Source organism: Pseudoxanthomonas daejeonensis, assembly GCF_010093205.1.
Taxonomy (GTDB): Bacteria; Pseudomonadota; Gammaproteobacteria; order Xanthomonadales; family Xanthomonadaceae; genus Pseudoxanthomonas; species Pseudoxanthomonas daejeonensis.
In genome coordinates, this window is the sequence record NZ_PDWN01000004.1 from 56892 (window position 1) to 111380 (window position 54489).

Annotated in this window: 56 protein-coding genes (2 of these 56 running past the window's edge); 32 read left to right on the top strand and 24 right to left on the bottom strand. The window is 69.6% G+C overall.

From position 1 onward, the window contains the following. A protein-coding gene (locus CSC65_RS05080; RefSeq protein ID WP_162409090.1) for a TonB-dependent receptor domain-containing protein crosses the window boundary here: on the bottom strand, positions 1 to 121 show its 5' end (the start). Its footprint begins 2834 nt before the window's first position; only the first 121 of its 2955 coding nucleotides appear in the window; its start codon is at positions 119 to 121; its stop codon lies off the left edge, out of view. A 370-nt stretch (positions 122 to 491) separates the two neighbouring features. On the opposite strand from CSC65_RS05080, the gene apbC reads away from it, so the two are divergent. Further along, positions 492 to 1355 (top strand): iron-sulfur cluster carrier protein ApbC, encoded by an 864-nt coding sequence (gene apbC / locus CSC65_RS05085; RefSeq protein ID WP_162409496.1) that lies wholly within the window; start codon positions 492 to 494, stop codon positions 1353 to 1355. 150 nt (positions 1356 to 1505) lie between these two features. Next, positions 1506 to 2078, top strand: coding sequence for a dCTP deaminase (gene dcd, locus CSC65_RS05090; protein WP_162409092.1), 573 nt, complete (start codon positions 1506 to 1508; stop codon positions 2076 to 2078). A gap of 68 nt (positions 2079 to 2146) precedes the next feature. Here the strand turns inward: dcd and CSC65_RS16125 are convergent, their stop codons facing one another. From CSC65_RS16125 to CSC65_RS05100, 3 genes are read right to left on the bottom strand one after another with little or no spacing between them, the layout of a single operon-like run. Next, on the bottom strand, positions 2147 to 2311 hold the full coding sequence (locus CSC65_RS16125) for a LiaI-LiaF-like domain-containing protein (protein WP_202922832.1): 165 nt from the start codon (positions 2309 to 2311) through the stop codon (positions 2147 to 2149). A 30-nt stretch (positions 2312 to 2341) separates the two neighbouring features. Then, the gene (locus CSC65_RS05095) at positions 2342 to 2752 is read right to left on the bottom strand and encodes an HIT family protein (RefSeq protein ID WP_162409094.1); all 411 of its coding nucleotides are present in this window, start codon (positions 2750 to 2752) and stop codon (positions 2342 to 2344) included. After that, a complete protein-coding gene (locus tag CSC65_RS05100) occupies positions 2749 to 3447 on the bottom strand; it encodes a dienelactone hydrolase family protein (RefSeq protein WP_162409095.1) in 699 nt (232 codons plus the stop codon). The genes CSC65_RS05095 and CSC65_RS05100 overlap by 4 nt, the downstream gene beginning before the upstream one ends. 234 nt (positions 3448 to 3681) lie before the next feature. Here CSC65_RS05100 and rimO point away from each other — a divergent pair, with 234 nt between their 5' ends. Further along, positions 3682 to 5049, top strand: coding sequence for a 30S ribosomal protein S12 methylthiotransferase RimO (gene rimO, locus CSC65_RS05105; protein ID WP_162409096.1), 1368 nt, complete (start codon positions 3682 to 3684; stop codon positions 5047 to 5049). 125 nt (positions 5050 to 5174) lie between these two features. Here the strand turns inward: rimO and greB are convergent, their stop codons facing one another. The 3 genes from greB to CSC65_RS05120 are packed head-to-tail and all read right to left on the bottom strand — an operon-like array spanning position 5175 to position 7646. Further along, positions 5175 to 5687, bottom strand: coding sequence for a transcription elongation factor GreB (gene greB / locus CSC65_RS05110; protein ID WP_162409097.1), 513 nt, complete (start codon positions 5685 to 5687; stop codon positions 5175 to 5177). 1 nt (position 5688) lies between these two features. Beyond that, positions 5689 to 6111, bottom strand: coding sequence for a hypothetical protein (locus tag CSC65_RS05115; RefSeq protein WP_162409098.1), 423 nt, complete (start codon positions 6109 to 6111; stop codon positions 5689 to 5691). Positions 6112 to 6134: 23 nt separating this feature from the next. Further along, positions 6135 to 7646 (bottom strand): helicase HerA-like domain-containing protein, encoded by a 1512-nt coding sequence (locus CSC65_RS05120; protein ID WP_162409099.1) that lies wholly within the window; start codon positions 7644 to 7646, stop codon positions 6135 to 6137. Positions 7647 to 7777: 131 nt separating this feature from the next. On the opposite strand from CSC65_RS05120, the gene CSC65_RS05125 reads away from it, so the two are divergent. Next, complete coding sequence (locus CSC65_RS05125; protein ID WP_162409100.1) at positions 7778 to 9325, top strand: lytic transglycosylase domain-containing protein; 1548 nt, start codon at positions 7778 to 7780, stop codon at positions 9323 to 9325. 354 nt (positions 9326 to 9679) lie between these two features. Here CSC65_RS05125 and asd read toward each other — a convergent pair whose 3' ends face one another. Both asd and CSC65_RS05135 read right to left on the bottom strand, forming a co-directional pair. After that, the gene (asd, locus tag CSC65_RS05130; RefSeq protein WP_162409101.1) at positions 9680 to 10528 is read right to left on the bottom strand and encodes an archaetidylserine decarboxylase; all 849 of its coding nucleotides are present in this window, start codon (positions 10526 to 10528) and stop codon (positions 9680 to 9682) included. Then, positions 10525 to 11178 (bottom strand): SCO family protein, encoded by a 654-nt coding sequence (locus tag CSC65_RS05135; RefSeq protein ID WP_162409102.1) that lies wholly within the window; start codon positions 11176 to 11178, stop codon positions 10525 to 10527. Before CSC65_RS05135 ends, asd begins: the two co-directional genes overlap by 4 nt. Before the next feature lie 132 nt (positions 11179 to 11310). Here CSC65_RS05135 and prmB point away from each other — a divergent pair, with 132 nt between their 5' ends. The 7 genes from prmB to CSC65_RS05170 all read left to right on the top strand — a co-directional run bounded on the left by prmB (position 11311) and on the right by CSC65_RS05170 (position 18981). Next, on the top strand, positions 11311 to 12240 hold the full coding sequence (prmB, locus tag CSC65_RS05140) for a 50S ribosomal protein L3 N(5)-glutamine methyltransferase (protein WP_162409103.1): 930 nt from the start codon (positions 11311 to 11313) through the stop codon (positions 12238 to 12240). A gap of 140 nt (positions 12241 to 12380) precedes the next feature. Continuing rightward, on the top strand, positions 12381 to 13496 hold the full coding sequence (aroC, locus tag CSC65_RS05145) for a chorismate synthase (protein WP_162409104.1): 1116 nt from the start codon (positions 12381 to 12383) through the stop codon (positions 13494 to 13496). 5 nt (positions 13497 to 13501) lie between these two features. Further along, positions 13502 to 14554: a 2-hydroxyacid dehydrogenase gene (locus tag CSC65_RS05150; protein WP_162409105.1), complete on the top strand. Its 1053-nt coding sequence runs from the start codon at positions 13502 to 13504 to the stop codon at positions 14552 to 14554. A gap of 127 nt (positions 14555 to 14681) precedes the next feature. After that, positions 14682 to 15707, top strand: a complete 1026-nt coding sequence (locus CSC65_RS05155; protein ID WP_162409107.1) for an aspartate-semialdehyde dehydrogenase — start codon at positions 14682 to 14684, stop codon at positions 15705 to 15707. 109 nt (positions 15708 to 15816) lie between these two features. Continuing rightward, entirely contained in the window at positions 15817 to 17538 is a 1722-nt protein-coding gene (locus CSC65_RS05160; protein ID WP_162409109.1) for a type IV pilus assembly protein FimV, read from the top strand. A 19-nt stretch (positions 17539 to 17557) separates the two neighbouring features. Then, the gene (gene truA / locus CSC65_RS05165; protein WP_162409111.1) at positions 17558 to 18331 is read left to right on the top strand and encodes a tRNA pseudouridine(38-40) synthase TruA; all 774 of its coding nucleotides are present in this window, start codon (positions 17558 to 17560) and stop codon (positions 18329 to 18331) included. After that, positions 18328 to 18981, top strand: a complete 654-nt coding sequence (locus tag CSC65_RS05170; protein ID WP_162409113.1) for a phosphoribosylanthranilate isomerase — start codon at positions 18328 to 18330, stop codon at positions 18979 to 18981. The genes truA and CSC65_RS05170 overlap by 4 nt, the downstream gene beginning before the upstream one ends. A 41-nt stretch (positions 18982 to 19022) precedes the next feature. On the opposite strand, the gene CSC65_RS05175 is transcribed toward CSC65_RS05170, so the two are convergent. Then, complete coding sequence (locus tag CSC65_RS05175; RefSeq protein ID WP_162409115.1) at positions 19023 to 19919, bottom strand: LysR family transcriptional regulator; 897 nt, start codon at positions 19917 to 19919, stop codon at positions 19023 to 19025. 96 nt (positions 19920 to 20015) lie between these two features. Between CSC65_RS05175 and trpB the strand changes: the two genes are divergently transcribed. Both trpB and trpA read left to right on the top strand, forming a co-directional pair. Next, complete coding sequence (gene trpB / locus CSC65_RS05180; protein WP_162409117.1) at positions 20016 to 21227, top strand: tryptophan synthase subunit beta; 1212 nt, start codon at positions 20016 to 20018, stop codon at positions 21225 to 21227. Between the two features lie 112 nt (positions 21228 to 21339). Then, positions 21340 to 22143, top strand: coding sequence for a tryptophan synthase subunit alpha (gene trpA, locus CSC65_RS05185; protein WP_162409119.1), 804 nt, complete (start codon positions 21340 to 21342; stop codon positions 22141 to 22143). 52 nt (positions 22144 to 22195) lie between these two features. On the opposite strand, the gene CSC65_RS05190 is transcribed toward trpA, so the two are convergent. The 3 genes from CSC65_RS05190 to CSC65_RS05200 all read right to left on the bottom strand — a co-directional run bounded on the left by CSC65_RS05190 (position 22196) and on the right by CSC65_RS05200 (position 25627). After that, entirely contained in the window at positions 22196 to 22711 is a 516-nt protein-coding gene (locus CSC65_RS05190) for a methylated-DNA--[protein]-cysteine S-methyltransferase (RefSeq protein WP_162409121.1), read from the bottom strand. Then, positions 22708 to 24237 carry an AlkA N-terminal domain-containing protein gene (locus CSC65_RS05195; RefSeq protein ID WP_162409123.1) on the bottom strand — a complete coding sequence of 510 codons (1530 nt, stop codon included), beginning with the start codon at positions 24235 to 24237 and terminating at the stop codon, positions 22708 to 22710. The genes CSC65_RS05190 and CSC65_RS05195 overlap by 4 nt, the downstream gene beginning before the upstream one ends. A gap of 124 nt (positions 24238 to 24361) precedes the next feature. Continuing rightward, entirely contained in the window at positions 24362 to 25627 is a 1266-nt protein-coding gene (locus CSC65_RS05200; protein ID WP_162409125.1) for an alkaline phosphatase family protein, read from the bottom strand. A 135-nt stretch (positions 25628 to 25762) separates the two neighbouring features. Between CSC65_RS05200 and CSC65_RS05205 the strand changes: the two genes are divergently transcribed. From CSC65_RS05205 to CSC65_RS05230, 6 genes are all read left to right on the top strand, one after another. Beyond that, the gene (locus CSC65_RS05205; RefSeq protein ID WP_162409127.1) at positions 25763 to 26128 is read left to right on the top strand and encodes a hypothetical protein; all 366 of its coding nucleotides are present in this window, start codon (positions 25763 to 25765) and stop codon (positions 26126 to 26128) included. A 9-nt stretch (positions 26129 to 26137) separates the two neighbouring features. Continuing rightward, on the top strand, positions 26138 to 26668 hold the full coding sequence (locus tag CSC65_RS05210; protein WP_162409129.1) for a YybH family protein: 531 nt from the start codon (positions 26138 to 26140) through the stop codon (positions 26666 to 26668). A 133-nt stretch (positions 26669 to 26801) separates the two neighbouring features. Then, the gene (locus CSC65_RS05215) at positions 26802 to 27197 is read left to right on the top strand and encodes a hypothetical protein (RefSeq protein ID WP_238390287.1); all 396 of its coding nucleotides are present in this window, start codon (positions 26802 to 26804) and stop codon (positions 27195 to 27197) included. 82 nt (positions 27198 to 27279) lie between these two features. Then, positions 27280 to 28947, top strand: a complete 1668-nt coding sequence (gene hutU / locus CSC65_RS05220) for a urocanate hydratase (RefSeq protein WP_162409133.1) — start codon at positions 27280 to 27282, stop codon at positions 28945 to 28947. A 127-nt stretch (positions 28948 to 29074) separates the two neighbouring features. Then, positions 29075 to 29731: an energy transducer TonB gene (locus CSC65_RS05225; protein ID WP_274379388.1), complete on the top strand. Its 657-nt coding sequence runs from the start codon at positions 29075 to 29077 to the stop codon at positions 29729 to 29731. A gap of 163 nt (positions 29732 to 29894) precedes the next feature. Then, positions 29895 to 30314 carry an EF-hand domain-containing protein gene (locus CSC65_RS05230; RefSeq protein ID WP_162409137.1) on the top strand — a complete coding sequence of 140 codons (420 nt, stop codon included), beginning with the start codon at positions 29895 to 29897 and terminating at the stop codon, positions 30312 to 30314. A gap of 42 nt (positions 30315 to 30356) precedes the next feature. On the opposite strand, the gene CSC65_RS05235 is transcribed toward CSC65_RS05230, so the two are convergent. Beyond that, positions 30357 to 30761, bottom strand: coding sequence for a GFA family protein (locus CSC65_RS05235; protein WP_162409139.1), 405 nt, complete (start codon positions 30759 to 30761; stop codon positions 30357 to 30359). 137 nt (positions 30762 to 30898) lie between these two features. After that, on the bottom strand, positions 30899 to 31258 hold the full coding sequence (locus CSC65_RS05240) for a DUF1428 domain-containing protein (RefSeq protein ID WP_162409141.1): 360 nt from the start codon (positions 31256 to 31258) through the stop codon (positions 30899 to 30901). 241 nt (positions 31259 to 31499) lie between these two features. On the opposite strand from CSC65_RS05240, the gene CSC65_RS05245 reads away from it, so the two are divergent. From CSC65_RS05245 to CSC65_RS05275, 7 genes are all read left to right on the top strand, one after another. After that, positions 31500 to 31889, top strand: coding sequence for an MAPEG family protein (locus CSC65_RS05245; protein ID WP_162409143.1), 390 nt, complete (start codon positions 31500 to 31502; stop codon positions 31887 to 31889). An 88-nt stretch (positions 31890 to 31977) separates the two neighbouring features. Then, positions 31978 to 33177 carry a COG3904 family protein gene (locus CSC65_RS05250; protein ID WP_238390288.1) on the top strand — a complete coding sequence of 400 codons (1200 nt, stop codon included), beginning with the start codon at positions 31978 to 31980 and terminating at the stop codon, positions 33175 to 33177. A gap of 113 nt (positions 33178 to 33290) precedes the next feature. Further along, positions 33291 to 35243 (top strand): DEAD/DEAH box helicase, encoded by a 1953-nt coding sequence (locus CSC65_RS05255; protein ID WP_162409145.1) that lies wholly within the window; start codon positions 33291 to 33293, stop codon positions 35241 to 35243. A 188-nt stretch (positions 35244 to 35431) separates the two neighbouring features. Further along, complete coding sequence (locus CSC65_RS05260) at positions 35432 to 35848, top strand: hypothetical protein (protein WP_202922833.1); 417 nt, start codon at positions 35432 to 35434, stop codon at positions 35846 to 35848. A gap of 129 nt (positions 35849 to 35977) precedes the next feature. Beyond that, positions 35978 to 36298 (top strand): ArsR/SmtB family transcription factor, encoded by a 321-nt coding sequence (locus CSC65_RS05265; RefSeq protein WP_162409147.1) that lies wholly within the window; start codon positions 35978 to 35980, stop codon positions 36296 to 36298. 49 nt (positions 36299 to 36347) lie between these two features. Beyond that, entirely contained in the window at positions 36348 to 37067 is a 720-nt protein-coding gene (locus CSC65_RS05270) for a pseudouridine synthase (protein WP_162409149.1), read from the top strand. A gap of 95 nt (positions 37068 to 37162) precedes the next feature. Further along, a complete protein-coding gene (locus CSC65_RS05275; protein ID WP_162409151.1) occupies positions 37163 to 37585 on the top strand; it encodes a universal stress protein in 423 nt (140 codons plus the stop codon). Positions 37586 to 37612: 27 nt separating this feature from the next. Here CSC65_RS05275 and CSC65_RS05280 read toward each other — a convergent pair whose 3' ends face one another. From CSC65_RS05280 to CSC65_RS05290, 3 genes are all read right to left on the bottom strand, one after another. Next, complete coding sequence (locus tag CSC65_RS05280) at positions 37613 to 38581, bottom strand: DMT family transporter (RefSeq protein ID WP_162409153.1); 969 nt, start codon at positions 38579 to 38581, stop codon at positions 37613 to 37615. 45 nt (positions 38582 to 38626) lie between these two features. Next, the gene (locus CSC65_RS05285; RefSeq protein WP_162409155.1) at positions 38627 to 39298 is read right to left on the bottom strand and encodes a DUF2238 domain-containing protein; all 672 of its coding nucleotides are present in this window, start codon (positions 39296 to 39298) and stop codon (positions 38627 to 38629) included. A 65-nt stretch (positions 39299 to 39363) separates the two neighbouring features. Beyond that, a complete protein-coding gene (locus CSC65_RS05290; protein ID WP_162409157.1) occupies positions 39364 to 40191 on the bottom strand; it encodes a DUF72 domain-containing protein in 828 nt (275 codons plus the stop codon). Positions 40192 to 40351: 160 nt separating this feature from the next. Here CSC65_RS05290 and CSC65_RS05295 point away from each other — a divergent pair, with 160 nt between their 5' ends. After that, a complete protein-coding gene (locus CSC65_RS05295; protein ID WP_162409159.1) occupies positions 40352 to 42004 on the top strand; it encodes a serine hydrolase in 1653 nt (550 codons plus the stop codon). A 54-nt stretch (positions 42005 to 42058) separates the two neighbouring features. On the opposite strand, the gene CSC65_RS05300 is transcribed toward CSC65_RS05295, so the two are convergent. Then, complete coding sequence (locus CSC65_RS05300; protein ID WP_162409161.1) at positions 42059 to 45883, bottom strand: M48 family metallopeptidase; 3825 nt, start codon at positions 45881 to 45883, stop codon at positions 42059 to 42061. Positions 45884 to 46052: 169 nt separating this feature from the next. Then, the gene (locus CSC65_RS05305) at positions 46053 to 47861 is read right to left on the bottom strand and encodes a DUF885 domain-containing protein (protein ID WP_162409163.1); all 1809 of its coding nucleotides are present in this window, start codon (positions 47859 to 47861) and stop codon (positions 46053 to 46055) included. Between the two features lie 136 nt (positions 47862 to 47997). Here CSC65_RS05305 and CSC65_RS05310 point away from each other — a divergent pair, with 136 nt between their 5' ends. Continuing rightward, entirely contained in the window at positions 47998 to 48354 is a 357-nt protein-coding gene (locus CSC65_RS05310; RefSeq protein WP_162409165.1) for a GFA family protein, read from the top strand. A gap of 17 nt (positions 48355 to 48371) precedes the next feature. Here the strand turns inward: CSC65_RS05310 and CSC65_RS05315 are convergent, their stop codons facing one another. After that, positions 48372 to 48665, bottom strand: coding sequence for a hypothetical protein (locus CSC65_RS05315; RefSeq protein WP_162409184.1), 294 nt, complete (start codon positions 48663 to 48665; stop codon positions 48372 to 48374). A gap of 77 nt (positions 48666 to 48742) precedes the next feature. Next, positions 48743 to 49699, bottom strand: a complete 957-nt coding sequence (locus CSC65_RS05320) for a LysR substrate-binding domain-containing protein (protein WP_162409186.1) — start codon at positions 49697 to 49699, stop codon at positions 48743 to 48745. A 116-nt stretch (positions 49700 to 49815) separates the two neighbouring features. Between CSC65_RS05320 and CSC65_RS05325 the strand changes: the two genes are divergently transcribed. Next, the gene (locus tag CSC65_RS05325) at positions 49816 to 50049 is read left to right on the top strand and encodes a cyclase (protein WP_162409188.1); all 234 of its coding nucleotides are present in this window, start codon (positions 49816 to 49818) and stop codon (positions 50047 to 50049) included. Then, positions 50046 to 50945, top strand: coding sequence for a DMT family transporter (locus CSC65_RS05330; RefSeq protein WP_162409190.1), 900 nt, complete (start codon positions 50046 to 50048; stop codon positions 50943 to 50945). The genes CSC65_RS05325 and CSC65_RS05330 overlap by 4 nt, the downstream gene beginning before the upstream one ends. A gap of 6 nt (positions 50946 to 50951) precedes the next feature. On the opposite strand, the gene CSC65_RS05335 is transcribed toward CSC65_RS05330, so the two are convergent. Beyond that, the gene (locus CSC65_RS05335) at positions 50952 to 51857 is read right to left on the bottom strand and encodes a peptidylprolyl isomerase (protein WP_162409192.1); all 906 of its coding nucleotides are present in this window, start codon (positions 51855 to 51857) and stop codon (positions 50952 to 50954) included. A gap of 202 nt (positions 51858 to 52059) precedes the next feature. Here CSC65_RS05335 and CSC65_RS05340 point away from each other — a divergent pair, with 202 nt between their 5' ends. Together CSC65_RS05340 and CSC65_RS05345 are read left to right on the top strand one after the other, a co-directional pair. Continuing rightward, positions 52060 to 52425: a PadR family transcriptional regulator gene (locus CSC65_RS05340; RefSeq protein WP_162409194.1), complete on the top strand. Its 366-nt coding sequence runs from the start codon at positions 52060 to 52062 to the stop codon at positions 52423 to 52425. Then, on the top strand, positions 52422 to 53363 hold the full coding sequence (locus CSC65_RS05345) for a sensor domain-containing protein (RefSeq protein ID WP_162409196.1): 942 nt from the start codon (positions 52422 to 52424) through the stop codon (positions 53361 to 53363). Before CSC65_RS05340 ends, CSC65_RS05345 begins: the two co-directional genes overlap by 4 nt. A 69-nt stretch (positions 53364 to 53432) precedes the next feature. Here the strand turns inward: CSC65_RS05345 and CSC65_RS05350 are convergent, their stop codons facing one another. After that, positions 53433 to 54489, bottom strand: the 3' portion of a protein-coding gene (locus CSC65_RS05350; protein WP_162409198.1) for a polyhydroxyalkanoate depolymerase. 188 nt of this gene lie beyond the right edge of the window; the window shows 1057 of its 1245 coding nt (coding positions 189-1245); its start codon lies beyond the right edge, outside the window; the stop codon is at positions 53433 to 53435.

Below are 54489 nucleotides of genomic sequence, written 5' to 3' on the forward strand. Positions count from 1 at the left end.
CCGTGCTGGCCGAGTCCGTTTCCTGTGCAAGTACCTGACCGGCAAGCAGCGGCAGGACCAGCGCAGAAATAAGGGCCGCACTCAGGCGGCTACGCTTGGGAGCGTGGTAGCGCTTGTTCATAATGAGGAATCCCCTAACAAGTCGGAACGAATGACCCAACCCCTTGGGTCAAAGCTGAATACGACCATAACAACTGGCCGAATTCGACCTTAACACGCTTTTAATTCCAAATGCATCCATTTGTCACAATGACGTCCGTCACAACTGATGGCCTGATTTCATGAGCAACTTCTCTACTCTTACTTCCTCTTTCGGGCTTCTCGTCGACCCGATTTCCGGGCTCGTCCTCGCCCCGCCGCGGGTGCGCTGGGAGGTCCGGGCCGAGGGACGCGAGCACCGCGTCCAGCTGGTGAGCGGGTATCCGCTGGCGGATGAGGCCGTATCGGGCCTGCGGGAGCAGGTCGCCGCGAAAGTGGAGGGCGAAGGTGGGATGCTGGCCGCCTTTGACGTCCTCACGCGCATCGCCGCGCATGCGCCCCAGCCCGGCCTGTCTCCGATAGCCCGCGTGCGCAACGTCATCGCCGTTGGTTCGGGCAAGGGCGGCGTCGGCAAGTCGACCACCGCGGTGAACCTGGCCCTGGCCCTGCAGCGGCTGGGGGCGAGGGTGGGCGTGCTCGACGCCGACGTCTACGGGCCGAGCGTGCCCGCCATGCTCGGCCTGTCCGGCCGGCCCGAGAGCCCCGACGACAAGTCGATCGAGCCGATGCGCGCGTTCGGCGTCGAGGCCATGTCGATCGGCCTGCTGGTGGATACCGACACGCCGATGATCTGGCGCGGGCCGATGGCCACCTCGGCGCTGACCCAGCTGTTCGCCGACACCCGCTGGGGCGACCTCGATTACCTGCTGGTCGACCTGCCGCCGGGCACCGGCGACATCCAGTTGACCCTGGCGCAGAAGATCCCGGTGGCCGGCGCGGTGATCGTGACCACGCCGCAGGAGATCGCCACCCTCGACGCGCGCAAGGCGCTGAAGATGTTCGAGAAGGTGCACGTGCCGGTATTGGGCATTGTCGAGAACATGGCCGTGCACGTGTGTTCGAACTGCGGGCATGCCGAGCACCTGTTCGGCCAGGGCGGCGGCCAGGCGATGGCCGCCCAGTACGGGGTGCCGCTGCTCGGGTCGCTGCCGCTGGACCTGCGCATCCGCGAACAGGGCGATGCCGGTACGCCGGTGGTTGCGGCCGCGCCGGATTCGGCGCCGGCGCGGGCCTATCTCGCCGCTGCGCAGTCGCTGGCCGCGCACCTGGCCGGAAGGCCGCGAGCGTCGATTCCGATCAGCGCAACGCTGGCGTAGGCCGCCGTTCCGGAGAGCCGGGCCTGCCCGGCTGGCCGGGCAGCGGTGGCGGCCATCACGAAGGGCAACCGGGCCGGCGCGGCATGCAGGCCGGCCGGGCCCGCTCTACAATTCGACGGTCACGGGCCGGGGCGCCCCAGGGAACACCGCATGAGCATCAAGAGCGACCGCTGGATCCGCCGCATGGCCGAGCAGCACGGAATGATCGAGCCGTTCGAGCCGGGCCAGGTCAAGCACGCGAACGGCGAGCGCATCGTCAGCTACGGCACTTCCAGCTACGGCTACGACGTGCGCTGCTCGCGCGAGTTCAAGGTGTTCACCAACATCAACTCCACGATCGTCGACCCCAAGCACTTCGATCCGAAGAGCTTCGTCGACATCGAGGCCGACGAGTGCATCATCCCGCCGAACTCCTTCGCCCTGGCGCGTACCGTCGAGTTCTTCCGGATCCCGCGCGACACGCTGGTGGTGTGCCTGGGCAAGAGCACCTATGCGCGCTGCGGGATCATCGTCAACGTGACCCCGCTGGAGCCGGAGTGGGAAGGGCACGTGACCCTGGAATTCAGCAACACCACGCCGCTGCCGGCGCGGATCTACGCCAACGAGGGCGTGGCGCAGATGCTGTTCTTCCAGTCCGATGCCGACGACGTCTGCGAGACTTCGTACAAGGACCGCGGCGGCAAGTACCAGGGCCAGACCGGGGTCACCCTGCCGCGGACCTGAACTCCACAGGCACGCGGATGCATGAAGGGCGCGGATTCCGCGCCCTTCTGCTTGCGGCGAGGGTGGGTCTACTTGCGTTTGAACAGCAGGCCGACCCCGACCGCCACCAGGATCGCCGGCCACCAGGTAGCCAGCAGGCTGCCCAGCCCGCTGTCGATCCATCCCAGGTTGCGGGCCAGGAAGAACAGGCCCAGGACGATCAGGACGAGTGCGGCGAACAGGTTGGAGCCCATGGTGGTCAGGTCGGTAGTGGGAACGGGCGCCTATGCTAGCCGTTGCCGCCAGCGCGCCGTAAGCATGTGCAGCGCTTCGGGTGCGTGACGCTGCATCGGGCCACTCCCCCACACCGGGCCCGGCCAGGCCGGATCGCCGGCATGGCGGCCGACCACGTGCACGTGCAGCTGGCGGACGATGTTGCCGAGCGCGCCGATGTTGAGTTTCTCCACCCCCGGCTCGCCGCGCAGCAGCTGCGAGACCTGGTTGAGTTCGGCCAGCAGCAGGCGTTGCTGGCTGCCGTCCAGGTCGATCCATTCGGTCGCGCCGGCCACGCGCGGCACCAGCACCAGCCACGGGAAACGGGTGTCGTCGATCAGTCGCACCTGCGACAGCGGGCCGTCGGCGACGAACGCGCTGTCGGCGGCCAGGCGCGGATCCAGTTCGAATCCGCCGCTCATCGCAGGTGCTCGCCGAAGAACGCCAGGCTGCGCGCCCGCGCCAGGTTGGCGCTGCCCTTGTCGTAGGCCTTTGGATCGACCTCCCGGTTGAACGCGTGCCCGGCCGGATAGGCATGCACGGGCATCGAGGGCAGGGCGCGCCGGTGCGCCTCGACCGCTTCGGGCTTGATCGACGGGTCGTGCTCGCCGAAGTGGAACATCACCGGTGCGCGCGGCGCCGCGACCAGGGCCGGGTCCTCGAGGAAGGGCAGGTCGCGCGCGCCGTAGTAGCTGACCGACGGCAGCCCCAGCTTCAGCGCCGACAGCATCGCCACGGTGCCGCCCCAGCAGTAGCCGACCGTGCCGATCACCTGCCGGGCCTGGGAGGCGGCCAGGTGGGCGCGCAGGTGCGCGGCGGCGCTGGCGACGATGTCGAGGGCCGGGTCCAGGCCGAGCTGGCCGACCAGCTCGCGGCCGCGGGCGAAGCCGGCCTCGTCGTAGCCCAGTTCGACGCCGCGCTCGACCGGGTCGAACAGGGCCGGGGCCAGGACCGCATAGCCGTCGGCGGCGTAACCGTCGGCGACATCGCGGATGTGTGCGTTGACCCCGAAGATCTCCTGGATCACCACCAGGCCGGCCTTCGGCGCCGGTCCCGGGTCGGCCTGCCACGCGGCCACCGCGCCGTGCGGGGTGTCGAGCTGGATCCACTGGCCCATGGGTGGCTGCCTCGTCCGGTCGGGTGCCCATTATGGGCGTCGCCGCTGCACAGGGCTGCCCGGTTGAGCTGGGCTCGCGCGGCTCCTCTCCGTGCCGGCGCAGCGGGGCAAGCCCCGCTCTACGGCGCGGCGCCCGGCGTCCGGGGCGGTACAGCTGCGGCAGGTATAATTCCGCGCCCCCGGCCACGCCGGGACCGCCACCGTTCCGGCAGCCCGCTCCCCAAGTCCCCGCCCATGTCACTGCAGAACCCCAAAGTCGGCTTCGTCAGCCTCGGCTGCCCGAAAGCGCTGGTCGATTCCGAGCGCATCCTCACCCAGCTCCGGGTCGAGGGCTACGACATCGTTCCCAGCTACGACGACGCCGACGTGGTGGTGGTCAACACCTGCGGCTTCATCGACTCGGCGGTGGCCGAATCGCTGGACGCCATCGGCGAGGCGATGAACGAGAACGGCAAGGTCATCGTGACCGGTTGCCTGGGCAAGCGCTCGGAACTGATCCGTGCGCAGTACCCGGACGTGCTTTCGGTCTCCGGCCCGCAGGACTACGGCAGCGTGATGGAAGCCGTGCACGCGGCGTTGCCGCCCAAGCACGACCCGTTCCTGGATCTCGTTCCGGACTACGGACTCAAGCTGACCCCGCACCACTACGCGTACCTGAAGATTTCCGAAGGCTGCAACCATCGCTGCAGCTTCTGCATCATCCCGTCGATGCGCGGCGACCTGGTGTCGCGCCCGGTCGACGAGGTGCTGCGCGAGGCCGAACGCCTGGTCAAGGGCGGCGTGCGCGAACTGCTGGTGGTGTCGCAGGACACCTCGGCCTATGGCGTCGACGTGAAGTACGCGTCGCGCAGTTGGCGTGGCCGCGAATACCAGACCCGGATGAAGGCGCTGTGCGAAGGCCTTTCCGAGCTCGATGCCTGGACCCGCCTGCATTACGTCTATCCGTACCCGCACGTGGACGACGTGATCCCGCTGATGGCCGAGGGAAAGGTGCTTCCGTACCTGGACATCCCGTTCCAGCATGCCAGCCCGCGCGTGCTCAAGCTGATGAAGCGTCCGGGCGCGGTCGACAAGACCCTGGAGCGCGTGCAGCGCTGGCGCGCGATGTGTCCGGAGCTGACCCTGCGCTCGACCTTCATCGTCGGCTTCCCCGGCGAGACCGAGGCCGAATTCGAGGAACTGCTCGATTTCCTCGACGAGGCGCAACTCGACCGCGTCGGCGCATTCGCCTATTCGCCGGTGGACGGCGCGGCGGCCAACGCGCTGCCCGATCCGGTGCCCGAAGAGGTCAAGCAGGAGCGCCTCGCCCGCTTCATGGAACGGCAGGGCGAAATTTCCGCCGCGCGCCTGGAAGCGAAGGTCGGCACCGTGCAGCGCTGCCTCGTCGACCTGGTCGACGGCGAGCTGGCGATCGCCCGTTCGACGGCCGATGCGCCGGAGATCGATGGCGTCGTGCAGATCCAGGATGGCCGCGATGCCGGCCTGCGAGCGGGCGAATTCGTCGACGTGCGGATCATGGGCAGCGACGAGCACGACCTGTACGGCGAAGTCGAATACGCCGAAACCGGCGACGTCTCATCGTTGGGTCTGCGGCTGGTCTGACGGTGTCGGGCGCGGCGGGTCCGGTTCTGCCTTCGTAGGAGCGGGCATGACCGCGACACCGATGCGCTTTGAATAACAAGGCGTCGCGCACGTCGACGGCGTCAGTGTCGCGGTCATGCCCGCTCCTACAGAGGCGCTGCGCCGTACTCCACCGAGATGATCGCGAAGCGTGCCGGTCCGCCCGGCAGCTGTGCTTCGACTTCATCGTCGACGCGCTTCTTCAGCAGCGCCCGCGCCAGCGGCGAATCGATGCTGATCCAGCCGGTCGCCGCATCGGTTTCGTCCGGTCCGACGATGCGATAACGGCTCAGGTCGCCGCTGTCGATGCGCTCCAGCTCGATCCACGCTCCGAAGAACACCGCTTCCGGATCGGCTGGGACTTCGTCGACCACGCGAAGGGCGGGCAGGCGTTTGCTCAGGTAGCGTACGCGCCGGTCGATCTCGCCGAGCTGCTTCTTGCGGTAGGTGTATTCGGCGTTCTCCGAGCGGTCGCCCTCGGCTGCCGCTGCCGCCAGTGCCTTGACCACTTCCGGTCGTTTCACCCGCCACAACTCGTCCAGTTCGGCCTTGAGCCGGTCATGGCCGCCGCGCGTGATCAGCGCGGTGCTTTTCTCCGGTGGTGGCCGCCAGCGCGACATGTCAGCGTGCCCACGGGGTGGGTTGCGCGCGGTGCAGGCTGCGGCCGCGGGGATCCTCGACCGGTTCGATGCAGCTGCCCTCCGCGAGAACCAGCAGGTCGTCCAGTGCGATGGCGAATTCGCGCGCACCTGCCAGGCCGTCGGGCACCAGCCGCACACAGGTGCCGTTCCACTCCATCGACCAGTCGCCCTGTTCGAGTGGCAGGTCCTCGAGGGTAGTGCGGCAATGCGCCTGCATCGCATAGCGCCGGTCGGGGCCGAGCCGGAGCAGGGCATCGGCGTGGGTGCAGCCTGCGAGCGGCACGCTTCCGAAGAACGTGCCGGACATCGCCGGGAGCTCACGGTCGGCCGCATCCGATGCGAGGGTGCCTGCTGGAAAGACGATCGCCAGCAGCGCCAGCAGGCTGCGCGGGAAAAACATCATGGAGACGCTGCTACGCACATGTTTCAGCGCTTCTTGCCGCCGAACAGGCCGCCCAGGATCCCGCGCACGATCTGGTTGGTGATGGTGCGCGCGGCCTGCTTGCTCGACGCTTCGATAACGCCCTGGCGACGGCCGTTGCCGAACAGCACGTCGCTGACGGTCTTGCCGATGCCGCCTTCTTCCTGCGGCTGGGCGCGTCCGCCGCGCGTGCCGGTGCCACGTGCCGGCGGCGCTTCGGCGGCATCGGCCGCGGCCTGCGCGCGCCCGGCCAGTTTTTCCGCGGCCGATTCGCGATCGACTGCCTGGTCGTAGCGGGTGCCGACCGGGCTGCCGGCGCGGACCTGGCTGCGTTCGGTTTCGCTGATCGCACCCATCCGGCAGCGCGGCGGCGCGATTTTGGTCTGCTGCACGGGCGAGGGCACGCCCTTGTCCTGCAGGGTCGAGACCAGCGCTTCGCCGGTGCCGAGTTTTGAAAGCGTCGCGGCGACATCCAGCTTGGGATTCGGCACGAAGGTCTCGGCGGCGGTCCTGACCGCCTTCTGGTCGCGCGGGGTATAGGCGCGCAGCGCATGCTGCACGCGGTTGCCGAGCTGGCCGAGGATGTTGTCCGGCACGTCGTCGGGGAACTGCGAGCAGAAATACACGCCCACGCCCTTGGAGCGGATCAGCCGCACCACCTGTTCGATGCGCTGCTGCAGCGCGGCCGGCGCGTCGTCGAACAGCAGGTGGGCCTCGTCGAAGATGAAGGCCAGTTTCGGCTTGTCCAGGTCGCCCACCTCGGGCAGGTTCTCGAACAGCTCCGACAGCAGCCACAGCAGGAAGGTCGCGTACAGGCGCGGCTTGAGCACCAGCTGGTCGGCGGCAAGGATGCCGATCACGCCACGGCCGTCGTGGTTGACGCGCATGAGGTCGGCCAGTTCCAGGGCCGGCTCGCCGAAGAAACCTTCGCCACCGTCCTGCGACAGGCGCAGCAGCGCGCGCTGGATCGCCGCGACCGACTGCGCGCTGACCAGGCCGTATTCGGTCGACACGGACTTGCGCTCCTCCACGACAAGGGCGAGCAATGCGCGCAGGTCGTCCAGGTCCAGCAGCAGCAGGCCGCGGTCGTCGGCCAGCTTGAACACGATGTCGAGCACCCCGGACTGGGTGTCGTTGAGTTCGAGGATCCGCCCAAGCAGGGTCGGCCCCATTTCGCTGACCGTGGTGCGTACCGGATGTCCGAGCTTGCCGTACAGGTCCCAGAACACCACCGGGCTGGCCTCCGGCGCGTAGCCGGCCACGCCGATTTCCGCGGCGCGCTGCACCAGCGCATCGCCGCCCTGGCCGGCCACGGCCAGTCCGGCCACGTCGCCCTTCACGTCGGCCATGAACACCGGCACGCCGATCCGCGAGAAGCCTTCGGCCAGGGTCATCAGGGTCACGGTCTTGCCGGTGCCGGTGGCGCCGGCGACCAGCCCGTGGCGGTTGCCGTACTTCGGCAGCAGGGGGACCGGGATGTCGTCGGTGATGCCCTTGCCCAGCAGGATCGGGTCCATTCATGGCCTCTTGGCGGTATTGCGGATCGCGGAGTGGGTTGCCCCGGCGATTCTAGCCGGTGTGCCGCGGCTTGCCGCCCGGCGCTTCCCACGGCTAACCTGCCGGTCGCTTTCGTCGTACGAAGTCGCTGATGTTCCCCCGCTTTCCGAAATACTGGCCGCTGGCGGCCCTCCTGCTGGTCTGCGCCAGTCCATCCGCCCTTGCGCAGCGCGTCTCCGCCAAGGACAAGGTCGCGGCCGACGTGCTGGTCCAGCGCATGGCCACCGCCGAGCAACGCTACAACAACGCGCTGGTCCTGGCCGCCAATGGCGACGCCAAGGGCGTGACCGAAAGCAATGCCGCGCTCGAGGACATGGAAGATGTGGTCGACGCCTGCGTGAAGCAGCGCGGCTGCCCGATGTCGGACCTGCTGGCGACCTGGAAGCGGCTGCTCAAGGCCGAGATCGACACCGCCGGCGAGGAGCTGGACGAGGACCCGGGCGAAGAGGCCCTGCTGGAAGCCGATACCGCGCTGGCGGCCGACATCCCGGAGGCGGCCCGCGCCGCGCGCCTGCTCGGCGATGACAATCGCCATGCGTTCGACCGGATGGTGAAGTTCAACCCGGCGATCCAGGCCGGCATCCGCCGCTGGCTGACCGACATGCGCCCGCAGCTGATGGACAGCTACGAGAACTACCAGGTCATGCGCCACCTGATGTGGCCGGAGTTCGAGCGACGCGGGCTGCCGGAGGCGCTGCTGTTCGGGATCATGGCCAAGGAATCCAACGGCCGCGTGCATGCGGTTTCGCGCGCAGGCGCGGCCGGGCCGATGCAGTTCATGCCCGCCACTGGTCGCCGCTTCGGCCTCGGTCCCGACGACAGCGGCTTCGACAGCCGCTATGACCCGCGCAGCGCGGCCATGGCCAGCGCCGCCTACCTGAACGAGCGGCTGCGCCAGCTCAACAACGACATGGAGCTCTCGCTGGCCGGCTACAACGGCGGCGAAGGCCGCGCCTTGCGCGTGCACCGCCAAAGCGGCGGCACCGGTTTCTGGGACGCGTCGGTCTACGGCCAGTTCCCGGCCGAGACCCGCGACTACGTGCCAATGGTCATCGCCGCGGCCTGGATCTACCTGCACCCGCGCCAGTACGGGGTCAGCTTCCCCAAGGTCGACGCGCATCCGGCAACGTTCAAGCTGGCGCGGCCGGCGAGCATCTACGAGCTGACCATCTGCCTGGGCAACCACGGCAACCGCGACGGCTACATGCGCACCTTGCGCAACCTCAATCCGCGCTACGAGGCCGAGAGCTGGATCCCGGCCGGCACCACGCTCAACGCCACCACCCGCGTCGCTGGCCTGTACGCACGCCATTGCAGCGGCGGTGCCCGCACGGATCTGGCGCGTGCGCTGGTCACCGCCGACGTCAATGCCGCGATCGTCAGCGATACGCGATCGGGCAATGTCGCCGTAGGCGAAGTGGTGCCGTTGCCGGGCGATGCCGCGTTTGTGCCGGCGCCGGTTCCGGCGGCGAAGCCGAAAGCGCGCACCCATCGCGTCGCCAAGGGCGACACCCTGGGCCGCATCGCCCAGCGTTACGGCTGCGAAGTGAAAACCCTGGCGCGCGCCAACGGGCTCAAGGCGCCGGGCTACAGCGTCCGCCAGGGCCAGCAGATCCGGCTCGAGGGTTGCAGCCGGTAAGCGGACGTCGCTGGCCAGCCTTTCGCGCCGGGCTCTGCCTGTGTTCTGTAGGAGCGGGCATGACCGCGACCCGACGACGTCGGGTGGCGACGCCCGGCATTCAGAGGATGTGGTGTCGCGGTCATGCCCGCTCCTACAAGGATCAAGAGCGTGCAGGACGCCAGCGCAGCGGCTGCGTGCGAGGCCTGACGCGCCGCGGACGGGTGCAGGACGTATGCGGTTGGAAAGCCTGCGGAACACGGTCCACGGAGGCGGCGCGCAGTACGCGGCGCTGGGGCGAGCCTCGCTGACGCGCGATATCGCACAGGCGGGTAGGGTCGTGTAGCGCCCGCAGGCGCCGCCAGTAGCCGTTGCTCAGCTTCGACGGTGCGCCAGCGCCTGGCCCAGGCGCACCGGTGATTCGGCGGCAAGCCCCGGCGCCAGCGTCGCTGCACCCGGCGGCAGCAGCACGATGACCGTCGAGCCGTAGTTGAAGCGCGCCATCTCGGCGAAACGCTCCAGCACGATGCCCTTGCCACGCCAGTCCTTGCGCGTGATGTCGTCGCCGTAGGCCGGGATCTCCTCACCGCTCCACACCGTTTCCACGCCCGATACCAGCAGCGCACCGACCATCACCGAGGCCATCGGCCCGAAGTCGGTGTCGAAGTGGCAGACCAGCCGCTCGTTGCGCGCGAACAGTCGTGGCACCTTGCGGACCGCGGCCGGGCCGACGCTGAACAGCCGGCCGGGCACGTGCACGGTCTCGCGCAGGGTGCCTGTCCAGGGCATGTGCACGCGGTGGTAGTCGCGCGGCGACAGGTAGACGGTTGCGAAGCTGCCGCCGGCGAATACCCGCGCCGCTTCGCTGTCGCCGAGCAGTTCGGCCGCCGTGAACGACTGACCCTTGGCCTGGAAGATGCGGCCGTCGGCCTCGATCGCGCCGAGCTGGCTGATCCGCCCGTCGGCGGGCATCAGCAGCGCACGCGGATCCGGGTCGGGCGTGCGCGCGCCGGGCTTCAGCGCACGGGTGAAGAAAGCATTGAAGCTGGCGTACGACGCTGGATCCGGGTTGGCGGCCTCGGCCAGGTCGACATCGAAATTGCGCAGCACCGTGTCGATGAAGCGCTGCTTGAGCCAGGGGTTTTCCGAGTAGGCGGCGCTGCGCGCGATCGAGGACAGCAGCCGGTGCGGCAGCACCCAGCTCAGCGTGGTGGCCAGGCTCACGGCGCGCGGTCCGCGGCAGTCAGCAGGGCCAGGTCGCTGGCGATGGCCTGCGGCTGGAACGGCGGGCGGATCAGCCCGGCCAGGCGGCCCTGCGGATCGAGCACCGCGATGTTCGCCGAGTGGTCCACGCTGTAGTCCTGCGGGTTCTGTTCGAAGTTCTTGCCCGGCACCTTCATGAAGACGAAGCCGACGGAGGTGGCGAACTTCTCCAGCGCGGGCACGTCGGCGGTGGCGGCCAGCGTATCCGGGTGGAAGGCGTGGGCGTACTCGCCGGTCTTGCCGGGCGTGTCGCGGTCGGGGTCCACCGACACGAACAGCACGCGCGGGCGGGTGGATTCGGGCAACGCTTGCCACTGCTTCTGCGCCTGCGCCAGCTCCGCCAGGGTCGTGGGGCAAACGTCCGGGCAGAAGGTGAAACCCAGGAACACCAGGGTCCAGTGCCCGGCCAGTTCGCCGGCGACCAGCGGGGTGCCATCGGACTGGCGCAGGTTGAAGGCCGGCAGGTCCCGCGGCTGCGGAAGCAGGGTCACGGCCTGCAGCGCCGGCGCGGCCGGAGCGGTGTCGCCGCCGAGGAAATGGCGCGCGGCCAGCAGCCCCAGGCCGGCGGCCAGCGCGGCGACCAGGATGTAGCCGAAGGTGCGGTTGAACATGCGGAAGGCGTCCGGAAGCGGCTTTCGGGCCAGCCATGATACGTGCGGCAGCGGCGGGCAGGGCCGTCGTTGCCGGCCGATGGCCTATAATCGCGGCCCGTTTCCGAACCAGCCGCCTGCGCGGCGCGCGCCATGACCGCAGATCCGGCTGCCGAGCTGCACACGATCATCGACCTGATCCGCTACGGCGGCAGCCGCTTCAACGAAGCCGGGCTGACCTTCGGCCACAGCTACGACAACGCGATGGACGAGGCGACCCAGCTGGTCCTGCATGCGCTGCACCTGCCGCACGACCTGAGCCCGGTCTACGGCCAGTCGCGGCTGACCACCCGGGAAAAGCACAGGATCCTGGCCCTGTTCCAGCGCCGCATCGACGAGCGCGTGCCGGCCGCCTACCTGGCGGGCGAGGCGTGGTTCGCCGGCCTCAACTTCAAGAGCGACGCGCGCGCACTGGTGCCGCGCTCGCCGATCGCCGAGCTGATCGAAGGCGGCTTCGAGCCCTGGCTGGGCGGTCGCGAGGTGCGCCGCGCGCTGGACCTGTGCACCGGCTCGGGCTGTATCGCCATCGCCATGGGCCACTACAACCCGGACTGGCAGGTCGACGGCGTGGACATCAGCGACGACGCGCTGGCCCTGGCCGGTGAGAACAAGGCGCGCCTGCACGCCGACAACGTCACCCTGCTCAAGTCCGACCTGTTCGCCGGCCTGACCGGGCGCCACTACGAGCTGATCGTCACCAATCCGCCGTACGTCACCGACGACGAGACCGACGCGTTGCCGAAGGAATACTCGTACGAACCGGAGCTGGGCCTGCGCGCCGGTCCGGATGGCCTGGACCTGGTGCTGAAGATCCTGCGCGACGCGCCGCTGCACCTGTCGCAGGACGGCCTGCTGATCTGCGAAGTCGGCGAGTCCGAGCAGCACCTGGTCAAGCTGCTGCCCGAGCTGGACCTGGCCTGGATCGAATTCAAGGTCGGGCAGATGGGCATCTTCGCAGTCGAGTGCCGCGAGCTGATCACGCACAACGCGCGCATCGCCGAGCTGGCCGCGCAGCGGAGATGACGGCGCATCCGCGCGTGCGCTGAACACGTGCGACCGTTACCGCGGCAACGTTTCCGGCCACGCTGCCGCACTGCAGCAGGCAGCGCCGAATATGCGATCCTTGCCCGTCTCCCCACCGGTTCCCCCCGCGGAGCGGCGCCTTGAGCAGCAACACCTTCGGCAAACTGTTGTCGGTCACCACCTTCGGCGAATCGCATGGGCCGGCCATCGGCTGCGTCGTCGACGGCTGCCCGCCGGGCCTGGAGCTCGCAGCGGAGGAGTTCGCGCACGACCTGCAACGCCGCGCCACCGGCAAGTCGCGCCACACCTCGGCGCGACGCGAAGCCGACGAGGTCGAGATCCTTTCCGGCGTGTACGAGGGCCGCACCACCGGCACGCCGATCGCGCTGCTGGTCCGCAACACGGATGCGCGCAGCAAGGACTACGCAGACATCGCCGCGCAGTTCCGCCCGGGCCACGCCGACTACAGCTACTGGCAGAAGTACGGCATCCGCGATCCGCGTGGCGGCGGGCGCAGCTCGGCGCGCGAGACCACCATGCGCGTGGCCGCCGCGGTGATCGCCAAGAAGTGGCTGCAGCAGCGCCATGGCGTCAGCGTGCGTGGATTCCTCGCCCAGATCGGCGAGGTGAAGCCGGGTGGCTTCGACTGGAGCGCGGTGGAGGACAATCCGTTCTTCTGGCCGCATGCGCCGCAGGTGCCGGAACTCGAAAGCTACATGGACGCCCTGCGCAAGTCCGGCGATTCGGTCGGTGCGCGCGTGACCGTGGTTGCCGACGGCGTGCCGCCGGGCTGGGGCGAGCCGATCTACGGCAAGCTCGATGGTGAGCTCGCCTCGGCGCTGATGAGCATCAACGCGGTCAAGGGCGTGGAGATCGGCGACGGCTTCGACGTGGTCGCGCAGAAGGGAACTCATCATCGCGACCTGATCGCGCCGGACGGGTTCGCCAGCAACCATGCCGGCGGCATCCTCGGCGGCATCTCCACCGGGCAGCAGGTGGTGGCGTCCATCGCGCTCAAGCCGACCTCCAGCCTGCGCCTGCCCGGTCCGACGGTCGACGTGAACGGCAATCCTGTCGAGGTGGTCACCACCGGTCGCCATGATCCCTGTGTCGGTATCCGCGCCACGCCCATCGCCGAGGCGATGGTCGCGCTGGTGCTGATGGACCAGGCGCTGCGCCATCGCGCCCAGTGCGGCGATGTCGGCACGATCACGCCGCGCATCCCGGCCGGTCCTGGCCTGGGCGAAGCGGAATAGGGACCATGTCCGGCGACCGTCCACGCGTGTGGGTTTCGCAGCCGCTGTTCGACGATATCGTCGGCCAGCTGGCGGCCCATTGCGACGTGAATGCAGCGACCGCGGTGCGCCAATATGACGCGGCCGCGATCGCCGCCGCGCTGCGCGGCGCCGATGGCGCACTGGTCACGCTCAACGAACGCATCGGCGCGGATGAGCTTGCCGGTGCCCCCCGGTTGCGCGCGGTCGCCAACGTCGGTGTCGGCTACAACAACCTCGATATCGCCGCGCTGGACGCGCGCGGGGTGATCGCCACAAACACGCCGGATGTCCTCACCGAAACCACCGCCGACCTGGGCTTCGCCCTGCTGATGGCGGCCGCGCGCCGGATCACCGAATCGGAGCGCTGGCTGCGCGAGGGCCGCTGGGGCCAGTGGTCGTTCTCGACCATGCTGGGCGCCGACATCCATGGCAGCACGCTGGGCATCCTGGGCATGGGCCGGATCGGGCAGGGCATCGCCCGGCGCGGCCACCATGGCTTCGGCATGGATGTGCTGTACCACAACCGCTCGCGCCTGCCCGCCGGCGTCGAACGCGAAACGGGTGCGCGCTGCGTCGACTTCGACGCGCTGCTCGCCCGGGCCGACCACCTGGTGCTGGTGCTGCCGTACTCGCAGGCGTCGCACCACATCATCGATGCGGCGGCGCTGGCGAAGATGAAGCCCACCGCCACGCTGGTGAACATTGCCCGTGGCGGCCTGGTCGACGAACTGGCCCTGGCTGATGCGCTGGCGAACGGTCGCCTCGCCGCGGCCGGGCTGGACGTCTACGAAGGCGAGCCGGACGTACGCCCCGAGCTGCTGGCTTTGCGCAACGTGGTGCTGACCCCGCACATCGGCAGTGCCTCGCTGGCCACGCGCCGGGCGATGGTGCAGTTGGCCGTGGACAACCTGCTGGCCGCACTGGGCTTCGGCCCGCAGGCCGGTCATCCGCCGACTCCGGTCACCGCCAGGACCACCGCGAAAGCCGCCACTGCCGACATTACCGGCGCGGTCAAAACCGCGAACGGCAAACGGTAGGGAACCACCCAGGCGCTCGACGGGATCGGGCAGCACCCGGGACGAGGTTCCCCGAATCCGGCACGCACGCGCATCGCGCGACATCGCATCCATTCAATCCCAGACAGAACACAAAACGAGAACATCCATGAGCACTGCAGAACGTCGTTTCACCGTCGCCGTCGTCGGCGCCACCGGCGCGGTCGGCGAGACCATGCTGGCCATCCTGGCCGAGCGCCAGTTCCCGGTGGGCAAGCTCATCGCCCTGGCGTCCGAGCGCTCCGCCGGCGGTGATGTCCTGTTCGCCGGCCGCAAGGTCGACGTCCATGACCTGGCCAAGTTCGATCCCACCGGCGTGGACATCGCGCTGTTCTCGGCCGGCGGCTCGGTGTCGAAGGAATACGGCCCGAAGTTCGCCGCCGCCGGCGCGGTGGTGATCGACAATTCATCCGCATTCCGCTACGACGACGACGTGCCGCTGGTGGTGTCCGAGGTCAACCCGGAGGCGGTGAAGAACCGCCCGCGCGGGATCATCGCCAACCCGAACTGCTCGACCATGCAGATGCTGGTGGCGCTGGCGCCGATCCACCGCGAGTACGGCATCGAGCGGATCAACGTGGCCACCTACCAGTCGGTGTCCGGCGCCGGTCGCTCCGCGCTGGAGGAACTGGGCCGCCAGACCGGCGCGCTGCTCAACTTCCAGGAGGCCGATCCGCAGCGCTTCCCGGTGCAGATCGCCTTCAACCTGATCCCGCACATCGACGACTTCATGGAAAACGGCTACACCAAGGAAGAGATGAAGCTGGTCTGGGAGACGCGCAAGATCCTGGGCGACGACAGCATCCAGGTGAATCCGACCGCGGTGCGCGTGCCGGTGTTCTACGGCCATTCCGAGGCGGTGGCGATCGAGACTACGCGCAAGGTCACCCCGGAAGCGGCGCGCGCGCTGCTGGAGAACGCACCGGGTGTGGAAGTGGTCGACGAGCGCAAGCCGGGCGGCTATCCGACCCCGGTGACCCATGCCTCGGGCAACGACGCGGTGTATGTCGGCCGCATCCGCGAGGACTTCTCGCACCCGCGTGGGCTGAACCTGTGGATCGTCTCGGACAACATCCGCAAGGGTGCCGCCCTCAACGCGGTGCAGCTGGCCGAGCTGGTCGCGAAGGAAGGCTGAGCCGGCAGCGGCGCGGACGGGGTCCGCGCCGCTGTGTCGATGGCCCGAGCCGGGGAATGGGTCGTATCCCGGCTCCTACAACGGCGGGGCCTCGGCTATAGTGCGCCGCATGAGCACAAGGGGACGGGGCGCGACGCGCCCATGGCATTGGCTGTTGGCGATCGGCTTGTCGCTGCTCAGCAGCGGGGCGATGGCGCTTGGCCTGGGGCAGATCCGGGTCCTGTCATCGCCGGGGCAGCCTCTGCTGGCCGAGATCCCGATCATCTCCAACGAGCCAGGCGAGCTGGAGAACGCGCGTGCGCGGCTGGCCTCGCCGGAGACCTTCGCCCGCGTCGGCCTGCAGCCGCCGTCGGGCCTGGTCAACGATCTGCAGTTCGAGATCACCAGCGACGCCCAGGGTCGCGCGGTCGTGCGCGTGACCAGCTCCGCGCCGGTGGACGTGCCGGCACTGGGCTTCCTGGTCGAGGTCGACTGGGGGCAGGGGCGGTTGGTGCGCGAGTATTCGGCCCTGGTCAACGCGCCGCAGACCGCGGTGGCGATCGAGGCACCGGCCATCCAGGCACCGCAGGCGATGCCGTCCGATTCGATCGTCCGCGAAGCGCAGCCCGCCCCGACCGCGCCAGCGTCGGTCCAGGAATCCGAAGCTGCACCCGTGGCGCCGGCCCCGGTTCCACGGGCCGCCAGCGTCGACCGCGGTGCCAGTCTCGCGGCCGGCGACGTGCTGGCCCGGATCGAGCGCGGCCAGACCCTTTCCCAGGTCGCCGCGGGCATGGACCGGGGCGGGCACACGCTCGACGAAGCGATGGTCGCGCTCCTGCGGGCCAATCCGGAAGCCTTCATCGGCGGCAATATCCATCGCGTGCGCAGCGGTGCGGTACTGCGCATGCCCGGCGCGGCCGACTTCGGCCAGGCCGATGCGGCAGCCGCGGCGGCACTCGTGCGCGAACAGACCGCACAGTGGCGGCAGGCGGCGCGGCCGGTCCAGCAACCGGCCGATGCAGGCACGACGCCGATCGCGGCCAGTGCCGCGGCTGCGCCGGCACCGCCTCCGGCGCCAGCGGCAGGCGCATCGGGCGCCCGGCTGGAAATCGCACCGGCGGTCGCGGCGGCCGGTTCACAGGCGACAGAATCCGGACTCGGCGCCGGCGGCGAGGGCGACATGCTGGCAAACGAACAACTGCGTCAGGCCCAGGAAGACCTGGCTACGCGCGACTCGGAGCTGCAGGAACTGCGTACCCGGGTCGAAGACCTGGAGAAGATGCAGCAGGCGCAGCTCAAGCTGATCGAACTCAAGGACAGCGAACTGGCGGCCGCGCAGCAGACGCTGGCGCAGACCAATGCCGCGTCGGCGACCCCGGGGGCTTCGGCGCCGGTGTGGCTGTGGGGCGGGCTGGGCCTGCTGGTGACGGCCGCCCTGGTGTGGTGGCTGGCGCGTCGACCCAAGCCGATGTCGATCCCGGCCAGCCGCCGCAGCGGATTCGATGCGGCCGCGCTGGCTGCGGCGCTGCCGCAAGCCTCGCCGGAGTCGGCGCATGCCGATGATGGCGTCGATGAGGTGGAGCACGTGCGCGAAGAGGCACCGTCCTACCCGGCGCCGACCCATCCGGACGATGGCGCGGTCCCGGCCTGGCACACCGGTGCCTCCGGCGCGGCGATCGGCCTGGCTTCGCTGAATCCGGCACCGGCCGGTCGCGAACGGCTGGAGCTCGCCATCGCCTACCTCGACCTGGGCGACGTGGAGACCGCACGCAGCCTGCTGCACGAGGTCGCCATCGGCCAGGATCCGTCCGCGCGCGACGAAGCGGCACAGCTGCTGCGCGAGATCGGTTGAGCCGGGGCGAGCGGCCGACATGCGTTACGCGTTGGGCGTGGAGTACGACGGCGGTGGATTCCAGGGCTGGCAGGGACTCGGGCCGTCCGGCCCGCCAACCGTGCAGGCCGCGCTCGAACGGGCGCTGAGCTCGGTCGCCGACCAGGCCATCACCGTGAGCTGCGCCGGGCGCACCGACGCCGGCGTCCATGCCGAATGCCAGGTGGTGCATTTCGACAGCAGCGCCGCGCGCGATCCGCGTGCCTGGACGCTGGGTGTCAGCGGCCGGCTGCCGCCAGCGGTATGCGTACGCTGGTGCGTGCCGGTGGCGGACGACTTCCATGCCCGTTTTTCCGCGCGCGCGCGCCGCTACCGCTACCGGCTGGTCAACCGGCAGGTGCGCCCGGCGCTGTATCGCCAGCTGATGGCGTGGGAGCGGCGCGAGCTGGACGCCGGTGCGATGCACCGCGCGGCCCAGTCACTGCTCGGCGAGAACGACTTCAGCGCCTTCCGCACGGTCCATTGCCAGGCGCCGCACGCGCGCCGCGACCTGCAGGAGATCATCGTCCGCCGGATCGGCGAGACGGTCGAGATCGAGGTCCAGGCGAACGCATTCCTCCATCACATGGTTCGCAATATCGTGGGCTCGTTGCTCGAAGTGGGCGCGGGTACGCAACCGGAAAGCTGGATCGCGCAGCTGCTGGCCGGGCGCGACCGCACCCTGGCCGGGCCGACCGCGCCGCCGCAGGGACTGGTGTTCCTGCGTCCGCTGTATCCTCCCCAATGGGCCCTTCCCGCGGAAGTGACGCTGTGAACCGCACCCTCTATCGCACCCGGATCAAGTTCTGCGGCATGACCCGTCCGGGCGACGTGCGGCTGGCGGGCGAACTGGGCGTGGATGCGGTGGGTTTCGTCTTCGCCCATGCCAGTCCGCGCCGGCTGACCGCGGCCGAAGCGCGCCAGTTGCGGCTCGCGCTGGCGCCGATGGTCAGTGCGGTCGCGCTGTTCCGCGACAACACCGCCGCCGAGGTGCGCGAAGTCGTGCGCCAGGTGCGTCCGGCCCTGCTGCAGTTCCATGGCGACGAGGACGATGCGTTCTGCCGCGCGTTCCGCGTGCCATGGATGAAGGCGGTGCCGATGGCGTCCGGCGAAGCCTGGGACGCCCATGTCCTGCAGCAGCGCTGGCCCAACGCCGACGGCTTCCTGTTCGACAGCCACCGTCGCGGCGGTGCCGGCGGCACCGGCGAAGCGTTCGACTGGAGCCGCATTCCGACCGGGCTGCATCGTCCGTTCGTACTGGCGGGCGGGATCACGCCGGACAACGCGTTCGACGCGATCCAGGCCACGCTGCCGTGGGCAGTGGACGTGGCCAGTGGCATCGAGGTGTCGCCCGGCATCAAGGACGGCGAGAAGATGCGCCGCTTCGTAGCCGAGGTGCGACGGGCGGACTGCCACAGCGACTAGCGAGGCCGGTGTTCCGCGTCCCCGCGGCTTCCTGGGCCGCTTCAGTCGCCGCTGCCGCCGAGTTCGTGCCGCAGCCAGCCTGCGAGCGCGCGGATCCGCGGGTCATCATTGCCGCGCAGCGTGCACAGCGCCCATTCGCCTCCGGTGGCCGCGAAGCCCCACGGTGCGATCAGGCGGCCGCTGTCCAGGTCGGCCTGGACCAGTTCCTGCGGCGCTATCGCCACGCCCAGGCCGGCGGCGGCGGCCTCCAGGAGGTAGGTGAGGTGGTCGAAGCCAGTGCCGGGCCGCCACGCATCGGGCGCCAGCGAATGCGCGGCGAACCAGCGTGGCCAGGCCTGCGGGCGCGAAGCGGTGTGCAGCAGCGGCTGCTCCAGCAGTGCCGCCGGTGGGGCTTCGCGCAAGGCCGCGTAGCGTGGATGCCGCGGACTCAGCACCGGGCCGATGCGTTCGGGGCCCAGGACATGGATCTGCCACTCGGATGGCAAGGGTGATTCGCCCAGCAGTAGCGCCGCATCCAGTCCCGGCAAGGCCGCATCGAAACCGCTCTCCTGCGCCGACAGGTGCAGCTTCAGCTCGGGCAGCGCCACGGCCAGGCGCTCGAGCCGCGGAATCACCCAGCGGGCCAGCAGGCTGCCCGGGCAGCCCAGGACCAGTGCCGCCGGGCGGCCGTCGCGGCGCAGGCCGGCCCAGGCCGTCTGCAGGGTGGTGAACGCATCGCCCGCTGCTTCGCGCAGGCGCAGGCCGGCCGCGGTCGGTGCGATGCCACGTCCCTCGCGCTCGAACAGCGGCGCCCCCAGCGCCTCCTCCAGGGTCCGGATATGGCGGCTGACCGCGCCATGGGTGACATGCAATTCGTCCGCGGCGCGGCTGATGCTGCCCAGCCGGGCTGCGGCCTCGAAGGCGCGCAGGGCGTTCAGTGGTGGCAGGGGGCGCGACATACATGTGAGTTTATCTCACATGATTGGCCGAAATTGTCGATTAACACGCATGGATGTGTGCGTTAGCCTGAGGCATCTCCGATCGCGACCCCGTCCATGTCCGCCCCTGTCGACTTCCACGCCTTTCCGGATGCTGCTGGCCATTTCGGCCCGCACGGCGGCCGTTTCGTCGCCGAGACCCTGGTCGGCCCGCTGCAGGAACTGGCGGCCGCGTACGACGCCGCACGCGTCGATCCGGCTTTCATCGCCGAGTTCGAGAAGGACCTGAAGCACTACGTCGGCCGCCCCAGCCCGATCTACCACGCGCAGCGGCTGAGCCGCGAAACGGGCGGTGCGCAGATCCTGCTCAAGCGCGAGGACCTGAACCACACCGGCGCGCACAAGATCAACAACACCATCGGCCAGGCGCTGCTCGCCAGCCGCATGGGCAAGAAGCGGATCATCGCCGAGACCGGCGCCGGCCAGCACGGCGTCGCCAGCGCCACCGTGGCCACGCGACTGGGCCTGGAGTGCGTGGTCTACATGGGCGCCACCGACATCGAGCGGCAGAAGATAAATGTCTATCGGATGAAGCTGCTCGGCGCCACGGTGGTGCCGGTGACCAGCGGTTCGGCCACGCTCAAGGATGCGCTCAACGAGGCCATGCGCGACTGGGTGACCAACGTGGAGGACACGTTCTACATCATCGGCACGGTGGCCGGTCCCGATCCGTATCCGCGCATGGTCCGCGATTTCAACGCGGTGGTCGGGCGCGAGGCGCGCGCGCAGATGCTGGCCGATTACGGACGCCTGCCCGATGCGATCACCGCCTGCGTCGGCGGCGGCAGCAATGCGATCGGCCTGTTCCATGCGTTCCTCAACGACGCCTCGGTGCGGATGGTCGGCGCCGAGGCGGCGGGGGATGGCATCGAGACCGGGCGCCATGCGTCCTCGCTGTCGGCCGGCCGGGTCGGCGTGCTGCACGGCAACCGCACATACGTGATCTGCGACGACGACGGGCAGATCATCGAGACGCACTCGATCTCCGCAGGCCTCGACTACCCGGGCGTCGGCCCGGAGCACGCGTTCCTCAAGGACTCCGGTCGCGCCGAGTACGTCGGCGTGACCGACGAGGAGGCGCTGGCCGCGTTCCACAAGCTCACCCGCACCGAGGGCATCCTGCCGGCGCTGGAATCCAGCCACGCCGTCGCCCAGGCGATCAAGCTGGCGCGCGAGCTGCCGAAGGACGCGCTGGTGCTGTGCAACCTGTCCGGGCGCGGCGACAAGGACGTGCACACGATCGCCGCGCGCGAAGGCATCACCTTGTAGGCGTCGCGTACCGACGGCGACCCGATGCGGTATCCACCCCCACGTTGATGCGATGCCTGGCGAACCGCTCCACGAAGCCCGCAGGCGCGCCCCCAGACCCGACAGGCCACCCATGAGCCGCTTAGACAACAGGTTCGCGCACCTCCGCAGCGCCGGTCGCAAGGCCCTGATCCCCTTCATCACCGCCGGCGATCCATCGCTGGAGGCGACCGTTCCGGTCATGCACGCGCTGGTCGAGGCCGGCGCCGACGTGATCGAACTGGGCGTGGCGTTTTCCGATCCGATGGCGGACGGGCCAGTGATCCAGCGCAGCTCCGAGCGCGCGCTGGCGCGCGGCGCCGGTACCGGCTACGTCTTCGAGTGCGTGCGCAGTTTCCGCGAACGCGACGCGCAGACACCCGTGGTGCTGATGGGCTACCTCAATCCGGTCGAGATCCGCGGCGCAGCGCGCTTTGCCGCCGGCGCGGTCGCGGCCGGTGTCGATGGCGTACTCCTGGTCGACCTGCCTCCGGAGGAGGCGACCGGATTCCAGCAGCCGTTCGACGAGGCCGGGCTGGCGCTGGTGATGCTGGCTTCGCCGACCACCTCGCCGGAGCGTGCAGCGATGCTGAGCGCCAACGCCCGGGGCTACCTGTACTACGTCAGCTATGCCGGCGTGACCGGCGCCGACCGGCTCGATACCGGGGCGGCGGGCAAGCGCCTGCATGCGCTGCGTGCCGCTTCGACGGTGCCGGTTGTGGCCGGGTTCGGCATCAAGGACGCGGCCAGCGCCGCCGCAATGGCCGTCGACGCCGATGGCGTGGTGGTCGGCAGCGCGCTGGTGTCGGCGCTGGCCGATGCGCGCGATGCCGACGAGGCGGCGGCGCGCGCGAAGGCATTCCTGGCGCCGTTGCGACAGGCGATAGACGCCGCCTAGCGCGGGGACTGCCCCGCTTCCGGGTGGTTGAACGCGGCGCGGAGGGGCGGTTCTACGCGAACAGATCCGGCGCAGGCGCGGTCCGTGGAAGTGCCCCTTCCAGTTCCAGCAGGAAGCGCTTGGTCGGCAGGCCGCCGCCGAAACCGGTGAGCGAACCGTCGGCGCCGATCACGCGATGGCAGGGCAGCACGATCGGCAGCGGATTGCGCCCGTTCGCCGCGCCGACCGCGCGTGTCGCCGATGGCCGGTCCACGCGTGCCGCAAGTTGCGCGTAGCTGGCGGTCTGTCCGTAGGGAATCGCGGCCAGCGCGAACCACACCTCGCGCTGGAAATGCGTGCCTCGCGGCGCCAGCGGCAAGTCGAAGGCCTGGCGCCGGCCGGCGAAGTAATCCGCCAGCTGCGCTTCGGCCTCCTGCAGCAGCGGGTGGTCGCCCTCACGCCAGTCCTGGTCGCGGCGCACCGGATGCCGGTTGCTGGGGAATTCGATCGCGTGCAAGCCGGCGTCGGACGCGGCCACGGTCAGCGGGCCGACCGGGCTGGCGATGCGGCGGTAACGGATGGTGCTCATCGTTTCTTCTCCACGGGAACGTGCGCTGCTGCCATGGCATCGCGCCAGAGATGGATGACGGCGTAGCCGCGCCAAGGCCGCCAGGCCTCGGCGTGCTGGCGTAGCTGTCGTGCGCCCAGCCGGCTGCCATCCCCGGTCAGCGCCCTTTGCAGGACCAGGTCCTCGGCGGGGAAAGCGTCGGGATGGCCGAGCGCGCGCAGCGCCAGGTAATGCGCGGTCCACGGTCCGATGCCGGGCAGCGCGCTCCATGAGTCGGTGAATTCATCGAGGGTCTGCTCGGCGCGGAAATCGACGCGTCCTTCGAGCAGGGCGACGGCGACCGCGCGCACCGTGGCGGCACGCGCGCCGGTCAGTCCCAGGCCTTCGAGGTCACCCGTCGCCAGCGCGACCGGTTCCGGGAACAGCCGATCGAGCCCGTCCGGTCCGGCGATCGCGACCGGACGGCCATGGCGCTGGGCCACCCGCGTGGTCAGCGTGCGCGCGGCGGCGACGCTGACCTGCTGGCCGATGATGGCGCGCACCGCGATCTCGAAGCCGTCCCACCCGCTGGGCAGGCGCAGGCCGGGGTGCTTCTTCAGCAGCGGTTGCAGTTGCGGATCGGCCGACAGTGCGGCCGCGATCGCCCGGGGATCGGCATCGAGGTCGAACATGCGTCGAACCCGGGCGACGATGCCGGCCAGTTGCGTGGGCGCGGCACCGTGCAATTCCAGCTTCAGTGCATGGATGCGGCCACCGCGGCTGCCCGGCCAGGCGCTGACCCGCAGCCAGCCTGGCGACTGCGGCGTGCCGACCACCCGCGCATAGCTGCGCGTATCGACCGTTTCCACGCCGGGCAGTGCGCGGCCTCGCAGGAAGTCGAGCATCGCGCCGAACTCGTAGGGCGGGCGATAGCCGAGCTTCAACACCAGCGGCTGCGACGCATCGCGCACGGCCGGTTCGGCGGGGGTGCGCCGGCGCAATTCCCGCGGTGCCATGCGATAGGCGTCGAGGAACGTCGCATTGAAGCGGCGCAGGCTGGAGAAGCCTGCGGCCAGCGCGACCTCGGTGACCGGCAGCGTGGTCTCGGTGAGCAGTTGCTTGGCGAACAGCAGGCGGCGGGTTCCATGCACCCCGATCGGCGCTGCGCCGAGGCGCTCGACGAACAGGCGGCGCAGCTGGCGCTCGCCAAGGTGCACCCGGGCGGCCAGGTCGGCGAGCGTGGATTCGGCCAGGAATCCCTGGTCGATCAGCTTGAGTGCGCGAGCCACCGTCTCGTCGCCACGGCGCCAGGCGCCATCCCCCGGCGCCAGTTCGGGGCGGCAGCGCAGGCAGGGCCGGAAGCCGGCCGATTCGGCCGCCGCGGCGCTGCGGTAGTAATCGACATTCTCGGGCCTGGGCGCCGGGGCGGGACATACCGGGCGGCAGTAGATCCCGGTGCTGCGCACGGCGGTGAAGAACAGTCCGTCGAAGCGCGCGTCGCGGCTCAGCCGGGCGCGTTCGCACACGCGCGGATCGGGCAGGGCGGCGGGGGAGGGCGCGGACGACATGCAAGCAGGCTAGCACCTGCCGGCAGCCCGGACTCGCCGTTTTCGGACATCGATGCCGGACGCGGGCGGACGCTTGCCGCCGCCGCGTTGCAGGCATCGCGGCAGCACCGCAGGGGGCCTTGTCTCAGGGTTCGCGCAGCGCCGGCGCGAGCGTGGCCGGATCGCCGTCGTTCGGCTGCGCCGTGATCCCCAGCAGCCGCGCCAGCAGCGGATACACATCGACGTTGTCGAACGGCGCCAGCACCGCGCCTTCGCGGAATGCCGGGCCGTGCGCGATGAACACCGCGCGCATCGCCAGCAGGTCCGGATCGTAGCCATGGGCGCCACGGTCGTGGCTTCCGTTGGCATCGCGACGGTCGAGGATCGTGCGGGGCAGCGCGTTCCAGCCCTCGTCCATCTGGCACAGGATCGGCGGGATGCGCGGGTGGCTGCCGTACTGCAGGCGCTTGGGGATGCCGGCACGGTCCCAGCACTGGTAATGCGGATGACGGCCCACGAGGCGGCTCTCCACCGCCGCTTCGTGGCCGGTGCGCGGGATCAGTCCGATCACCTGGCCGATACTCACCACCTCGGCTTCCTCCATCGACGCCATGTCCTCGACGGCGATGTAATGGCCATCGGGCACCTCGGCCATGCCGTGGTCGGAGACCACCACCACGTTGGTCCGATCGGAAAGGCCGGCGGCGTCCAGTCGGGCGAGCAATGCGCCCAGTGCCGCATCGACGGCACGGATCGCGGCGTGGGTTTCCGGTGCCGCCGGGCCATGGTCGTGCCCGGCGCCGTCGACGTTCTCCAGGTACACGGCGACCAGGCCCGGGCGTGGGCCGTCCGCTGCCTGCAGCCATCCGGCGATCTCGTCGACCCGCGTGTCCAGCGGCACGGCTGCATCGAAGGCGTGCCAGTAACGCGGCAGCAATCCATCGCGCGGCGCCGATGCGCCCGGCCAGGCCCATACCCCGGTCGCGATGCCGGCCTGCTCGGCGCTGGTCCACAACGGCACGCCCTGCCACCAGCCCGGGACGCGGCCCGCATCCTGGTCGGCGACGATGAAGCGTCCCAGCTGGGCATCCTTCATCGAGTTGTGGACGATGCCGTGGTGGTCCGGGCGCAGGCCCGTCACCAGCGTGTAGTGGTTCGGGAACGTGAGCACCGGGTAGGACGGCCGCATCCATTGCGCGCGGACCCCGCCGGCGGCGAGGCGGTCGAGGTGCGGCGTGTCGCCGCGTCCCAGCGCGTCCGCGCGCAGGCCGTCGATCGACACCAGCAGCAGCAAGGCCGGTTCGCTGGCGGCGACGGGGACCGGGGATCGAGGGCGGTGGGGCGAGGCCGCGCAGGCGGACAGGGATAGCAGCAGGACGAGGCTGGCGAGACGGATCAGGCGACCGGACATTGCGCAACGCGGCTGGAACGACCGTCACAGCTTGGCAGACTCCCGCGCAATGCGCATGGCATCGCGCCGCCGGACGGCTTGACGCGGTGACTGGGCACGCCGATGCTCGCGACGTCACTCCCTGGAGTTGCCGCCTTGAAACCCATGCTCGCGCTGGTTGCCGGTCTCGCCCTTGCCCCGTTGTCCGATGCGCATGCTTCGCTGGGCAATCCCGTGCGGCAGGATGCTTCCCCCTTGCGGGTGGAGGCGCCGGTTGCACCGGAAAGCCGTGACGCCGCGGACCCGTCGGTCCAGCCCGCCCCGCGGCGCAGCCGGATGGCCGATGTGGCGCCGGAAGATCGCCTGGTGATGCGTTTTTCGGCCATGTACCAGGAGATCCAGGCCGGGGACAAGCCGCCGCCGGACCATTGCCTCCAGGGCACGGGCAGTCGCCTGAAACGGGAAGGCGGTGGATCGACTGGCTGCAGCGGCTATGGCCGGGCCTACTTTCCCGAACGCTGAGGCGCCTGCATGCGCGCAGGTCCAAGCGTCGTGTTCGCCGTGCTGGCGTCGCTGCTGGCGTCACCGGCATCGCATGCCTTCGCGCCATCGGCGGCCGCCGACGCTGCCCGGTGTGAAGTCTGGGATCGCGAACTGTCCTTTGCGCAATCGGTGGCCGACCATGACACCGAGGCTTTCGCTTCCCACCTGCATCCGTTCGCGGTGTTCGGGGTAAGTCGGCCCAACCCGCAGCGCGGCCAGGGCGAGATCCTCGAAGCCTGGGCGGGACTGATCGCAGGCCGCCAGACGCGCCTGTGGTGGTATCCGGAACATGTCCATGCCGGCGGCGATGCCGGCATCGTTTCGTCCAGCGGTCCGGCGCTTTACCAGGACGTCGCCAGCGGGCAATACCGGCTGGGCCGTTTCAGCTCCGTGTGGCAGCGCGGTGCCGATGGCGTGTGGCGCGTCGTGTTCGACGACGGCCTGGCGCCGCAGCCGGCCGATCCGGCGAAGGTCGAGGCGTTCCATCGCGGCCGCGTCGGGGCTTGCCCCCCGGCGTGAGCGCGGGCTGAAGTCGCGCCGATGGTTCACCTCGGCGTCGAATCCTGCGGGGTATAAGCGAGGGATGGACGCCCGCAGGATTTCCCCGCATGCAGTCGTATCCGGTGCCCTGGCTCGGCTTCCCGGTGCTTGTGTGATCTCGCTGCTGTTCGCCTTGGCGGGGCTGGCCGCCCCCGCGCAGGCCCAGTCGGTCGCACCCAACCGCTACGGCACGCCGGCGATCCCGCCGCCGAGCAGTACCTACGAGCGCCAGCGGCAGGTGACCGAAGACACGCAGCGTCGCCAGGATGATGCGTCGCGCCAGGCCGAGCAGGATCGCATCGGGCTCGCCATCGACGCCAACCGGCGCAAGGTCGAGGTGGATCGCGCACGCACCGATCGCCGGCGCGCCGCGACACAGAACCCTGTCGAATCCGAGCGGATGCGCCTGGACTACGAACAGCGCCGGCAGGCCTACGAGCGTGAGCGCGAGGAACTGGAGCGGCAACGTGCCGCTTCCGAGGCGCGTCCCGCGCCGCCGCAGCCCTGATCCACCCGCACGCTGCAGCGCCGCGGGATGGCGGGGCGGTCACCCTGCGATAATGCCGGCCTGTCCTTCGAGATCCCCCGGCATGTCCGACCCGCGCCACGATCCCTCCCGCGTCGTCCGCGCCCCGCGCGGCGCCCAGCTGAACTGCCGCAGCTGGCTCACCGAAGCGCCGTTCCGCATGCTCCAGAACAACCTCGACCCCGACGTGGCCGAGCGTCCGGAAGACCTGGTGGTCTACGGCGGCATCGGCCGCGCCGCGCGCGACTGGGCCAGCTACGACGCGATCCTGGCCACCCTGAAAACGCTCGGCGACGACGAGACCCTGCTGGTCCAGTCCGGCAAGCCGGTGGGCGTATTCCCCAGCCATGCCGACGCGCCGCGGGTGCTGATCGCCAACTCCAACCTGGTCCCGCACTGGGCGACCTGGGAGCACTTCAACGAGCTCGATCGCAAGGGCCTGATGATGTACGGCCAGATGACCGCCGGCTCGTGGATCTACATCGGCTCGCAGGGCATCGTGCAGGGCACCTACGAGACCTTCGTGGAAATGGGGCGCCAGCACTACGGCGGCAGCCTTGCCGGCAAATGGATCCTCACCGCCGGCCTGGGCGGGATGGGCGGCGCGCAGCCGCTGGCAGCGTCGTTGGCCGGCGCCAGTTCGCTGACCATCGAATGCCAGCAGAAGTGCATCGATTTCCGGCTGCGCACGCGTTACGTCGACGAACAGGCGAGCGACCTGGACGACGCGCTGGCGCGGATCGCGCGGTACACCGCGGCCGGCGAGGCGAAATCGATCGCGCTGCTCGGCAACGCAGCGGAGCTACTGCCGGAGCTGGTCCGCCGTGGCGTGCGTCCGGATTGCGTCACCGACCAGACCTCCGCGCACGACCCGGTGCATGGCTACCTGCCGATCGGCTGGAGCGTGGACCAGTGGCTGGCCGAGCAGAAGGCGAATCCGGAAAAGGTGCGCGACGCGGCCAAGGCGTCGATGCGCACGCATGTCGAAGCGATGCTCGCCTTCCACGCGCAGGGCATCCCCACCGTGGACTACGGCAACAATATCCGGCAGATGGCGCTCGACGAGGGCCTGGAGAATGCGTTCGATTTCCCCGGTTTCGTGCCGGCCTACGTGCGGCCGCTGTTCTGCCGCGGCATCGGCCCGTTCCGCTGGGTCGCGCTGAGCGGCGACCCGGAGGACATCTACAGGACCGACGCCAAGGTCAAGGAACTGATTCCGGACGATCCGCACCTGCACCGCTGGCTGGACATGGCGCGCGAGCGGATCAGCTTCCAGGGGCTGCCGGCGCGAATCTGCTGGGTCGGCCTGGGCGTGCGCCACAAGCTGGGCCTGGCGTTCAACGAGATGGTCCGCAATGGCGAGCTGAAGGCGCCGGTGGTGATCGGCCGCGACCATCTCGATTCCGGCAGCGTGGCCTCGCCCAACCGCGAGACCGAGGCGATGAAGGACGGCAGCGACGCGGTCTCGGACTGGCCCTTGCTCAACGCGATGCTCAACGTCGCCGGCGGCGCGACCTGGGTGTCGCTGCACCACGGCGGCGGCGTGGGCATGGGCTACAGCCAGCACAGCGGCGTGGTCATCGTCTGCGATGGCAGCGAGGCCGCCGATCGTCGCCTGGCGCGGGTGCTGTGGAACGACCCCGGTACCGGGGTGATGCGCCACGCCGATGCCGGTTACGAGATCGCGCGCCAGTGCGCCCAGGAGCTGGGACTGAAGCTGCCGATGGCCTGATCGGGCATCATGTCGGGGCCAGCAGGGGGCTGGTACGGCAGGGGCGTGAATGGCGGTTCGAGCGGTTGGCGGGGGGCGGGGGGCAATGCTGCTGGCGCTTGCCAGTGGGGCTGCCCCGGCGGAAGACATGGCCGCGGCCACGGCCGGGGCGTGTCCGTTCCCCGCCTACGTGGAGCCTGTATATCCAGAAAGCATGCGCCAGCAGGAGCTGGGTGGGGAGGTGCTGCTGGACCTCTCCGTCGATACCTGCGGACGGGTCACCCAGGCCCGGGTCAAGCGCGGCAGCGGCCATCCATCACTGGACGAGGCAGCGCTGGTCGCGGCCCGGCGATGGGTCCTCAATCCCGCCGACCGCGCGCGCGCGGCGGGTGGCCGCATCGAGGTTCCGCTCGCCTTCGGCATGGAGCGACCCAAGATCTATGCGTACGGCCCGCACGGGTGGCCGAAGAGCCACAAGCGCGTGCGCTACGTGCAGGACGTCCTGCCCGGTTACGAGTCGCCGCAGCAGGTGCTCGACCGGTATCCGCTGGATCCGGCAAGCATGATCACGCCGCCGTACCCGAGCCTGCGCAGCATGTTCTTCCGCCAGCGCAGCGATCCGGACGAGTACTGGCTGTTCGTGTACCTGCAGGGCGAGCCACGCATGGCGACCCGTTACCGCCTCGGATCGGTGGGGGACGAGCCGGTGGTGCGCGTGGCGTATCTCTGCGACGCCACTCCGGCGACCTGCGAACAGGACCGGAAGATGATCATGCGCGGGCTGCCGTTCGCACGCGCGCGCTGAGCGTGGGCGCGCCCTGGGGCGGATGAACCGGCCGCCGCGCCGGGTGGGCGGCCCGATGGGCGCCGGGTCGCCAGCCGCAGCATCCGCGTAGGTACAAGGTCCCCTTCGTCGCGCGAGGAACGGCTGCCTATGCTGGCGGCCAACCGTTCCGGAGCGCCTCGCCATGTCCATCGTCCGCGGCACCATCCTCCTCTTGGCCCTCGGATTTGCCGCGCCCCTGGCAGCGCAGGAGGCATCGCCTTCGCCCGTGAGCTCGACGGTCGGGTTCAGGGCGCTGGATGCGAACGGCGACGGCGTCGTCAGCCGGTACGAATACGACGGCGACATCTTCTCCACGCTGGATGCCGACCACGACAAGCGCCTTTCCGCCGCCGAGCTCGACGCCGTGCTGGGCCGCCTCGCCAAGGATGGCCCCTCGGCGTCCGAGCGCATCGTGGTCGCCGACCTTGATCGCGACGGCCAACTGGACGAGAACGAGCTGCGTCATGCAGCGGAGATGCGCTTTACCTCGATGGATCGCGACAGCGACGGCAATCTCGATGAGGCCGAGTTCGCAGCCGGTTTCGGCGTGCGCGTCCGCTGAGCCGAAACGCTGTTCCCACGGCTGGCGCCGCCCGCGCGAGCGTCAGCCCGGTTGCGCCGGGAACGCCTGCAGTGCCGGATCGATGTGCGCCCAGGCCGGGGCCGACGCCGTCCAGATCACCACGGTCGGCGTGATCCCCGACGCGTCGTCCAGCGTGCCGACGCGGATCACCATGTTGGCCAGGTTGCCGCTCGATTCGCTGAACAGCTGGGTCCCGCAATCGGCGCAGAACGAGCGGCGCATGCGGTTGCCGCTGTCGGCCTGGCTGTCGAAGTGGCGCGGCGTGCCGGCGACGGTGACCGCGGCACGCGGCACCATGATGTTCACTGCGGCGTTGCCGAGCGCCCAGTACTGGCAGTCCCGGCACCAGCACAGGCGCGTGGCCAGCGGTTCGGCCGCCAGCGTGTAGCGGATCGATCCGCAGCGGCATCCTCCGGTCCGGGTCATGGGCTGTCCTTCGTTGGATAGGCGGATTCCAGTGCGCTGCGCGCGCCCGCATCCGGCCGGCCGGACCCGACGCGCGGCGCAGCGGGCGAGGGCGAACACGTCGGTTCCTCGCCAGCCGCCTGCCGCGCGTCCGGCGATCAGCGCGTCAGTTCGAACGCCGCGGTGAAGCCGCCGAAGATCATGCGCTTGCCGTCGAACGGCATCGGGCTTGCGGACGGATCCATGCGCGGGTCCTCCATCATCTTCTTGACGCCCGCGTCGCGGGTGGCCTTGTCCGGCCATTCGACCCACGAGAACACCACGGTCTCGTCGTCCTTGGCCTGCACGGCGCGGAAGAAGTCGGTGACCTGTCCGCGTGGTACGTCGTCGCCCCAGGCTTCGATCACGCGGGTCGCGCCGAATTCCAGGAACATCGGGTCGAACTCGCGGGCATGGGCGAGGAACTTTTCCTTGTTGGCGGTGGGAACGGCAATCACGAAACCATCGACGTAGGACATGGTTGGGTCTCCTCCAAGGCGGACCGGCATTGGTCCTTTGCGATGCGACGGCCAGGACCGGCCGGGATCGACATCGGCAACCAGCGTGCCCCCGACCTTGTTCATGGCATGGCAAGGCGGCGGGCCGGAATCCCGCAGCGGCTCCCCTGGAACCCTTGCCCGCCGCCGTCCGTCCCGCATCAGGCGCCCGCTGCCCCGCTGCCTGCTACGCTGCGGTCGCATCCAAGGGAAGGAGAGCGGCATGGCGATCGAACTGCAGTTCCTGGCCTGGGCGCTCGTGCTCGGGTTCGTCCAGCTGCTGCTGGCCGACATGCTGGTGACCCGCCAGCGTGGGCTGGCCTGGAATACCGGGCCACGCGACACCTCGCCACCCCTGGCAGGCGTGGCCGGGCGCAGCGACCGGGCGTTCCGCAACTTCCTCGAGACCTTCCCCTTCTTCGCCGCCGCGGTGCTGGCTGTCACCATGGCCGGCCGAACCTCTGAGCACACCGCGCTGGGCGTGCAGCTGTACGTCTGGGCGCGGGTGGTTTATGTGCCGCTGTACCTGGGCGGCGTGCGCTACGTCCGTTCGCTGGCGTGGGTGGTGGCGATGGCCGGGCTGGTGCTGGTACTGCTGCCCCTGCTGCGCTGAGTGGCCGACACGTTCATCGCAGGTTGGCTGCGCGGGCTTCGCTGCGCCTAGACTGGTCGCGTCCCCCGCATGTCGTGATGTCGCCGTAATGCCGATCCTGCGCGTCTGCCTGTTCCTCGCCTGCGCCAGCCTGCTTGCCGGCTGCAGCCGCGAACCGGCGTCGGCGCCCGCCGACGATGTGCAGACGCAGACGGTCGCTTCGCCGGAAGAGGGGGGCGCGGTCAGCCGCGCGCCGATGGCCACGCCCGCCCAGCCCACGCCGGTGGCAGCGCCCGTGCCGTCGCCTCCCGTGGCGAAGGTGCCGGACTGGTCGCCGCTGGAGCTGGCCTCCGGCCAGGCCTGGATCGACTGTCGCCTGGACTACCGGGAAGGCGACGGCGAACCGTTCTCGACGCCGACCCGGGACAACCTGCGCCACCTGCTGGAACCGTGCCGCGATGGCGACGTGTTGCGCCTGCGCTACCGCGGCAAGATCGCCAGCGATTTCACCGCGCTGGTCGAACGCGTCACCCGGGTGGCCGACAGCCTGGGCATCGAGAGCCGCGTGCTGGACCTGGACTCCACCGGTGGCCAGGTCGAGGACGCGATCCGCGCCGGCGACTGGATCGGCGGCAACCGCTGGACGATCTGGGTGCGAGAGGATTCGGTCTGCCACAGCGCCTGCGTGTTCGTGCTGGCCGGCGGCGACAGCCGTCGGCTTGCGGGTCGAGTCGGCATCCACCGCATCATCCGGCTCAGTTCCACCGCCACCAGCCGCACCGAACTGAACACCGAGCTGCAGGCCGTGTATGCCACGGTGCGCGGCTACCTGGAACGCAATGGTGCTTCGCCATTGCTGGCCGACGTGATGAAGACCGTGCCCAACCGCAGCCTGCGCCTGCTCACCGGCGACGAGCTGCGGATGTACGGGCTGGACGGCAACAATGCCGCGCAGGACGACCTGGACCGGGTCCGGCTGCTGGACAAGTGCGGCGACGATTTCATGCGCCGGCGCGATGCCTGGGTGCGCGCGTTCGACGGACGCTGCCGCGAACAGCCGGAGGTCTACGCGCTCAATGCCTGCGGCCTGCAGTTGCGGCGCGATTTCGGCTTCCCCGACGACGACTGCCCGGCCGAGAGCCCGCTGGCGGAGTTCAACGAGTTGCCGGAGGCGTTGCCGGCCGAGATGGAGCCGCCGGCGACGACCACGATCGGGGAGCCGGCGACGGCAATCGATGCGCAGGCCACGGCCGGCGAGCCGCCGGCAGGGGAAGGCCAAGGCAGCGATACCGCTGCGCCTGCCGGCTGAACGGGCGCAAGGCCCCTATTCAGCCCCGACGCGACAAGGCCCGGCCATGGGCGCACAATAGCGGGCCTTTCCAGCACGTTCGCCGCGCCTTCGCGCGTGCCGCCGGAGCTCCGATGTCAACCCCCGATCAAGAAAACCCTGCCGCCCTGCGCTTCGGCGACCTCGGCCTGCCCGAACCGTTGATGGCCGCGCTGGCCTCCGTCGGTTACGAATCGCCGTCGCCGATCCAGGCCGCCACGATTCCCGCCCTGCTGGCGGGTCGCGACGTGCTGGGCACCGCCCAGACCGGCACCGGCAAGACCGCCGCGTTCGCGCTGCCGGTACTTGCGGGGCTGGACCTGTCCAAGACCAAGCCGCAGGCCCTGGTGCTGGCACCCACGCGCGAACTGGCCATCCAGGTCGCCGAGGCGTTCCAGCGCTACGCCACCAGGATGCCCGGCTTCAATGTCCTGCCGATCTACGGCGGCCAGGGCTACGGCCCGCAGCTGGCGGCGCTGCGCCGCGGCGTGCACGTGGTGGTGGGCACCCCGGGACGGGTGATCGACCACCTCAACCGTGGCACGCTGGACCTGTCCGAGCTGAAGTGCCTGGTCCTGGATGAAGCCGACGAGATGCTGCGCATGGGTTTCATCGACGATGTCGAGGCCGTGCTGCTGAAGACCCCGCCGACGCGCCAGGTGGCGCTGTTCTCGGCAACGATGCCGCCGCCGATCCGGCGCATCGCCCAGACCTACCTCAAGGATCCGACCGAAGTCACGATCGAGGCCAAGACCACGACCGCGGCCAATATCCGGCAGCGCTACTGGTTCGTCAGCGGCATGCACAAGCTCGACGCGCTGACCCGGATCATCGAAGCCGAGCCGTTCGACGCGATGATCGTGTTCGCCCGGACCAAGGCCGGCACCGAGGAGCTGGCGCAGAAGCTGCAGGCGCGCGGTCAGGCCGCCGCGGCGATCAACGGCGACATCCAGCAGCAGCAGCGCGAGCGCACCATCCAGCAGCTCAAGGACGGCAAGCTCGACGTGCTGGTCGCCACCGACGTGGCCGCGCGCGGCCTGGACGTGGAGCGCATCAGCCATGTGCTGAACTACGACATCCCGTACGACACCGAAAGTTACGTGCACCGGATCGGCCGCACCGGCCGCGCCGGCCGTACGGGCGACGCGATCCTGTTCGTCACCCCGCGCGAGAAGGGCATGCTGCGCGCGATCGAGCGCGCCACCCGCCAGCCGATCGAAGAGATGCGCCTGCCGACGGTGGAAGCGGTCAACGACCGCCGCGTGGCGCGTTTCTTCGAGAAGATTTCCGGCGCGCTGGAAGCCGGCGGCCTGGAGCCGTACCGTGAGCTGATGGACCGCTACGCCGGCGAGCACGACGTGGGTTCCAACGAGATCGCCGCCGCGCTCGCGAAGTTGCTGCAAGGCGAGACGCCGCTGTTCCTCGAGGCGAGGGAGCCGGCGCCGGCTCCGCGTTTCGAGCGTCCGTCGCGCGACTCGGGCAATGACGAGCGCCGCGGCCCGCGTCCGCCGCGGTCGAACGATGAAGGCTTCACGCCGCGCCCGCCACGCCCGCACGGATCCGATGCCACCTCGCGTCCGCAGCGCACGCACGATTCCGACTTCGCCGCGCGCCCGGCTCGCGCGCCCGATTCCGAATTCGGCGCGCGCCCGCCGCGCGCGGCCAAGCCGCCGCGTTCGGCGCCCGATACCGGCATGGAAACCTACCGGGTCGAGGTCGGCCACGCGCACGGGGTCAAGCCGGGGAACATCGTGGGCGCGATCGCCAACGAGGCCGGGCTGGAGAGCCGCTTCATCGGCCGCATCGACATCCACGACGACCATTCGATCCTGGACCTGCCCGAGGGCATGCCGCCGGAAATCATGTCGCACCTGCAGAAGGCCTGGGTGGTCGGCCAGCAACTGCGGATCACCCGCTGGGACGGCAGCCACGCTCCCGCAGCGCAGGCGCCGAAGAGCTTCCGGCCGCAGGGCGCCCGTCCGGGCAAGCCCGGCAATGGGCCGCCGCGTCCGCACCGCAAGGGTCCGCCCAAGCCGCACGGCGGCTGATCGACCGTCGGCGCCCGCTGCGTCGCATCCTCTGCAAGGCCGCCCCCCAAAGGGTCGGCCTTTTTCTTTGGGCGTCACAGGCGTCGCGAGCCGACAAACGGCACTTGACTTGCTTTTTTAAGCAATTAGCATATTAGTTAAATAAGTAATTCATTACCGATCAACCGACCGCAGAAGGAGCTACCGCCATGACACTCGAACTGGGATACCTGCTGTACCTGGGCGTTTCCATCGCCATGACCATCTGGGTGGCGCGTACGCTGTCTAAGAATGGCGAGGTGTTCCTGGTCAAGTGCTTCGGCCAGGACGAACAGCTCGCGAAGTCGACCAACCACCTGTTGGTGGTGGGGTTCTACCTGGTCAACATCGGCTTCATCGCCCTGCGCATGGATGGCTGGAACGAGGGCAGGGCGGTCGCCTCCATGATTCCCTACGTGGCGGCCAAGATCGGCCTGTCGGTACTGGTCCTGGGCGCGATGCACTTCTTCAACATGGCGATGATCGCCCGCTATGGACGCACGGTCGCCAACTGGGCGCACGGCCAGGAAGCGATGCGCGCGCCGCTGCCGGCGCACCTGCCGCCGCTGCCGCCGCAGCAGCGCTGAGGCGCGCGCCCGCGCACGGATTGCGCTGGCGTTCCGACAGGACCCGGGATACTTTCGGCAGGGACGGCATCGCGATCGCGGTGCCGTCCCGCGATCACTACCGCGACCGCAGCGCAGACGTACCGGACCATGAGCACCGACAAGATTTTCGAAGCACTCGCCTCCAGCCCGCGCCGGCAGATCCTGGCCTACCTGTCGGAACAGGAGCTGCCGGCCGGCGACATCGCCGCGCGCTTCGAGATGAGCGCACCGGCGGTGTCGCGGCACCTGGCGGTGCTGGAGAACGCCGGCCTGATCGCCGGCGAGCGTCGCGGCCAGTACGTGGTCTACCGGCTGGTGCCCGACAGCCTGGTCAACACCCTGACCCAGTTCGCCTTCGAGATCTGCCCGGTCGGCGCGCCGCTCAAGCGCGAGTCGCGACGGGCGAAGAAGTCCGCCGGCGCGGCCTGATCGCGCCGCAGCGGGGACGCGGCGGGGTCCGCTCGTCGATAATGGACCCATGACCGTCCGCCTCAACAAGCACATCGCCGAAACCGGCTTCTGTTCGCGCCGCGAGGCCGATCGCCTGATCGCCGCGCGCCGCGTCACCGTGAACGGCCAGCCGGCCGGGATGGGCGCGGTGGTCGGGGAGGGCGACACGGTGCTGGTCGACGGCCAGCCGCTGAAGGTGCGCACGGCCAAGGCCGGCAAGCGTCGGCACGTCTACATCGCGCTGAACAAGCCGGTCGGGGTGACCTGCACGACCGAGAGCTCGGTCGACGGAAACATCGTGGACTTCATCGGCCACGAGCAAAGGATCTTCCCGATCGGTCGCCTGGACAAGGATTCCGAGGGCCTGATCCTGCTGACCAGCAACGGCGACATCGTCAACCAGATCCTGCGTGCGGAGAACCGCCACCAGAAGGAGTACCTGGTGGCGGTCAACAAGCCGGTGACCGACGAGTTCCTGCGCGGCATGTCGCGCGGGGTGCGGATCCACGGCGAGACGACCCTGCCATGCCGCACCGCGCGGATCGCGAAGTTCGGTTTCCGCATCGTGCTCGAGCAGGGCCTCAACCGCCAGATCCGGCTGATGGCCGCCGCCTTCGATTACCGGGTGACCCAGTTGCGCCGGGTGCGGATCGACAACATCAAGCTGGGCGCGCTCAAGCCCGGCCAGTGGCGCAACCTCAGCGAGGCCGAACTGCAGGGCCTGCTGCCCGGGCACCCGGACTGGTGACGCGGGGCCGGGCGGCCTTGATCCGGATCATTCCCGGACGCCGTCGCCGGGAATACGATCGATCCATACCCTGACGCGGCAATCGGAGCGAAGCCATGAAAATCCTGCTGGCAGTGGATGGCAGTGCGGTCGGCGCTGCGGCGGTACGCCGCGTGGCGAAACTGGCGAAGGCGCTGAAGGCGCCGCCCGAGCTGCACGTGCTGCAGGTGGTGCCGCGGCTGTCCAAGGCCGCCGAGAAGGAATTCGGCAAGGCCGGCCCGGGCCGCTACTACGAGGCGCAGTACGAGGCGACGATGGCGGTGGTGCGCCCGCACCTCAAGCGCGCGCGGCTGGCGTTCCAGGAGCGCAAGGCGATCGGCGACGTGGTGCCGACCCTGCTCGACGAGGCCAAGGCGGTGAAGGCGGAGATGATCGTGATCGGCAGCCACGGCAAGGGCGCGCTGAAGAGCCTGCTGCTGGGCTCGGTGACGCAGAAGGTGGTCGCGTTGAGTCCGGTGCCGGTGCTGGTCGTGCACTGAGGCTCCACCGGGCAAGGCTGCGCCAGGTCAGTCGACCAGTTGCTTGGCCTCGGATGTGCCGAGCATTTCCGGATGCTGCACCTCGGCGTCCGGGGCTGCACCGGAGCGTCGTCGCGCCAGCAGCGGATCCAGGAACACCGCGCCCAGGATCACCGCCACGCCCAGGTAGAACAGCGGCGTGAGTTCGTGCTGCTCGCCCAGCAGCAGCGCGGCCAGGATGATCGCGTAGACCGGCTCCAGGTTGGTCGCCAGCTGCACGGTGTACGCGCTCAGGTGGCGCAGCGCGACCAGTGACAGCGCGAATGGCAGCAGGGTGCAGCCCAGTGCCAGCACCAGCAGCAGTGCGCCGTCGTGCAGGCCGGGAACCACCAGCAGGTCGCCGGCGAAGGCGGGCAGCAGCAGCGGCATCAATGGAGCCAGCGCGGTCAGGGCCAGGGTACCGGCGCCCAGCTCGATCGCGGTGACGGTCAGCGGATCGGCGTGTTCGACCAGGCGCTTGTTGTACGAGCCGAAGATCGCCACCAGCAGCGCCGACAGCGCGCCGACCGCCACGCCCAGGCGCATGCCATCCGGTACCCCGCCGACGACCAGCGCCACGCCGGGCAGGACCGCCACGCCCAGCGCCAGTTCGCGCGGGCGGAACGGACGCTTGGCCACCCACGGTTCGATCACCGCGGTGAACACCGGCGCCAGGGCAATACAGGTCGCGGCCACCGAGGCATTGGCCAGCTTGATCGCGCCATAGAAGGTCAGCCAGTGCAGTGCGACCACCACGCCGATGCCGGCATAGGCCAGCACCAGCCGCGGCGGCAGCGCGCGCAGTCCGCGCCAGACCCGCGGTACCAGCGCCAGTGCGGCGACCACCAGCAGCATCCGCCACCACACCAGCGGCAGCGCGGGCAGGCTGATCAGCTTGCCGAGGATCGCGGTGAACCCCCACAGCAGGACGCAGAAATGGATTTGCAGTTGCGCGCAGGTGCGATCGGTCATCGGCATCGGCGCATTATCGCCCGGCGCCGGGCGTGCGTCCCGGCGCGAACGTCACCCGGGCGAGGCGACCTTCCTCGGGCAGGGCGCCAGCCAGCCACGCAGGCCGAGCACCGACACCGCCAGCACCGAGCCCAGGGTGGCCAGCAGCATGTCCTTCTGCGCATCCCACTCGTCGCCCTGGGTGCCCAGGTAGGCCTGGCCCAGGTCGCCACCGAAGAGGCTGGCGGCCAGCCATTCGAACATCTCGAACAGCAGCGAGTGCGACATGATGAAGCTCACTGGCAGCACGAAGCGCCAGGCCCCGCGCGGCGGCGCCACCCGGTCGAGCAGTTCGATGCAGGCCGGCGTCACCAGCACGCCATAGAGCAGGTGCACCAGCCGGTCGAAGGAGTTGCGCTGCAGGCCGAGCAGGGCGTCGATCGAGAATCCTGCGACACGCTGGATGGAGGCGTCATAAGGCACTTCCGCATACGTGTAGTGCGCGCCGATCTCGTGCAGCACGCCGAACACGAACAGGCAGGTGTAGCTGAGCCTTGTCAGCGGCATGCGTCGCCAGCCCCAGGCCAGCACCGGCACGGCGACCAGGACCAGCACGTTTTCCAGGGCCCAGTCCTCGCGGTACCAGGGCGAGATGGCCAGCGCGATCCATACCGCAACGAACAGGCAGAGCAGGGCCAGCGCGTAGCCGGAGGTGGCAGGCGTCCGCTGGAAACCGGTGTTCACGGGCGCCTCCTTTCACGCAAGCCGGTGCGGGCATCAAGCATGGGCATGGCCATCCGCGGTGCGGGTCACGAGAGCCGAGCGATCAGTGCGCGGGCAGCGGCCGGGTTGCGTTCCTTGGCGCTGGCGATGAAGAACACGAACGCCTCCCTCGGCGCGGTGCCGGGCCGGGGCGGGCCCACGTGCGGCAGTTCGGCGGGATCGCCGCCCGCCGCCCAGGCGCGCGCCCGCGCCGCCCAGGCGTCCAGCTCCGCTTCGGGATATCCGTGCTCGAGGTCGGCGCGGGACTGCATGACGCGCGCGTAGGTGAAGTCGGCGGTGACATCGGCGAAGGCCGGATGCTCGTCGGAGCCGGCGAACACCAGCGCGACGTTGCGCTGGCGCAGCAGGGCCAGCAGGTCCGGCGTGAACAGCGCGGGCTCGCGAAGTTCCAGCGCATGCCGCAGGCGCCGTCCGTCCACCTGCGCCGGCAGCAGCATCAGGAAGGCCGCCAGCTCATCGGGCGTCGGCGCCTGGCCGCGCTCGAACTGCCATGACAGCGCGCCGAGCCGGTCGCCCAGTTCGCCGATGCCGCCGACGAAATCCTCGATCTGCGCCCCGGTGCCGGCCAGGCGCCGGCTGGCCATGATCCGCTTCGGCGCCTTGGCGGTGAACAGGAAGCCGGGCGGCGTCTCGTCGCGCCACTTCGCGTACGTGGCGGGCTTCTGCGCGCCGTAGTAGGTGCCGTTGATCTCGATCGCGGTCAGTTCGCGGCTGGCGTATTCGAGCTCGCGCCGTTGTACCAGTCCGGCCGGATAGAACATCCCGCCGCGCCATGGCGCATAGGTCCAGCCGCCGATGCCGACATGGATGCGCCTGGCCGGGCCGGAAGCGGGTGCGGCGAACAGGTCCTGCATCGGTCGGCCTCCGGGTTGCGTGGGGCGATGATAGTCGCCGCACGCGTGAGGGCGTCGGCATCGTGCACGTCCGCCGTGGGGCCGGGCGCGGACTTCTGTCACTGGCCATCCGGGTATGGCCAGCGCCTAGAATCGAGGCCCGGTACCCGGAGCCTCCTGCATGCGCCTGTTTTCTTCGCCACGTCCCGTCCGTTGTCTCCTGTGGTTGTGCCTGGTTGCGTTTGCGCCATTGACCGCACTGGCGGCCGAGGCGTCGGCCCGGACGGCGGATGCAATACCCGCAAACGCGACACAGGTGGGTCCTTTGGATCCCGCCCAGCTCGATGCCTGGGTCGAGCAGGTCCGCGAACGCTTCGAGGTTCCGGGGGTGGCCGTGGCCGTGGTCAAGGACGGCCAGGTCGTGCTGGAGCGCGGCTGGGGCGTGCGCGAACTCGGCAAGCCGGAAGCGGTCGACGCGCACACCCTGTTCGCGATCGCCTCCAACACCAAGGCCTTCACCGCCGCCTCTTTGTCGATGCTGGCCGACGAAGGCAGGCTGTCCCTGGACGACAAGGTGGTCGAACACCTGCCGGACTTCCGCATGTCCGATCCCTACGTCACCGGCGAAATGCGCGTTCGCGACCTGCTGACCCACCGCAGCGGCCTGGGACTGGGCGCCGGCGACCTGCTGTTCTGGCCCGGCAGCAGCTACAGCAACGAAGAAGTCGTGCGCCGGCTGAAGGATGTGCCGCTGAAGACCGGGTTCCGCGAGCGTTACGCCTACGACAACATCCTGTACGCGACGGCGACACGGCTGGTCGAAAAGGTTTCCGGCCAGTCCTATGCGTCCTTCCTGCAGCAGCGCTTCTTCGATCCCCTGGGCATGGATGGCACGCGCTTCAACGCCGACGCGCTGCGGCCTGGCGACAACGCCGCCACCGGGCACGCGAAGGCCGACTTCACCACCTTGCGCCCGACGTTTCCGCTGACCTGGCACAACGCCGCGGGCGCAGGCGGCGTGTACTCCAGCGTGCACGACATGACCCGCTGGATGCGGGCGCAACTGGCCGGTGGCAGCTTCGCCGACGCGCAGGGCCGCTCGCAAAGACTGTTCTCGGAAAAGCGGCAAAAGGAAATGTGGTCGCTGATCTCGCCCATGCCCATCCCCGATCCGGCGGTGCCGGCGCTGGCCCCATCGCGGCCGGATTTCCTCGGCTACGGCGAAGGCTGGATCACCTCGTCCTACCGTGGCGAGAAGCTGGTCTGGCACACCGGCGGCTGGCCGGGCATGGTCTCGCGGGTGACGCTGGTGCCCGGCCGCGACCTGGGCATCGTGGTGCTGACCAACCAGGAGGCGGGGGGGGCGTTCAATGCGCTGACGATGCAGATCCTCGATGCCTTCCTGCAGCCGGCAGAGCGTACCGACTGGATCGCCGCCTACGCGGACGCCGCCGGCAACGCGCGGGCGAAGGCCGATGACGCGTGGCGCAAGCGGGTAGCTGCGCGCGATGCGCGCTCCAAGCCATCGCTGCCGCTGGCGGGCTATGCGGGCCTGTATCGCGATGCCTGGTACGGCGACGTGGAAGTCGTGCAGGAGGGCGGGCGGCTGCGGATGCGCTTCAAGCCCAGCCCGCTGTTGAGCGGCACCCTGCAGCACTGGCAGCACGACACCTTCCTGGTGAAGTGGGACGACCGCACACTCAACGGCGACGCCTTCGTGACCTTCGCGCTCGACGCCGACGGCAAGGTGCGCGAGGCGCGGATGGAGGCAGCATCGCCCCTGACCGATTTCAGCTTCGACTTCCAGGACCTGCGGCTGGAGCCGGTGCGCTGACACCTGCTCCTGGCGCCATCGATCGATGGCGCCAGGGCGATGCGACGCCGGTCGTCAGGACAGGTATGGCCGTTCGGCGACGAACAGCAATGACTTGGCGCCTTCGCGCCAGGTCGCCGGGCATCGCGTCCCCATCAGCACCGCGGCGCTGCTGTAGGCGATTCCGCGGGTACGCAGTCCCACATTGCCCAACCGCTGCTCGGCGGTTGCGGCATCGGCGCCGCTGCGCAATGCATCGAGGAAGCGTGCGATCGCCTCGCCTTGTTCCGGATCAGTCGCCAGCGCGGCCTCGCGCAGCGCCGTGGTGTCGCGACCTTCGCGGCTGGCCAGGGCGAAGGTCGCCCAGGCCGTTGCGTCGTCAAGACCGTCCTGGAGCGGAAGCGCCAGCGCACGGGTGACCAGCTCGCGCGATGCGCCGTCGGAAGCGGCGGCCAGGCGAAGCATCCGGCCGGAGGACTCGGCGTCGTTCACCGCGATACCCATCGCAGCAGGCAGGTCGCCTCCCGCAAGGTACCGGTAGGCGGCCATGGGCGTGCCTTCGGTACCGTCGCCGGACTCCAGCGCGAGCATGGTGGACACATAGTCCGAGCGCTTTGCGAGGTCGCCAAGGTCGACCGGTTCATCGCTGGAAGCCCGACGCATGCGCGCCATCTCGATGGACGCATCCTCGGCCAGCATCGGATTGCGTGCCGCCTGCCTGAACAGATCAAGCGCCTGGTCCCATTCCTGGCGTTCGCTGTGGACGTAGCCGGCGGCCATCGCCAGCCAGGGCTCCTTCGGCCAGCGCTGGTATCCGGCGAGGAACGCATCGTCGCGCGCCTGCGGATCGGTGAGGCAGCGTATCGCCAGGTACTGCAGCGCGCTGGAATCGGCCGCCGATCCGGCGAGCGAGCGATGGCGTTCGCAGACCGCGTCATGGGTGGCGGTGCCCTCGGATTCATCCTGCTCCATGCGCAGCGACACGATTTCCCGGGGCGCTCGGTCCAGGCGGCTGCGAAGCACCTCCGGGAGAATCCCGGCTTCCTTTGCGTGCCACATCCACCGGCGCAGGTGACGCGAGTCGGCGTCATCCCAGGTGGCGTGGGCTGCGATCATCGCCTTGGCTTCCGCGTCCGAGCGCGTCGCGGCGAGCATCTGCCGCGGCGATTCCCCGCTCATGCCCGACAGCACCCGACGGGTATCGCCTCCGGTCTTGGTGGAGACCGTTTCGGGCGGTTCGCTGAAAACATGGTCGACCCGGGTGGTGGTCCAGCGCACGGTACCGAGTTGTCGCGGCGCCACTTCGCGGGCGTTGCCATAGCTGGCGGTCCATTCCACCAGTGGTGCGGCTGCGCCGATGTTGTAGGCAAGATGCGGGGAGCCGTTCGGGGCCTCGCCGGAGAAATGTTCGATCAGCGCGCCACCGTCGGCCAGGTAGGCCGACACCTCGTGCGCGGTCTTGTTCGGAAGGCGCATGGAAGCCGTTCGCGCCGGTCCGATCGTGGCGCGTTGGCCATCGATTTCCACCTCCACCGTGCGATCCAGCCCATTGAACACAGTCACCTGGCTGAGGCCGACTGCGCCTCCGGCCACCAGCACCGCCACGACGATGGCCGCGGCCACCACTAGGCGCGTGCCTCCGGCGAGCCAGCCGTCGGCGGTGTGGAACCGGTCAAGCCAGCCCAGTCGATGCTGGAGGCGGCGGCCACCACCCGGCAGCAGCGTCGGATACTCCGACGGTGAAGCGGCCGCGGCAGACACGGTGACCTCGTCCGTTCCACCGCGAAGTTGCCGGGCGACCTGGTCTTCGCTGGCGAGCAGCGACTCCAGCGCGGCGTGTGCAAGCCGCGAAAGGCCGTCCGATACCGGGCGGTGCCAGCTGTCGATCGCCTTCATCCATTGCGAGATGTTCGACTCGCCAGCCATCGGCAGCGAGAAGTCCTTGCCGATGACGTCCGGCCAGGCCTGTCCATCGAGCTCCCGCGCCATGACTTCGTCGAGGCGGACCTGGCCGGCCTGGTCATGGATCCGTTGCAGGGAGCGATGCAGGTCGTTGCACGATGCCACCAGCCGGCGCAACTCGGAGGACGATACGCGGCCATCGGCGGCGACGACCTGGTAGGTGTTGCCCAGCAGGCCGTAGGCATCGGCCAGCTCGGCGCCGGCGTGCTCGGCGTAGTGCAGCACGCGCAGGGCGCCTTCCAGTTGTCCTGTCCAGTCCTGCCGCAGTGCCAGCGACGCACGACGGTGGAGGCTCCGGCACAGCTGGTCGTGGTGGGTCACCCGCGCCTGGACCGGGCCGAGTTCGGCGTCGATTTCGGCCAGGATGCGGGGCAGGTCCTTGCGCGACATGCGCATGCCGCGCCAGTGGAGCGCATCGCCTTCGGTGCGGTAGCGTCCCTGCTGGATCGCCTCCAGGGCGGCGCGCTGCTGCCGCAGTTCGCGCAGTTGCTCGATCTCCCCGCCCAGCGACGCCGGATACAGCGTATCGATCCGCTCGAGCAGGCCATCGTCGCTGCCCACCTCGATGTAGAGATCCTGCGGGCGCGAATGCGCGCGCACGATCGACCTGCCCAGGTAGCTGCCGCGATAGCGGCGCGACATGGACAATGCGGCGTAGCCGCGATCCAGGCTGACCAGCGACGTTTCCATCGGCGGGGCCTCGGGCAACTCGCCGCGGAACAGGCCTTGCGACAGTTGCACCTTCAGCTGCGTGCCGTCGCGGAACAGGTCCAGTGCCGGACGCTGGTCGATCTCGCAGGCCACGTACCGGCGCTTGATGCTCGCCTCGCGGGCGGTGTTGGACGGGTGCGTGGACCACATCTGCGGCGGCGGCGCCAGCTCGGCCACGAACAGGCGGTGGCCTTCGCGCGCGGCCGCTGGCAGCTCGGGTGAACGACCGTAGCCGGGATCGTCGAGCACGATCTGCAGGTGTTCGATCACCCGCGCCTGGATCGCGAACAGGTCCTGGACGCTGCGCCCCTGGCGCAGTTCGTCCGATGCGAAGGACAGGGCCCGGTTCCACGCCTCGTCCGCCGCGCCCAGGCGGTGCAGGGCATGGACAAGCGCGTCGCTGCCGGTCAGCGAGGCGGCGACGAGGTCGGCCTGGTATTCCATCTCGCGCGAAAGCGCGCGCTGGGCGAGCGATACGCCGCGGAAGGCGAGGTCGGCCAGCGAACGGATCGACCAGACCACGAGCGACAGTCCCCAGCCGATCCAGGCCACGCGCAGGTCGAACCGCGAGAGCGCGGCCAGCAGGCGATCCAGCGCGTCGCGACGTTGGACGATTTCGTTGGCGATCTGCTGGGCGACATACACCCATCGGCCGACCGCCATCGAGCGCTGGGCGAAGTGGCCGAACTCATGGGCAAGCACCGCCTTGAGCTCGCCCAGGTTGAGGACGTTGACCAGGGCCAGGCCGATCTCCAGGTTCTTGCGCGAGGGCAGCAGGAGGTTGGCCACGGACAGGTCGTAGAACACGCACGCGTTCACCTGTGCCGAGAGATAGACCCGGTGCGGACGCGGCGCACCGGCCTCGTCGGCCAGGCGGTGCAGGAAGGCGAACAGTTCGGGTTGCTGCGCGGCGGTCAGCTCGACCCTGCCGGCAGGCACCTGCGCGCGGCGGCGGAAGACCAGTGCCTTGGCCATGAACACCGCGAGCAAACCTGCGGCGAACGCCGCCAGCAGGGTCAGCAGGTCCAGGCCGCTGCTGCCCGGCTCGACCATGCCCTTGAACAGGCGGAAGGAAGTCCAGGCGAACCAGGACAGCAGTCCCAGGTAGGCCGCGATGAAGCCGAGCAGGCCGGCGACGGCGAGCCAGGCCTGGCGACGATAGGTTTTGCTGGGCAGCGTGAGACCGTCGGGCACCGAAACGGGCCCGGCTGGATAGAGTGATTCCATCGAAGAACATCCCCCCGGATTGGCGATCGCAGTCGCGCCGGGCGAGTCCCCTGCCGGCCGCTGCGGACTGGCCCGCCGCGACCCCCGCGGCGGGACGTTGCCGACGTTACCCAACTGCCCCGGGCAAATCCAATCCCCCCGGCGATGCCGGGGGGCAAGTGGCGAAGCCTTACTCGATCGGCTGGTCCAGCATCAGCTCGCGCACGAAGCGCACCGGCGGGGCGCCGTAGGACAGCACCTGGTCGTGATAGGCCTTCAGGTTGAAGTCCGCACCCAGTTTCTGCTCCACGGCCTTGCGCGTGTCGAAGTGCTCCTGCACGCCGACGAAGTAGGTCGGCAGCTGCGCGGACGTCAGCTGCGCGCGCGTCCACTTGCCGGCCGCCTCGCGCTCCTGCTGGAAGGTCTGGTTGACCATCAGGTCCATGGCCTGCTCGCGGCTCCAGCCGTCCACATGCACGCCCTGGTCGAGGATCGCGTTGGCAATGGTGCGCAGGTAGAACTTGAGCTGGACCAGGCGGAACAGCGGGTCGTTGTCGAGGTAGCCGGCATCGGCCATCATTTTCTCGGTGTAGACCGCCCAGCCCTCGGCGAACATGCCCGAACGCAGCACCGCGCGCAGGGTCGAGGGGAACTTGGCCGAATGCCAGCCTTCCAGGTAGTGGCCGGGCGTGCCTTCATGGATGCTCAGCAGCTCGATCATTCGCGAGTTGTATTCGCGCAGGAACGAGTCGACCTGGGCCTGGGTCCAGTCTTCCGGGATCGGCGAGACCGCGTAGAAGGTCTTCAGGTTCTTGTCGAGCGGGCCCGGCGAATCGGCGTAGGCCACCGCGACGCCGCGCTGGAACTCCGGCATCTCGATGATCTCCACCGGTGCGTCGGGCAGGGTCACCAGGTCCTTGGCGCGGACGAACTCGGTGGCCCTGGCCAATGCGGCCTCCGCGTCGGCGACCACCTTGTCGCGTTCCGGACGCTCGGCATACGCCAGCTCCAGCGCCGCCTCGATCGCCTTCTGCTGCTGCGCGGGCGTGGGGGTGTCGGGCAGCTCGGGCGCGCCGGGCTTGTCCTTGAGCACCTGCTGCGCGATGCCGTACATCTCGCCGCGCACGCGCACCAGCTCGGCTTCGGCGCGCTGCTTGATGTCGGCGCGCGACAGCGAGGAGAGCAGCGCGAACTGCAGCTTCTGGTCGTACAGGTCCGCGCCGATGCGGAATTCGCCCTTGGCGTTCGGCACGAGGGTCTTGTCCAGCCATTCCTGGTGCTCGGCTACCGCTTTCTTCAACCCCTCGATCGCCGCGTCGGCGCGCTGGCGATCGGCGTCGCCCAGCTGGCCCAGGTTCGGGCTGATGAAGGTATCGACAATGCTCAGGATGCCGGCGTTCTGCCGGGCCACGGTTTCCGCATGGACCTTGGGCACGCGCGCGGGATCGAGGTTGGCACGGGCCTGGGCCAGCAGCGCCGGGATCTTCTCCATCCGCGAAGTGGCCGAATTCAGGCGCTGGGGCAGCGGCGCGAACTCGCGCGCCATCAGCCCGTAGATCGCGCTGCCGGCCAGCCCGCTGTAGGACTGCGGATCCCAGGCCCAGCCCTGCAGGGTTTCGGCATTCCAGATGTCGTACCCGAGCTGGTTGCGCAGGATCGCCGCGTCGACCTGGTTTTCGCGCGACAGCTTGCCTGCGTCCATCGCATCGAGCTCGGCGAGGATCTTCTTGCTGAAGTCCAGCGACTTCTGCCGGCCTTCGGCGCTGAGGTCGTCGAGTTCGCCGTCGTAGCGGTGCTCGCCGGTCTGGGTGGCGCCCACCGGGGAAAGCTGGAACCAGCCGTCGAGGGCGCGCGTGGACAGGTCGGCGAACGCGGCATCGGCCTGCGTGGTGTCTGTGGCGGCGGCCGTCTCGCCAGCGGCCGGCGCGGCTGGCGTTTCGGCCTTCTGGCAGGCGGCCAGGCTGGCGAGGAGGGCAAGGGCGAGCAGGGAATGGCGCATCGGGATTCCAGCGTGACGTGAAGCGCCAAGCATAGGCCCCGTTGCCCGGGCTGCGCACGTGCCGGAGTGGCGTGCGTGCGTTCACGGGGCCGGCTAACCTGTGCTTCCTGCTACCCGCACGCCACGGAGCACGCACATGAAACAGGCTGGAGGCTGCCATTGCGGCCGCATCGCGTTCGAGGTCGACACCGGCGAGGGCATCACCGAGGTCTACGACTGCAACTGCTCGATGTGCCGGCGCCGCGGCGGCCTGCTCTGGTTCGCGCCGCGCACGGCGCTTGACCTCAAGACGCCGGCATTGGACCTGGCCACCTACCGGTTCAACAAGGAACATCTCGCCCACCACCATTGTCCGGTGTGCGGCATCGCACCCTTCAGCGAGGGCAGCAACCCGAAGACCGGCGAAGCGACGGTGGCAGTCAACGTCCGCTGCCTGCCCGAGGTGGACCTGGCGGCATTGAAGATTGTGACTGTCGACGGCGCCAGTTTCTGAGCGGATAACGAACGCGGTTATTGTTCGTCCGTCTCGAATTCGACCACCAGCCCGAGCCGGATCGCGAGTTCTTCCACCGCCTCGCGCACGCGTCCGGCGGTGTAGTCGTTGGGCGCGTCGACTTCCAGCTCGTGCGTGCCCGGGCCGATGTCGTCGGACAGGCCGGCCGAGCTGGAGTCCTCGTCGTCCATGCGAGGCATCAGGTCGGCCACTTCCTCGACGTGCTCGATGCCTTCCACGCTCTGCAGCAGGTCGGACACGGCGCGCAGGTCGTCGTCGCTGCCGGTGATGCGGATGCGGAGTTGGGGCATGGCGTGGGTTCCTTGTGGGACGCAGCCAGCGTGCATTCCGTGCGATCAAGGCACGGTGAGGAAGTTCCTTCCTGGGCTCATGTGCGCGCCGGTTCGCGTCGCGGCGGCGGGCGTCGCTTTGCGCGCGCCACCGGCTCCGGACGTGGCGCCCGTTCGGCCAGGGCCTGGCGCTTGAGCCAGTCCAGGAACAGGGTCGCGGCGGGCCCGGGAATCCGGTGCGCCGGGTACACGGCGTAATAGGCGAACCGCGCCTTCAGCACGGGCCCGGGGAGGCGCACGAGTTCATAGCGTTGCAGGTAGGGCTGGGCGAGGTGGGTACGCGCCAGCGCCGCGCCGATGCCGAAAACCGCGGCGCGCATCGAGGCGGTGCTGTCGACGAAGGTGTGCATCGGCGGCAGGGTGAGTCCGTGCACGCCCGCAGCCCGGAACCAGTCGCGCCAACCCTGCAGGCCCATGTCCGAGACCAGTGGCAGTGCGGCGATGTCGCGCGGGGTCTTCGCGCCGGCCAGCCCGGGCAGGGTGGGTGACGCGACCGGGAACAGTTCGTCGTCCATCAGGTGGTGCGCGGCCAGTCCGCTCCAGTGGCCGGGACCATAGCGGATGGCCAGGTCGTGGCCGCCCTCCTCGAAACGGGCCAGCGCGGAGCTGGTATCCACTTCCAGGCGGATGTGCGGATGGGTCGCGCAGAACGAGGACAGCCGCGGAAGCAACCAGCAGTAGGCAAGAGAGTGCAGCGTGCTGATCCGCAGTACCGAAACTCCCGCCGCGGGCTGCAGGTTGCCGGCTACCGCGGCCACGTCGGCGAGCGCGGCCGACGCGGCATCGGCGAGCTGGCGGCCCTCGGGCGTGAGTGAAACGCCGCGGGCATGGCGCAGGAACAGGCGGGTATCGAGCAGCGACTCGAGCTTGCGCACGTGGTGGCTGACCGCACTGGCGGTCAGGTGCAGCTCCTCGGCGGCATGGGCGAAGTTCTGGTGCCGCGCGGCGGCGGCGAACACGCCCAGCGCGGGTAGCAGGGTGGGGCGCAGGTTCATGGTCGAGGCATGAGTCAGATTTGTGGCTTGGGCTGATACTACGCGCTTGTCCGCCCCTGCTGGCCGGCGGATGCTGGCGGTCCGCAGGGATGGCTGGCCGTTCAAGGAGTGCTGACGTGCAACACCGGGTGCTGTTCGATTTCGAGATCGCATTTTCCAATGGCGGCGACCTGCGTGGTCGGGGTTTTCGCCTGGACATTCCGGGCGCGTCCATCGACGAGTCCGCGCTTGCGCGACAGCTCGTCCAGGACATGCGCCTGCTGATGGTGAGCACGGTGCGCATCGCCAACGCACGGGTCATCGAGGAAACGCACAAGCGCGACGTGGCCGCGGCCGGGGCGGCGCCGTGAGCGGCGGGCCGGCGGCGCCGCTCGATGCCGCAGCGGGCGCGGGCACGCGCGACTGGCGGACTCCGCTGGAAATCCTCGTGCTCGGTGCGATCTGGGGCGGCTCGTTCCTGTTCATGCGCGTGGCCGCGCCTGCGTTCGGCCCTTATGCGCTGGTCGAGCTGCGCCTGGCCCTCGGCGCGCTGGTGCTGCTGCCCTTCCTTTGGCTTGCGCGCACCCAGTTTCCGTTGCGACTGTGGCCGCGGCTGGCGGTGATCGGGATCATCAATTCGGCCCTGCCGTTCCTGCTGTTCGCCTGGGCCGCGCAGCGCGCGCCGGCGGCGATCGGTGCGATCTGCAATGCGATGACCGTGCTGTTCGCCGCACTGGTCGCGTTCCTCGCCTTCGGCGAAAAGATCGGCGTGCGCCGCGCGTTGGCGCTGCTCACCGGTTTCGCCGGCGTGGTGGTATTGGCCACGGCCAAGGTCTCCGGCCTGACCCTCGGCCCGGCGGTGCTCGCCGGTGCGAGTGCTTCGCTGCTTTACGGCATCGGCCTGAACCTGGTGAAGCGCTACATGGTCGGCCTGCCGCCGGCCGCGTCGGCAGCGGTGACCCTGGGCTGCTCGGCGTTGCTGTTGCTGCCCCTGGCGATCACCCACTGGCCGGCCGGGCCGGTGCCGGCACTGGCATGGGCCGCGGCAGTGGGCCTGGGGGTGCTCTGCACCGGGCTGGCCTTCATCTACTTCTACGGGTTGATCCATCGCATCGGCGCGGCGCGCACGTCGACGGTGACCTACCTGGTCCCGCTGTTCGGCGCGCTGTTCGCCTGGCTGCTGCTGGGCGAAGCGGTGACCGGGAAGATGCTGCTGGCCGGCGTGCTGATCCTGGGCAGCGTGGCGATCAGCCAGCGCGCGCGCTGAGCCGGTTCAGTCCTTCGCCACGCGCACCGGCAGCGGCACGTTGCACAGGTCGATGTGGCCGGCCGGGCGCTTGTAGAAATCGTCGCGACGGTTGCGGCGGGCCTCGACCACGTCGTTGAAGGTCTGGGTGCCGGTGCGCAACAGTTGCAGGCGGGTGCGTTCGCCTTCGGGGATTTCGCTGGCCAAGTGCACTGCGCGGATCGGCGTGCGCTGCGCGGCTTCGGCGTAGAAGCCCATCGGTTCGGGCCCGCGCGGCAGCGCGCTCAGCAGTTCGATGCCCTGGATGACGCGACCGACCTGGGTGATGTTGCGGTCCAGCTGGCGCGGCGACTGGCCGATCACCACGTAGAGTTCGGCGCCGATGCTGCTGTCGGCGTCCAGGTTGCGGCCGGCGCCAACCACGCCGTAGCAGTGAGCCAGCCAGGCTTTGTCCGTGGCCGGATCGCGTCCGGCGGCGAAGCCGTCCACGAAGCCGACCTGCGGCGACCAGCCGTCACTGTCCGGCAGCCGGTCGAAGGCCAGGCCGGTGGCGTCGCGTTCGAACTCGGCCGGCAGCTTCCGCTTCGCGCTGCCCAGGCTCCTGGCCTTGGCCGCATCGTCGGCGTCGGCATCGCCGAACTGGGCGACGAAGTTGTCCTGCACGCGATAGATGCTGGTCCCGTCCCAGAAACCTTCGCGGGCGAGCGTGCGGATGTTGGCCACGTGTTGCGGGGCGAAACCCGGCGCCAGTTCGATCACCACCCGGCCGGCATCCAGCTCCATGTAGAGCGTGTTGGCCGGGTCGGGCGTGCGCCAGTCGCTGGCGGGGGAGGCATCCAGGATCTGCTGCATGCTCCGGTAGGGGGCAGCGGCGGTCGCGGCCAGCGCGGTTGCCGAAAGGGCGCAGGCGAGCAGGAGGGGGCGCAGGGTCATCGGATGGCCGGCAGAGGCGGAAGGTGGACCGATTCTCGCCGCGGTGCCCGTTGCCCGCCAAGGCCGCCTTCACGGGGTAAAGCCGAAACCCGTCGGGGGGCGGTGTCCACGGTCGGAATGACTAACGGCACATCCGCTATACCGAACTTGAGAATAGATTGGCCTCCAGACTAGCGAACCCAACGCTAGTGGAGCGGCCGTCATGGGCGACAACGAAGCGCAGCTGAAGAAATTCCAGAAGGAACTCAGCGCCGGCACGGTCTCGCTGGCGCTGCTGGCCGTCCTGGCCCAGGCCGCCGAGCCACTCTACGGCTACCTGATCGCCAAGCGCCTGGAGCAGGTCGGGGAGGGCGTGCTCGCCGGGAAGCAGAGCGCGCTGTATCCGGTGCTGCGCAACCTGGAAGGGGCCGGCCTGCTGGAAAGCCACGTCGAGCCGTCCGTGGCCGGTCCACCGCGCCGTTACTACCGCATCACCGGCGAGGGCCGCGAGGTCCTCGACCAATGGTCCGCCGCCTGGCGGGCCACCCGCGATTCCGTCGATTCCGTGCTGGAGGGAGTATCCGCATGAACAGCAACGCATACGCGCCGTCGGTTACGCGCCCGATGCCGACCACCATTCCCGAATACCTGGAGCAGTTGCGCGAAGCGCTCAGGGGTGCCGATCCGGCAATGGTCCAGGACGCCCTGTACGACGCCGAGGAATACCTGCGTTCGGAGCTGGCCGCCAACTCGACGGGGCGTTCGGGCCGCAGCGAGGCCGAAGTGATCGCCGCGGTCGCCGGCAGCTACGGCGCACCCGGGGAGGTCGCCGAGATCTATCGCGAAACCGAAGTGACGGTGAATCGCGCGCTGCGCCCGCCGCGTCCGCCCAAGCGCCGTTCACTGGCCGGCCGGTTCTTCGGTGTAGTCGCCGATCCGTACACCTACGGCTCGCTGTTCTACATGCTGCTGGCGATGGCGACGGGCACGTTCTACTTCAGCTGGGTGGTCACCGGCGCCAGCCTGTCGGCCGGATTGCTGATCCTGATCGTGGGCATCCCGCTGCTGCTGCTGTTCCTGATGTCGGTGCGCCTGCTGTCGCTGGTGGAAGGACGCATCGTCGAGGTGCTGCTGGGCGTGCGCATGCCGCGCAGGCCGCTGTACACGCAGCGCGACAAGCCGTGGCCGACCCGCCTGAAGGAACTGTTCACCGACTGGCGCACCTGGACGGCGATGGGCTACCTGCTGCTGATGCTGCCCCTGGGCACGGCGTACTTCAGCATCGCCGTTACCCTGCTGGCGCTGTCGGCCGGCCTGATCGTCGCGCCAGTCGCCCTGCTGCTGGGCCATGCAGGCATGTTCTCGCTGCATGGCGTCAACATCACGCCGGACTCGCCCTGGCTGTGGCCGGTGTGCCTGGTGGTCGGCGTGCTGCTGCTGTTCGCGACCCTGCACCTGGCGCGGATCGTCGGCCGATTCCACGGCTGGCTGGCCAAGCAGCTGCTGGTGCGTGACCCGGTGGTCTGACCGCAGGCGACATGCGGCAGAAAGCGAAAGCCCCGCGGAAGCGGGGCTTTCGTCGTTACTGGCGTGGCTTCAGCCCGCGTACCTGGCGATGAAGTCGCGTACTTGCGGGTAGACCGTCTCCCGCCAGCGGCGACCGCTGAAGATGCCGTAATGGCCGGCCCCCTCCACGGTCAGGTGCTCCTGCCTGGTCTTCGGGATGCCGGTGCACAGGTCGTGCGCGGCCTGGGTCTGGCCGAGGCCGGAGATGTCGTCCAGCTCGCCTTCGATGGTCATCAGCGCGGTGCCCTTGATCGCCGACGGTTTCACCGGCTCGCCGTTGACCTTCCACTTGCCGCGCGGCAGCAGGAATTCCTGGAACACGGTCTTGATGGTGTCCAGGTAGTACTCGGCCGGCATGTCCAGCACCGCGTTGTATTCGTCGTAGAACTTGCGATGGCCGTCGGCGTCCTGCAGGTCGCCCTTGATCAGGTCCGAATAGAAATCCCAGTGCGACATGAAGTGGCGGCTGGGATTCATCGCCAGGAAGCCGGCGTGCTGCAGGAAGCCCGGATACACCTCGCGGCCTTCGCCCGGATAAGGCTGCGGCACGCTGTGGATCACGTTGTTCTCGAACCACGAAAGCGGATTGCGCGTGGCCAGGCTGTTGACCGCGGTCGGGCTGCGCTGCGCGTCGATCGGGCCGCCCATCATCACCAGCGAACGCGGCACCGGCTCGCCGCGCGCGGCCATCAGCGAGACCGCGGCCAGCACGGGCACGGTCGGCTGGCAGACGCTGATCACGTGGAGGTCGGTGGCGCCGATGTGGCGGATGAAATCCTCGACGTAGGCGACATAGTCGTCCAGGCCGAAGGCGCCGTCCTCGACCGGGACCATGCGTGCGTCGATCCAGTCGGTCACGTAGACCTTGTGGTCGCGCAGCAGGGTGCGCACCGTGTCGCGCAGCAGGGTGGCGTGATGGCCGGACAACGGCGCAACCACCAGCACGACCGGGTCGTCCTTCAGCGCGGCGATGGTCGGGGCGTCGTCGCTGTAGCGCTTGAAGCGCACCAGCCGGCAGAACGGCTTGCGCACCACTTCCTGTTCCAGCACCGGGACCTTGTGGCCCTCGACCTCGACCTCGTGGATG

What these genes read in the sequence shown, in the direction of transcription:
- CSC65_RS05315 (WP_162409184.1), bottom strand. Translation starts at nt 48,665, where the DNA reads ATGCCCCAACTCCGCATCCGCATCACCGGCAGCGACGACGACCTGCGC.
- CSC65_RS05275 (WP_162409151.1), top strand. Translation starts at nt 37,163, where the DNA reads ATGAAAATCCTGCTGGCAGTGGATGGCAGTGCGGTCGGCGCTGCGGCG.
- CSC65_RS05255 (WP_162409145.1), top strand. Translation starts at nt 33,291, where the DNA reads ATGTCAACCCCCGATCAAGAAAACCCTGCCGCCCTGCGCTTCGGCGAC.
- CSC65_RS05305 (WP_162409163.1), bottom strand. Translation starts at nt 47,861, where the DNA reads ATGCGCCATTCCCTGCTCGCCCTTGCCCTCCTCGCCAGCCTGGCCGCC.
- rimO (WP_162409096.1), top strand. Translation starts at nt 3,682, where the DNA reads ATGTCACTGCAGAACCCCAAAGTCGGCTTCGTCAGCCTCGGCTGCCCG.
- prmB (WP_162409103.1), top strand. Translation starts at nt 11,311, where the DNA reads ATGACCGCAGATCCGGCTGCCGAGCTGCACACGATCATCGACCTGATC.
- CSC65_RS05125 (WP_162409100.1), top strand. Translation starts at nt 7,778, where the DNA reads ATGTTCCCCCGCTTTCCGAAATACTGGCCGCTGGCGGCCCTCCTGCTG.
- CSC65_RS05225 (WP_274379388.1), top strand. Translation starts at nt 29,075, where the DNA reads ATGGCCGCGGCCACGGCCGGGGCGTGTCCGTTCCCCGCCTACGTGGAG.
- apbC (WP_162409496.1), top strand. Translation starts at nt 492, where the DNA reads ATGCTGGCCGCCTTTGACGTCCTCACGCGCATCGCCGCGCATGCGCCC.
- CSC65_RS05190 (WP_162409121.1), bottom strand. Translation starts at nt 22,711, where the DNA reads ATGAGCACCATCCGTTACCGCCGCATCGCCAGCCCGGTCGGCCCGCTG.
- CSC65_RS05100 (WP_162409095.1), bottom strand. Translation starts at nt 3,447, where the DNA reads ATGGGCCAGTGGATCCAGCTCGACACCCCGCACGGCGCGGTGGCCGCG.
- CSC65_RS05300 (WP_162409161.1), bottom strand. Translation starts at nt 45,883, where the DNA reads ATGGAATCACTCTATCCAGCCGGGCCCGTTTCGGTGCCCGACGGTCTC.
- CSC65_RS05340 (WP_162409194.1), top strand. Translation starts at nt 52,060, where the DNA reads ATGGGCGACAACGAAGCGCAGCTGAAGAAATTCCAGAAGGAACTCAGC.
- CSC65_RS05150 (WP_162409105.1), top strand. Translation starts at nt 13,502, where the DNA reads ATGTCCGGCGACCGTCCACGCGTGTGGGTTTCGCAGCCGCTGTTCGAC.
- CSC65_RS05210 (WP_162409129.1), top strand. Translation starts at nt 26,138, where the DNA reads ATGCGCGCAGGTCCAAGCGTCGTGTTCGCCGTGCTGGCGTCGCTGCTG.
- CSC65_RS05310 (WP_162409165.1), top strand. Translation starts at nt 47,998, where the DNA reads ATGAAACAGGCTGGAGGCTGCCATTGCGGCCGCATCGCGTTCGAGGTC.
- CSC65_RS05335 (WP_162409192.1), bottom strand. Translation starts at nt 51,857, where the DNA reads ATGACCCTGCGCCCCCTCCTGCTCGCCTGCGCCCTTTCGGCAACCGCG.
- CSC65_RS05175 (WP_162409115.1), bottom strand. Translation starts at nt 19,919, where the DNA reads ATGTCGCGCCCCCTGCCACCACTGAACGCCCTGCGCGCCTTCGAGGCC.
- trpB (WP_162409117.1), top strand. Translation starts at nt 20,016, where the DNA reads ATGTCCGCCCCTGTCGACTTCCACGCCTTTCCGGATGCTGCTGGCCAT.
- CSC65_RS05250 (WP_238390288.1), top strand. Translation starts at nt 31,978, where the DNA reads ATGCCGATCCTGCGCGTCTGCCTGTTCCTCGCCTGCGCCAGCCTGCTT.
- dcd (WP_162409092.1), top strand. Translation starts at nt 1,506, where the DNA reads ATGAGCATCAAGAGCGACCGCTGGATCCGCCGCATGGCCGAGCAGCAC.
- CSC65_RS05245 (WP_162409143.1), top strand. Translation starts at nt 31,500, where the DNA reads ATGGCGATCGAACTGCAGTTCCTGGCCTGGGCGCTCGTGCTCGGGTTC.
- CSC65_RS05160 (WP_162409109.1), top strand. Translation starts at nt 15,817, where the DNA reads ATGAGCACAAGGGGACGGGGCGCGACGCGCCCATGGCATTGGCTGTTG.
- CSC65_RS05200 (WP_162409125.1), bottom strand. Translation starts at nt 25,627, where the DNA reads ATGTCCGGTCGCCTGATCCGTCTCGCCAGCCTCGTCCTGCTGCTATCC.
- CSC65_RS05095 (WP_162409094.1), bottom strand. Translation starts at nt 2,752, where the DNA reads ATGAGCGGCGGATTCGAACTGGATCCGCGCCTGGCCGCCGACAGCGCG.
- CSC65_RS05120 (WP_162409099.1), bottom strand. Translation starts at nt 7,646, where the DNA reads ATGGACCCGATCCTGCTGGGCAAGGGCATCACCGACGACATCCCGGTC.
- CSC65_RS05320 (WP_162409186.1), bottom strand. Translation starts at nt 49,699, where the DNA reads ATGAACCTGCGCCCCACCCTGCTACCCGCGCTGGGCGTGTTCGCCGCC.
- CSC65_RS05135 (WP_162409102.1), bottom strand. Translation starts at nt 11,178, where the DNA reads ATGTTCAACCGCACCTTCGGCTACATCCTGGTCGCCGCGCTGGCCGCC.
- CSC65_RS05270 (WP_162409149.1), top strand. Translation starts at nt 36,348, where the DNA reads ATGACCGTCCGCCTCAACAAGCACATCGCCGAAACCGGCTTCTGTTCG.
- truA (WP_162409111.1), top strand. Translation starts at nt 17,558, where the DNA reads ATGCGTTACGCGTTGGGCGTGGAGTACGACGGCGGTGGATTCCAGGGC.
- CSC65_RS05235 (WP_162409139.1), bottom strand. Translation starts at nt 30,761, where the DNA reads ATGACCCGGACCGGAGGATGCCGCTGCGGATCGATCCGCTACACGCTG.
- CSC65_RS05265 (WP_162409147.1), top strand. Translation starts at nt 35,978, where the DNA reads ATGAGCACCGACAAGATTTTCGAAGCACTCGCCTCCAGCCCGCGCCGG.
- CSC65_RS05295 (WP_162409159.1), top strand. Translation starts at nt 40,352, where the DNA reads ATGCGCCTGTTTTCTTCGCCACGTCCCGTCCGTTGTCTCCTGTGGTTG.
- CSC65_RS05260 (WP_202922833.1), top strand. Translation starts at nt 35,432, where the DNA reads ATGACACTCGAACTGGGATACCTGCTGTACCTGGGCGTTTCCATCGCC.
- CSC65_RS05290 (WP_162409157.1), bottom strand. Translation starts at nt 40,191, where the DNA reads ATGCAGGACCTGTTCGCCGCACCCGCTTCCGGCCCGGCCAGGCGCATC.
- CSC65_RS05230 (WP_162409137.1), top strand. Translation starts at nt 29,895, where the DNA reads ATGTCCATCGTCCGCGGCACCATCCTCCTCTTGGCCCTCGGATTTGCC.
- CSC65_RS05280 (WP_162409153.1), bottom strand. Translation starts at nt 38,581, where the DNA reads ATGCCGATGACCGATCGCACCTGCGCGCAACTGCAAATCCATTTCTGC.
- trpA (WP_162409119.1), top strand. Translation starts at nt 21,340, where the DNA reads ATGAGCCGCTTAGACAACAGGTTCGCGCACCTCCGCAGCGCCGGTCGC.
- CSC65_RS05240 (WP_162409141.1), bottom strand. Translation starts at nt 31,258, where the DNA reads ATGTCCTACGTCGATGGTTTCGTGATTGCCGTTCCCACCGCCAACAAG.
- CSC65_RS05195 (WP_162409123.1), bottom strand. Translation starts at nt 24,237, where the DNA reads ATGTCGTCCGCGCCCTCCCCCGCCGCCCTGCCCGATCCGCGCGTGTGC.
- CSC65_RS05155 (WP_162409107.1), top strand. Translation starts at nt 14,682, where the DNA reads ATGAGCACTGCAGAACGTCGTTTCACCGTCGCCGTCGTCGGCGCCACC.
- greB (WP_162409097.1), bottom strand. Translation starts at nt 5,687, where the DNA reads ATGTCGCGCTGGCGGCCACCACCGGAGAAAAGCACCGCGCTGATCACG.
- CSC65_RS16125 (WP_202922832.1), bottom strand. Translation starts at nt 2,311, where the DNA reads ATGGGCTCCAACCTGTTCGCCGCACTCGTCCTGATCGTCCTGGGCCTG.
- CSC65_RS05115 (WP_162409098.1), bottom strand. Translation starts at nt 6,111, where the DNA reads ATGATGTTTTTCCCGCGCAGCCTGCTGGCGCTGCTGGCGATCGTCTTT.
- hutU (WP_162409133.1), top strand. Translation starts at nt 27,280, where the DNA reads ATGTCCGACCCGCGCCACGATCCCTCCCGCGTCGTCCGCGCCCCGCGC.
- CSC65_RS05345 (WP_162409196.1), top strand. Translation starts at nt 52,422, where the DNA reads ATGAACAGCAACGCATACGCGCCGTCGGTTACGCGCCCGATGCCGACC.